Genomic DNA, 57,671 nt, shown 5'->3' on the forward strand with positions numbered 1-57,671 from the left:
AAAAGCTAGCAGCGTGAGAACCGAAAAGAATGTCCGAAATTACTGGACCAGTTCAGCTTGCTCGCGAAAATCGTCAACGATAACGCGGGCATCCTGCATGAACGCGGGGCCCTTGAGACTTTCGCGAGCAAGCTCGCTCCTACAGGGTGAGCCGGTTATTTGTGCTTCTTCTTTTTGTCGTGTTTGTCGGACTTGGCGAACGCCTCTTCCAACGCCAGGTTGATGGTGCGCAGCACCTTGACCCGCGCCCAGCGCTTGTCATTGGCCTCAACCAACGTCCAGGGCGCGATCTCGGTGCTGGTGCGGTCCACCATGTCACCCACGGCCGCCCGGTAGGCATCCCACTTGTCGCGGTTGCGCCAGTCGTCTTCGGTGATCTTGAAGCGTTTGAACGGGATCTCTTCCCGGGCCTGGAAACGCTCCAGTTGGGTGTCCTTATCAATCGCCAGCCAGAACTTGACCACGATCACCCCGGCATCGCGCAGTTGTTCCTCGAAATCGTTGATTTCGGCGTAAGCACGCATCCAGTCCGCCGTGGTGCAAAAGCCTTCGATCCGTTCCACCAGCACACGGCCATACCAGGAGCGGTCAAACACGGTGAACATGCCCCGTGCCGGAATCTGCCGCCAGAACCGCCACAAGTACGGCTGGGCGCGCTCGTCTTCGGTGGGCGCGGCAATCGGCACGATGCGGTACTGGCGCGGATCCAGCGCCGCCGCCACCCGACGGATCGCCCCGCCCTTGCCTGCCGCATCGTTACCCTCAAAGACGGTGACCAGGGCGTGCTTGCGCATGCGTTTGTCACGCATCAAGCCTGAAAGCCGCGCCTGCTCGGTAATCAGTTGCTCCTCGTAGTCGTCCTTCTCCAGGCGCTGGGTCATGTCCAGGCTATCGAGCAGGCTGCGTTGATCGACGGCAGTCGGCAGCGGCGCTGGGTGAATTCCGCTGGCCTTGACCTTGGCCAGCTTCAGGGCATTTTGCAAACCTTCCAGAAGAATCTTGCCCACCGTCAGGCCACGGTAATGGGCATCCACGCCTTCGATCACGTGCCAGGGCGCGTAGTCGCGACTGGTGCGACGCAAGACCCGTTCGCCAAAATGCACAAACTTGTCGTAGGTCTCGGACTGCTGCCAGTCCAGTGGACTGATGCGCCAACTGTGCAGCGGATCATCCTGCAAGGACTTGAGTCGTGCCTTCATTTGCTTCTTGGAGAGGTGGAACCAGAACTTGAAGATCAGCGCCCCTTCATCGCAGAGCATCTGCTCCAGGCGCTCGGCCCCGGCAATGGCCTGGTCCAGGCGGGCGTCCTTGATCTGGCCATGGACCCGTGCCTGCAACATCTGGCTGTACCAATTGCCGAAGAACACCCCCATGCGCCCCTTGCCCGGCAATTGCCGCCAATAGCGCCAGGCGGGCGGGCGGGCCAGTTCTTCGTCGGTCTGTTGGTCGAAAGTGCGCACCTCGATCAGCCGTGGGTCCATCCATTCATTGAGCAGCTTGACGGTCTCGCCCTTGCCGGCCCCTTCGATGCCGTTGATCAGCACGATCACCGGAAAGCGTCCCTGCTGGTGCAACTCGAACTGCGCTTCCAGCAAGGCTTCACGCAAGGCCGGGACTTCAGCGTCGTAAGTGTCCTTATCGACGGCATGACCGATTTCGGCAGATTCAAACATGGGCGACTCCCTTCCAAGATGGATCAAGACTAGCGGATTGGGCAGCACGGCGGGCAAGGAATTCCAGGCGGCTTGCCATGGATCAATCGATCGGGCCGTAGCTCAGCCCTCAGGCACATGGCAGATACCCAGGTCATGGTGTTTCATCATCTGCTGGGTCAGGCGTTCCACCACCTCGGTTATCGCCTGCTGGCGAGGAGCGCGCAGGGCTTCTATTTGCCTGCGGTACTCCCCGTCGGTGAGGTTTTGACCGTTCTCGAAGATCGTCTGCTGTTGTACATCAAACGGTTCGGTGACCGATCCGAATTCACGGGGAAACTGCTGTTTGAGATGGACTTTCCAGAAAGACAGTTGTGCAATAAAACCCAAGAACGCAGGGGATAACTCTGCCTTGATAACCTGTCCGCGCGCCCTCTCCAAAGCGCTGCTGGTCAAGTCGGCCAATGAAGCGTACTGCATGTGCTTGGGTTGTCCCGGCAACTGAAGGATCTTGGCCAACCCGACTCGGTAGGCCAGGCTGACCTCCAAGGGATACTCGGAGGAATGCTCGACGGCGTAGCGTGCCGCAATTTTTTCCAGCTCACTGAGGCGAAACAAGCCACGTCCCAAGGTCAATAGCACATCCGTGTTTCCTTGCCCGCGACCGGCCTGACGAGTCGCATTCTTGACCGTCTTGAGCACTTCTATCTGACTGAAAGTCTCTGCTGCCTGATCCGCACTGTTTGGCGGCTGAGCCGCCAGTTGAAAGACCTGCTCGCGTAGCGCGAAGCTGTCGTGGGTCGACTGCAGAACGTCCCAGATCCTGCGGCTCAAATCCTCACGGACGTAACGGCTGTCGGCGGTATCGGATAACTTGGCCAGTAATGTAAACAGCGGCGCCGAATCAGGGTCATCGCGCAAGTTGGCCCAGAGGGTGCGTTTGTTGGCATCTTGAGCGGACACCTCGTCCGGCAACCAGGCCGCCCGGGCGCTCAGCTCGGTAAAGCGTGATTGATCGTCATCCACAAGACCCATACCAATACCCATCTCGTCTCGGTAGCGTACCAGTGCAGTCATCGTTGTGGCGGACAATGGGTTACCAGCCAAGTTGATCGCCTGGCTGAAATCGCGGGTTATGGTGAATACCCAGTCGGGCAACACCGTAATCCAGTTATTACGCAGATCCACCTGCTCCAAATGGGCCAGCCGCCCGAGCCCTATAGGCAGGTCGACAATCCTCGTGTCCTGTAATAACAACGTATGTAAATCGTGCATGTTGCTGACATCCAGGTGCACCTCGACAGGGTTGTGGCTTATGTCCAACCGACGCAACGTGGTCATGTCGGCCAGTTTTTTTCGGGTGTACTCGGTCAGCGCAAGCTGGTTGTGAGGCAACGACAAACTGTCGAGTTCGGGCATGCGGGAAAGGTATTCCGGTAGTCGGGTCAGATTGTTACGGCCCAGATCCAGGCGCCTTAGCCCCTTGAAGCTTCTCAGGAAGTAGGCGACGTCATCGCCCAAGCGCATATTTTTGAGGGACAACTGCCGGACATGATCGAAACGAATTTCGGGGGGTAGTTTCGGCAATGAGCCCACGCGCATCCCGTCCAGGTTCAGACCGTAAACGGGTACCTGCCACTCATCAAGCACAAAGCCCTGGCGCCGCCAGCAAGCTTCAATGCGCTCAGCCACTTGCTGGCGGCTCTGCCGAATGTCTCTGAGATCCGGTTGTTTATCCAGGTCTCCAACGTTGCTCTTCCAGTGCTTGAGGACTGCCCGCAGATGACCCAGGTCATCCTCCATACGAGCAACGGCCTTGGCCCGGGAAAGCTCATCGACACCTGACACCGACTGGAGAAGATCAAACGCTTGCTCGTTACTGAGCAGCGGGTAAATCTTTATCACTTTGCGCACCAGTGCAGAGGATTGCGCCGCCGAACCGGTCACTGGATCCGCCAACCTGCAAGGTATTTCCACCGTCAGCGGTTCGTGGGCCTTAGTGGAAAAAGCTTCGGCCGCCACATCACGCTCACTCTGAGCCCGGGCGGCAACCATACGTCGCAGTCTCCAGCCGCTTTCGGCCTCTTCCAGAGGCAGTTCCAGGGCCGTCTGCTGCCTGTCCTCCAGCGTACCCAGGATCGCCTCGAACAGTCCGTCCGGACCTGACTGAACATCCCCCCTACTCACAGCGTTGTCATCGAACGGCTCAAAGCCTGCCGTGGACCTGACCACAACCCGACGCACGCTGGCGCTCTCAATCGCACCAAGAGCCAATAAGTCACCCTGTGGAGAATCCTGGCGCAACTCCAGTCGTAGCGACTTATCCCACCCTTCTACAAGCGGCAACATTCGAACCGCGAGACACTGCGTGTCGAGGCCAGCCAACTCCGGCTGTTCAAAACCGGCAAGGGCGCGATCCAGGCGCTGTTCTTCGAGTGCATTTCGCACCGATTCAGCCAGCCTCATGGGAACACGCTGCTTGTCACGCAGAGATTCCCTCTCCACCGAGGACGCCTCAGCCATCACCTCCCGCATGACTCGATAGGGCAATTGCGGATACGTCTTCCTGAGCAACTCCAACTCCTGTGGTACCGGCCCGTCATAAGATTGATACAACTGCTCAAACAGCGGTTTACGATCAGCCTTGAGGTGATTGAGCAATTGGCGCGCCAATACAGCGTGCTCCTGATTGGCAGCAACGCCTTCCCCCAACAGCCCGATTTTCTGCTGCTCATCCAACCGGGACAGCAACACATCAAACACCCGCCCCTCGTACACAGCTTTCTCGGTGATGGTCAATCGCTGCCTGATATCGTCAATAAACCCGGTGGAGGGGTAACGCGCCTTGATGCTTCCCTGGGCGTCAAGCACTTCGAAATAACGTCCCTTAGGCCAACCCGACAACAAGGGCAAAGCGTGCATCTGCAAGGTCGCACTTTCAGCATTGAGGTAAACACTGCGCTCCAACAGCCAGATCAGATCACGAATGGATTGCTCCAGCCTGAAACGCTCGTACAAATCACGAAACCGTGCGGGAAAGGGAAGGCACTCCTGAGCCAGGTGGTAACCCCATCGGTAGGGCTTGTCCATGATGAACTTGACCAGTTGCAACTTGCGCGAATCCAGCACAGGGTGACGACTCGCGGGTTCCAGGCGTGAAAAGAGATACCTTTCATCCTCCCACTCTTCAGGTTTTTCAAATGAAAAACGCCAAGCACCCTCACCGTTGTGCAGCATTGCCGGTCGATAGGCCGTCTGCCGCACAGCGGGGTTAGCCCGCCACTGACCCAGCTTTGGATCAAACGAAATCTGATGGACAAAACCGTTGACCTTTACGTAGGAATGACCGCCTACTTTATAAATGCCTTCCGCATCAGCAACCATATTGTCGACGAGATGCTGATCATGGGCGTACGACGTTATGTCGGGGCGCCATAGCCGCGGGTGACCATCCTCTGAACGTATGGCCTCAAGTTCCTGGAAGTAGCCCTCAATGCCCTGCCGGGCTCGCTTCAAAACCTTACCAACCACCTTGGCCCCCGCCGCGAACAACACCATCGACGTGAGGTTCTCCGCCACAGCACCCAACTGTTTGAGCGCCTCAATCTTGTCACCGCGACGCCAGTCCTCAATGCCCTCATACACCTCGCTAAGCATCTGCCCCACCGCCACCCCCGTCATCAGCAATCCCAACGCTGGGACGACAAAGCCCGCGAGATTGAGCAGTGTCAACCCGGCATCAAGGTACTCCAGCAAGCGCTGCTTGCGAGCGTCCTCATCGACATCAGCCACTGGTACCGCCAGTGTCCGCGCGTCGATTTGCAATTTCCCCACGTAAGTACCAAAAAAGTGGAGCGCCAGGCTGGTCGTTATGGGATTGGCTGCCAGCACCCCCAACGTACGGTGTTGCCCAAACCGACTGAAAAAAACCAGCCGGTCAACCTCTCCCAGGTAACCGGTAAAGAATGTGCGATACGTGGCGACTTCCAGCTTCAGATCCAGATAGACCTTGAAGTCATTGAGCGAGGGGTACTCAAAGAACGGTCGTTTGGGCTCATTGGGCATATAAACTATGCAGGGTTCTTCCGGGTAATCCCCGATCGGCCGTCCCGAGAACACCACGACGCTCCACAGGCAACAGTCGAGTGCATTCAAGCCTTGCCAGATGACCGGTCGCCCCTGAAACAACAGGTCTTTGGCCTGGGCGGGAGTCATGTTCCGATCAAGCAGTGTGCATAGCATGGCGTAGGAGTCCTGGGTGATATCGCCACGCATGCAGGCGATATGCGCGTCGATTCGTACATCCAGGGTTTTCATCCAACCAATATCAACCGCCGCCCCGTTGACGTAGGGCTCATCATCAGTCTCGCCAATATCCAGATGGAATACTTCAACGATGTGCTGTTGATACAACCGGCCAACATCCAGCTCCCTGCACCCCTTGGCAAACTCATGCGCAGAGATCGCGATAGCTGCATAGGGGGCTGATCCGGCTTGCAGCCTCGTCTCCTCTGAATAATGCTCCGCTCGCGCCTCATCCTCGGAAAAGTTTTGCAGCGCCATGTGCAACAAGCTCTGCCGTTCCAGTTTGATGCTTCTCTCATATTCCAACGGAAAGACTGCTTTTTGGTATTCGTAGGTGGCATAGACAAAAAGATCCTTCTTGGGGTCCACCGTTACCTGCCATTTTTTCTGGCAGTACGCCCTCAAGTGCCCACTGCAAAACTCATCCAGCGACCGTAATCGCCTCAAACGGCCTTCGACCGCAGCCCTGGCCTCCTCAACCCGCACAGCATCCTTTTCCAGAGCCTCCAACAAACCTTTCGGGGCATCGATCATCCAGCACGGCAGGCGCTTTTGCAGCACATAGGCCTTGGCTAGATCGCCCGTCATTTCCAACAAGACCGCTTGCAACTGCTGTTGCGTCAATTGAGTACATGCCTTAGTCAAATCATCCTGTGCCTGCATCAGCAATGTCCTTTATTGCCCAATAATCATGCTTTAACGATACCCCCGCGCAAGGCTTTTAATTAACGCTGATAGTTAATCAATCAGTGCGGTATATCGGTGGCTTTTTCCATGCAAGAACTAATGGGCTACCGCCATTATTTCGACACGGGCAACCGTGGATCAATCGCATGCTCCGGTATCGGCTAGAATGGCCGCCTTGTCTTGGCCGAGTTGCCCATGAACCCCGTACTGCCAAATGCCCAGCTCGACTGGGACGACCAGGGACGCCCGCGCTCGCGGGTGTTCGACGACGTGTATTTCTCCGACCTGTCGGGCCTGGAAGAAACCCGCTACGTGTTCCTCCAGCAGAACCGTCTGCAGGAGCGCTTTGCCGCGCTGCCCGTGGGTGGGCGGCTGGTCATCGGAGAAACGGGGTTTGGCACCGGGCTCAATTTCCTGTGTGCCTGGCAGCTGTTTGAACAGCATGCGGTAGTGGGTGCGCGCCTGCATTTTGTCAGTGTGGAAAAGTACCCGCTGAGCCGTGTCGACCTGCAACGCGCCCTCGCCCTCTGGCCGCAACTCCAGCCATTGGCTGATCAACTGCTGGCGCAGTACATCGCTATTCATCAGGGTTTCCAGCGTCTGGTGCTGGATAACGGTCGAGTGACGCTGACATTGCTGATCGGCGATGCCCTGGAACAGCTGCCGCAACTGGATGCACAGATCGACGCCTGGTTCCTGGACGGTTTTGCCCCGGCGAAAAACCCCGACATGTGGACCGCCGAACTGTTCGCCGAACTGGCGCGGCTGGCGGCACCGGGCTCGACCATCAGTACCTTCACCAGCACCGGCTGGGTACGGCGCCTGCTTAATGGCGCCGGGTTCAAGATGAAGCGCACACCGGGTATCGGCCATAAATGGGAAATCCTGCGGGGTGAATTCCTCGGTTGGCCGGCCGAAACGCCGGTACCCGCCAGCAGTAAACCCTGGTTCGCGCGCCCACCCATGCTCGGCGGCGAGCGCCGTGCCCTGGTGATCGGCGGCGGCCTGGCCGGTTGTGCGAGCGCGGCCAGCCTCGCGGCACGGGGCTGGCAAGTCAGCCTGCTGGAGCGTCATCAAGGCCTCGCTCAAGAAGCCTCTGGCAATCCGCAAGGGGTGCTTTATCTCAAGCTGTCGGCACACGGTACGGCTTTGTCGCAGATGATTGTCAGCGGGTTCGGGCATACCCGTCGCCTGCTGGAGCACCTGCAACGCGGCGTGGACTGGGACGGTTGCGGCGTCCTGCAACTGGCGTTCAATGCCAAGGAAACCGAACGCCAGATGCAACTGGCCGAAGCATTTGCCCCGGATTTGCTGCATCTGCTGGATAAGGATCAGGCCCAGGCCCGGGCCGGGGTTGGCCTGGACCATGGCGGGCTATTTTTCCCCGGAGGCGGCTGGGTTCATCCCCCCGCACTCTGTGAGTGGCAGACACGCCAGCCGGGCATCACGGTGCAGGTTCATCATGATGTGCTCACGCTGCACAAAGTCGACGATCAATGGCAGGCCTGGGACGGCGAGCAGTTACTGGCCAGCGCCCCCCTGGTGGTGCTGGCCGGGGCCGCCGAAGTCAAGCGTTTTGCCGCCAGCGCCGAGCTGCCCCTCAAGCGCATTCGCGGGCAGATCACCCGGCTGCCGCAGACCGCAGACAGCCAGACCCTGGCCACCGTGGTGTGTGCCGAAGGTTATGTGGCACCGGCACGCTTGGGCGAACACACCCTGGGCGCCAGCTTTGATTTCAAGAGCGATGACCTGACCCCCACCGCTGCCGAGCACGCCGGTAATCTGCAGCTGTTGCAGGAAATCTCCCCGGACCTGGCCCAGCGTCTGCACGCCGCCACATTGGCCCCGCAAGCGTTGGAGGGGCGGGCGGCCTTTCGCTGCACCAGCCCGGACTACTTGCCGATTGTCGGGCCACTGGTCGACCCCCAGGCGTTTGCGCAAGCCTATGACAGCCTGCGCAAGGACGCCCGCCACACGCCGGACGCCGCCTGCCCGTGGCTCGACGGCCTGTACGTCAACAGTGGCCACGGTTCACGGGGCCTGATCACCGCGCCGTTGTCCGGTGAACTGCTGGCGGCATGGCTGGACAATGAACCACTGCCCCTGCCCCGCAGCGTGGCTGAGGCCTGTCACCCGAATCGCTTTGCCGTGCGCGCATTGATTCGCAGCAATGTGGCAAAAAAACCTCAGTGAGCAGCCCCTCAACCCGCCGGTGGTAACTCGCAGGCAACCTGCTCATCGAACTTCAGCGCTTCCTTGGTCAGGCGTTCAAACTCGGTGAGTTCGGCCTTTTTCTGCTCGTCCTGGATCTGCTCCATCTGATTACGATAATCGGCGTCGCCCAGGGTCTCTCGCTGCGCCCACACGGCCTCCATGCGCTCACCAAAAGGCTGGTTCAACGTGTCGAACGAACCGCCATGGATCCGTCTCAGATAGCTGTTCCAAAATGGCAGTTTCACCATGTACTTCAACAGTAGCGGAGAAAGCTCAGCCTCTTTCAACTGCGCTTCGGCGACTTCCAGCATGTGCTCAGTCACCCCGCCCAGGCTGGCATAGCGCATATGGCGGGGTTGCCCAGGCAAATGAAAGCGCTCCACCAACCCCGTTCGATAAGCCAGGCTGACCTCCAGCGGATCAAGCGCCGGATGCTCGGCACTGTGCCGGCGAGCCATAAGCTCTAGACGATCGAGGCGAAACAACCCGCGGGCCAACCTCAAAAGGGGTTTGGCCGTGACCAGCCCGCCCGCCACCCGCTGCGAAGCCTCGTGGATTTCTACCAGCACCTCAAGGTTGCTGAAACTCACGGCAGCAGCATCATCACAGTTCAAGGGCGTGGCCGCTCGTTCAAAAATTTCTTCGCGTAGCCGAGTATCCATCGCCGCCGCGTCCAGCACGCGCCAGACCCGACGCCCCATGTCCTCCTGCACGTGAGTGGTATCAGCGGCACCGCCCAGGCCGGCCAGCAGTTTGAACAGACCGTCGGAGCCGGGCTCGTCCTTGAGTCCCCTCCAGGTCTGGGCCTTCTCGGCGTAGTGCGCCACCCGCTCGTCCCCCAACCATAGCTCCCGGGCAGCCTGCTCATTGAGCCTGGCGATGTCGTCTTCCACAAAGCCCATGCCCACGCCAATAGTGTCCCGATAATTGTGCAACAGCAGGCGGCTGGGGGCGTCCAGCGGGTTATGTCGCAAGTTGATGACTTCGGCTCTGCGGCGAGGGGCAGTGAACAACCAGCCCGGCAAAGTGGCGATGTCATTTTCCCGCAGGTCCAACTGTTCCAGATAAGGGATACGCATCAAACCGGACGGCAGGTTTTTAAGCCGACAATTGCGCAGGACTAGGTTGCGCAATTCAAACATTTTGCCGATAAACGGCGGGTCTACCAGAGGGTTGTTGCTCAGGTCCAGTACCGTCAAGCCTTTCAGGTCGCCGAGTTTGGTACGGGTGTATTCAGTCAGTTGCATCTGGTTATTTGCCAGGTACAGCCGGCGCAGTTGCTTCATCTGCTGGAGCACTTCCGGCAGCCGCGTCACTCGGTTGTCCCTCAACTCCAGGGTATTGAGCCCTTTGAAGTGCTTGAGGAAGTAACCAACATCATCGTTGAGCCCCATATTCCTCAATGACAATTGCCGGACATGCCCGAACTGGACGTCCGGTGGCAGGGTCGGCAATGCCCCGACCGCCATGTCGTCAAGGGAAAGACTCGGGACTTTCTGTTGGTACTCATCGGGCAACAACGAAGCATATTGCCAACTGCGCTCGATGGCCTGGGCGGCCTGGTGACGTGCCAGGCGGTAGTCCCGCACGGCAACGTCGGAGTGCGCTGGTGCGACCTTGCTCCGGGCCCATACCTTCAGCGCCCGATGCAGTGCTTCATACTGCTGTTCAAGAACCCGGATGGCTTTGGCACGAGACAATAGATCGTTACCCAAGTCCTGCACGAAGGTCGATATGCGCTGGTCGTCAAACAAGGGGTAGAGCTTGCGAACCTTGCGCAACAAGCCGGCAGGCTGTTGCTGCAGCTCCACGGGCATCCCTTGCACGCACGACACCGCAGGCTCCTCGGGCACCGCCCGTTCCGGCCATAGATAACGGGCAATCCGGCTGCGCTCATCCTGGGCTTTGCTAATCAGGGTGTTGCGCAATTGGCTGGCCCGGCCGCTTCCCTGCAGATGCAAGTTGTCGAGTTGAGCGTCAGACAAACAATTGAGCAGTGCTTCATAGAACCCTTGCGGTCCGTCGGCCATCGCACCCAGTGGCGCGCCTTGACCATCGTAGGCACGAAACCCCGTGGCCGACTGGACCACCGTGCGGGTCGTGGCCGCACCTGCGTTACCCACCTGTCCGAGAACAGTTGCACTTAACCCCTCACGACGAAGTTGCACCCACACATCTTCGGGCCAGCCCGGTACCTGTCGCAGCAATCCGATGGCCATACGCCGGGTCGCATCGGTGGCCAGTTCCGGCAAGTACAGGCCGGTCAGGGCCTCGTCTTCGTCCAGAGTATCCAGAGTCTCCCGCGCTCTTTGAGCGATCCGCAAAGGCACTCGCCCGCTATGGCGCAACCGCCAACGCTCGGCAGTGGACGCTTGGGTCATGACTTCCCAGGCAACCCGGATGGGCAGCCGCCTATAGCGCTGCTTGAGCAACCCGTGATCGGTCTGGTCGATGTAGTCAGCATCCTCACGCAGCCTCTCAAAAACCGCCCGATGATTATCCTTGAGTGAAGCGGTGAGCCGCCGCGCCAGCACCTCTTGCGCTTCCTCGGGCTGGAAGTTGCCGCCCAGCAGCCGCGCGGTCTCCTCCGGGTCGAGAGCGGCCAGTAGCGTGGACATGACTTGCCCGCTCCTGAGCTGAAGCGTGGTGATGTGAATGCTCAAATCTTCGTAATCAAAAGGAGCGGTGTCCGGGTGACGCTCAAGCAAGTCCCCCTCCTCGTCCAGCAGTTCGAAAAAACGCCCCTGGGGCCAACCGTCCATCAGCGGCAGCGCAAGCATCTGCACGCGAGTGGTCGATGCGTCGAGCGGCGCCTGATGCTCCATCTGCCAGCTCAGATCGAGAACATCCTGGTTCTGTTTGAAGCGCAGTGCACATTCGCGCAGCCGCTCCGGCAGTGGCAGGTTTTGCTTGGCCAGTTGCTGCAGGCGGGGCAAGGTCGTGTCGGTGATGGCCGCGATGTCCCGCAGATGTCCAGCCGCAAAGGAACTGAGGCTGGGGTCCAGCCGGCCCAGAATATAATCTGGGCTCTGCCAGTCTTGCGGACGTTCGAACGAGAACTGCCAGCCGCCCTGGTAGTTATGGGTCATAGGCGGTTTATAGGCTGAGTCACGCTGCGGATGTCGGGCTCGCCAACGGCCGGTACGGGAGTCAAAGACAATCGAATAGATCGAACCGTCGACCTTGACGTAAGACTGGCCGCCAGCCTGGTAGACCCCGCGGGGACTGGCAACCGTACCTTCGAGCGAGACGGTGTGACGGTACGACTGGGTGCTGCAGCGCCACAAACGCGTGGTTTTATCCGGCATGCGTACAGCTTCCAGCCTTTCGTAAAACCCCGCTGCCGGCGGCGTGGTCCGCCATAGTCGGCCCACCACTTGTGTACCCGCCGCGAACAACGCCATGGCCGCGAGATTTTCAGCGATGTTCGTCAGGTGCCTGAGGGCCCCAAGCTTGTCTTGATGCATCCAGTCATCCACCCCATCAAACACCTCTGCGAGGAGCTGCCCGACAGCCACGCCCATCATCAGTTGCCCCAGTACCGGCACCACAAACGCTGCGACGTTGAGTACCGTCAAACCGACGTCCAGGTAATCCTGGATGCGCTTTTGACGTGCGTCGTCATCCGCCTGCGCGTTGGGAACAGCCAGCACACGCGTATCGAGCTGGATTTTCCCGACACAGGCATTGAAAAAGAACAGCGAGAAATTGTCCGTCACCGGGAGCGGCTCTACGCGCACCAGAAGATTGTGTTTATCAAAACGCTCGAAAAAACCGAAGCGCTCGGACTCATCCAGGTAACCCATGAAAAAGGTTCGATAGGTACTCACATGAAGCTTGAGGGTGAGGTAAAGCTTGAACTGCTCCAGTGACGCATAGCGGTACCACGGCCGCACGGGCTCATTGGGCATGTACACCACAATCGGGCCGCTGGAAAACCCCTCGGAGGCGGCGCTGGAAAACACCAGCACGCCCCACAGGCAAGCTCCGTCGATGTTCAGGCCTTGCCAGGTCAGCGGCTGGTTGTTGAACCACGATTGCAGGATATCCCTGGCAGGCATGTCCGCCCTGACCAACCCCAGCAACAGCGCATGGGTCGGTTGATCGATATCGCCCTTGGCGTGGGCTACCTGCAAGTCGATCAGCATGTCCATGCACCGGGACTGACCAACCTCCCGCACCGCCGGGTTGAGGCCATGCTCAAGATCCCCAAGGTTGAACACCTCACGTACATGGGCTTGATAGGCCTCCCCAAGATTCATCTCGCGGCAGTACCCGATGAATGTCTGGGCCGTGATATCTCGCGCAATCCTGCGCTTGCTACCCACACGCACCACAGCATTGATCGGTATGCCCCCCGGCTCGGCCCCCGCCTGGGAAAAGTTCTGCATGGCCGCCTGCAGCAGGCTGTGTTTTTCCAGGATAACGGTCTCGACCAACAGGCCACCAAGGTCCGGATTGACACCCGTGAAGGAACGCCTGGGGAGTTCCAGCGAGTCGTTCTCGATGTCCAAATGGGGATGACCTTTGGCAACCAGAAATGCCTCAAGCCGTTCAGTACAAAATTCATCAAGGGGTCTCAAACGGCTCAGCCGCCGCTGCAGTCTTTCCCTGGGACCATCGCTGTCGGCATACGCCTGTTCGATGGCCTGGAGTGCCTGCGAGTCGGCCTTGACCAACCAGGCCGGCAGCGTGTCGTGCAGCACCTGTGCTTTGTCCAGGTCGCCGGTGATACTGAGCAGCGCCTTCATCAATTCGTCCGGGGACACAGGCTCAAGCGCCTGGCTCAAATTAGCTATTTGCGTCATTCGCAACGTTCCTTAATCGCGTGAACAATGACACCACACGATAAGCCCGCCCCCAGGGTTAATGGGTTCAAATAGCTGGGGGGTTGCCGCCCGGACTGCCCCATTATTTGCATATCACGTTGACCTAATTACCCCCCGGTTTACCCACGCCGCACAGCCCGCTGGGCTTGTTGCAAAAGGGAGCGGCCGTTTGCCATATAACGTATTGATCTAAAACTCCACTAACCGCCTCGGGTCAGTCCCTAGGTACCCGCCGTTTTGGCGCGTGCACTTTTATCCCTCCCCAACGGAAAAACCGGTAAGGAATTTATGTGCGGACTAGCTGGAGAACTGCGTTTCGATCATCAACCTGCCGACCTGGCAGCGGTGGAACGAATCACCCATCACTTGGCACCACGCGGACCTGATGCCTGGGGCTTCCATGCCCAAGGGCCGATTGCCCTGGGCCATCGCCGCCTGAAAATCATGGACCTGTCGGACGGCTCCGCCCAACCGATGGTCGACGCCCAACTGGGCCTGTCCCTGGCCTTCAACGGCGCGATCTACAACTTCCCGGAACTGCGCACCGAGCTTGAAGCATTGGGCTATGCCTTTTATTCCGGTGGTGACACTGAAGTGCTGCTCAAGGGCTATCACGCCTGGGGCGAAGCCTTGCTGCCCAAGCTCAATGGCATGTTTGCCTTTGCCATCTGGGAGCGCGACAGCCAGCGCCTGTTCATCGCCCGCGACCGCCTGGGCGTCAAACCCTTGTACCTGTCGCGCACCAGCCAGCGCCTGCGTTTTGCCTCGGCGTTGCCGGCGCTGCTCAAGGGCGGTGACATCAACCCGCTCCTCGATCCGGTGGCGCTTAATCACTACCTGAACTTCCATGCCGTGGTGCCCGCGCCGCGCACCTTGCTGGCGGGCATCGAAAAGCTGCCGCCAGCCACCTGGATGCGCATTGACGCAGACGGCAACACCGAGCAGAAAACCTGGTGGACCCTGCCCTATGGCCCCCGCGACGATGAACAAAACCTGACCCTGGAAGACTGGACCGACCGCGTGCTGGACAGCACCCGCCAAGCCGTGGCCATTCGCCAACGCGCAGCGGTGGATGTGGGCGTGCTGCTTTCCGGCGGTGTGGATTCGAGCATGCTAGTGGGCCTGTTGCGCAAAGTCGGCGTGCAGGATCTGTCGACCTTCTCCATCGGCTTTGAAGATGCCGGGGGCGAGCGTGGCGATGAGTTCCAGTATTCGGATTTGATCGCCAAACACTACGCTACCGAGCACCACCAACTGCGCATCGCCGAAAGCGAAATCATCGAACAACTGCCCGCCGCATTCCGCGCCATGAGCGAGCCGATGGTCAGCCATGACTGCATCGCCTTCTACCTGTTGTCCCGGGAAGTGGCCAAGCATTGCAAGGTCGTACAAAGCGGCCAGGGCGCCGATGAGTTGTTCGCCGGTTACCACTGGTATCCACAGGTGGACGGCGCCAGCGACCCGTACGCGGCTTATCGCGAAGCATTCTTCGACCGCAGCTACGACGACTACGCGGCCACCGTCGCGCCGCAATGGCTGACCGCCAATGACGCCGCCGGCGACTTCGTGCGCGAACATTTCGCACAGCCCGGCGCGACTGCCGCCGTGGACAAAGCCCTGCGCCTGGACAGCACGGTGATGCTGGTGGACGACCCGGTCAAGCGTGTGGACAACATGACCATGGCCTGGGGCCTGGAAGCGCGTACGCCGTTTCTCGACTACCGCCTGGTGGAGTTGTCGGCCCGCGTGCCGGGTCAATTCAAACTGCCGGACGGCGGCAAGCAAGTGCTCAAGGAAGCCGCGCGCCGGGTGATCCCCAGCGAGGTCATCGACCGCAAGAAAGGCTACTTTCCGGTGCCCGGCCTCAAGCACTTGCAGGGCGATACCCTCAACTGGGTGCGCGACCTGCTGCTGGACCCGAGCCAGGATCGTGGCCTGTTCAACCCGGCGATGCTCGACCGCCTGCTCACTGACCCGCAAGGGCAACTGACGCCGCTGCGCGGCTCCAAATTGTGGCAATTGGCAGCGCTGAACCTGTGGCTCAGCGAACAAGGAATCTGATTGATGAAACCTCACGCCACGGCCTACAGCCAACGCCTGCTGCGCGGCCAGGCGCCGTCCTACGAGCGCCTGCAGGCGCGCTTCGCCGAAGACGGCAGCGAGCCCAGCGCACAACCCATCGCCGTGCATTGCGGCTGGGGCCGCCTGTTGATTGGGCATACCTTCCCCGACCCGGCGAGCCTGGCCCTGGAGTTGCTCAACGAGCAGCCGGGGGAACGGGATATCGCCCTGTATGTGGCCGCGCCCCAACAGATCCTCGGGATTGATCCGCAACAGTTGTTCCTCGACCCCTCCGACACCTTGCGCCTGTGGTTCACCGACTACCGTCCGGCGACCCGGGTGTTTCGTGGCTTTCGCATTCGTCGCGTACAGAGCGAAGCCGACTGGCAGGCCGTCAATCGCCTGTACCAGGGGCGCGGCATGTTGCCGGTGGACGCCAACCTGTTGACCCCTCGCCATCAAGGCGGCCCGGTGTACTGGCTGGCCGAGGATGAAGACAGCGGTGTGGTGATCGGCAGCGTCATGGGCCTTAATCATCAAAAGGCCTTCCATGATCCGGAAAACGGCAGCAGCCTCTGGTGCCTGGCCGTGGACCCACAATGCTCGCGGCCGGGGGTCGGTGAAGTGCTGGTACGCCACCTCATCGAACACTTCATGAGCCGTGGACTGAGTTACCTAGACCTGTCGGTATTGCACGACAATCGCCAGGCTAAAAGCCTCTACGCCAAGCTCGGCTTTCGCGCCCTCGCCACCTTCGCCATCAAGCGCAAGAACGGTATCAACCAGCCGCTGTTCCTTGGGCCGGGGCCACAGGCCGGGTTCAACCCCTATGCGCGGATCATTGTCGAGGAGGCCCACCGGCGCGGAATCGACGTACAGGTAGATGACGCCGATGCCGGGCTGTTTACCCTCAGCCATGGCGGGCGCCGGGTGCGCTGCCGCGAGTCATTGAGCGACCTGACCAGCGCGATCAGCATGACCTTGTGCCAGGACAAGAGCCTGACCCACAAGGCACTGAGCGCCGCCGGTTTGAAATTGCCGGCGCAACAACTGGCCGCCAGCGCCGACGATAACCTGGAGTTTCTCGACGAACACCGGCGCATCGTGGTCAAGCCGCTGGACGGGGAACAAGGCCAGGGCGTGGCCGTGGACTTGCAGACCATCGAGGAAGTGCAAGGCGCCATCGAGGCGGCGCGCCAGTTCGACTCACGGGTGTTGCTGGAAAGCTTTCACGAGGGCCTGGACCTGCGCATCCTGGTGATTGGTTTTGAAGTGGTGGCCGCGGCAATCCGTCGCCCGGCGCAGGTGATCGGTGATGGCAAACACTCGATCGGGGCCTTGATCGAGGCCCAGAGCCGGCGTCGCCAGGCTGCCACAGACGGCGAGAGCAAGATCCCGGTGGACGACGAAACCCTGCGCACCCTGAAGGCCGCAGGATATGACTACGACAGCCTCTTGCCTTGCGGTGAAGTGCTCGCGGTACGGCGCACCGCCAACCTGCACACCGGCGGTTGCCTGGAAGATGTCACGGCAATCCTGCACCCCACGCTGACAGATGCTGCCATCCGCGCAGCCCATGCCCTTGATATTCCCATGGTGGGCCTGGACTTGATGGTGCAGGCCGCCGACCAGCCGCAGTACGTATTTATCGAGGCCAATGAGCGTGCTGGGTTGGCCAATCATGAACCGCAACCGACTGCGGAGAAATTCGTGGATCTGTTGTTTCCATATAGTGAAAAGCTGCAAGTGACAAGCTGCAAGCCGCAAGAATAAAGCGGCTCCTATTTATCTTGCAGCTTGCAGCTTGAAACTTGCAGCTAAGGACCCTTATGACCCGAACCATCCCCGAACCGGATCTCAACTACCTGCACAAAGTGCTGCTGGAAATGCTCGCCATCCCCAGCCCCACCGGGTTTACCGACACCATCGTGCGTTACGTCGCCGAGCGCCTGGAAGAACTCGGCATCCCCTTTGAAATGACCCGGCGCGGCACGATCCGCGCCACCCTCAAGGGCCAGAAAAACAGCCCGGACCGCGCCGTTTCCGCGCACCTGGATACCATCGGCGCCGCCGTGCGGGCGATCAAGGACAATGGCCGCCTGACCCTGGCTCCCGTCGGTTGCTGGTCCAGCCGTTTTGCCGAAGGCAGCCGCGTCAGCCTGTTCACCGACAATGGCGTGATCCGTGGCAGCGTCCTGCCGCTGATGGCTTCCGGGCACGCGTTCAATACCGCCGTGGATGAAATGCCGATCAGTTGGGACCATATCGAACTGCGGCTGGACGCCTACTGCGCCACCCGTGCCGATTGCGATTCCTTGGGGATCAGTGTCGGTGATTTCGTGGCCTTCGACCCGCTGCCGGAATTCACCGAGAGCGGCCATATCAGCGCCCGTCACCTGGATGACAAAGCCGGGGTCGCCGCCTTGTTGGCGGCGCTCAAGGCTATCGTCGACAGTGGTGAACCGTTGCTGATCGACTGCCACCCGCTGTTCACCATCACCGAGGAAACCGGCAGTGGCGCGGCGGCCGCATTACCCTGGGATGTCAGTGAATTCGTCGGCATCGACATTGCTCCGGTCGCCCCTGGCCAGCACTCCAGTGAACATGCGGTGAGCGTGGCGATGCAGGATTCGGGGGGGCCTTACGATTATCACCTGTCCCGACACTTGCTGCGCCTGGGGGCAGATAACGATTTGCCGGTACGGCGTGACCTGTTTCGCTATTACTTCAGTGATGCCCATTCGGCCGTCACCGCCGGCCACGATATCCGCACCGCGCTGCTGGCCTTCGGCTGCGATGCAACCCACGGCTACGAGCGCACCCATATCGACAGCCTGGCAGCCTTGAGTCGCCTGCTGGGCGCCTACATCCTCAGCCCGCCGGTGTTTGCCAGCGATGCCCAACCGGCCCAGGGTTCCCTGGATCGCTTCAGTCATCAGTTGGAACACGAAACACAAATGGAGAGCGATACCCGCGTGCCGTCGGTAGACAGCCTGGTCGGGCAGAAATCCTGAAGCTGGCAACAATGATCCCGGCACAGTAGCATCGCCGGGATCAACCATTTGAGGCTTGTATGCTGATTCCCCACGATGCACTTGAAGTTGACACCCTGACCCGCCTCATCGAAGACTTCGTGACCCGCGACGGCACCGATAACGGCGACGACACGCCCCTGGAAACCCGCGTATTGCGCGTACGCCAGGCGTTGACCAAGGGCCAGGCGCTGATCGTTTTCGACCCTGAGAGTGAACAGTGCCAATTGATGCTCAAGCACGATGTGCCCAAGCACCTGTTTGACTAGGGATTAGGCACGGGTACCGGGTTTGCCTGCTGGTGGCGGATCCTTTCATAGACCTCCGCCCGGTGCACGTTGACCCCTGTCGGCGCCTCAACGCCGAGTTTCACCTGGAGGTTGTTGACCTCCAGGATCCGCAGGGTGATGTGATCGCCGATGGAAATGATTTCGCCTACCGCGCGGCTAAGTACCAGCATGGTGTATGTCCTTTGGAAAATTACCGGACGTCGACCATGCTCCCTCCCCTACGAGCCATCAATGACCTGCCAAATAAACAGATCCTCCCTACAACTCAGGGTTTGTTTTACTGACAGACAAATATCAAATAGCCAAGCAGGACCGCAAAAATATAAACACATTGTTTATATCCATCAGCCTTTGACCGACTGCGCCTTGGCGCGCATTTTCTCCGACATGCTGGTCATCTCGTCATACAACAACTGCGGATTTTTCTGCTTCAGTGCCCAGGCCATCCGCCCTTGCTCGTGGGGCAGGATCATGAACTCACCCTCGGCCACACGCTGGTAGATGTAGTCGGCAATGTCTGCCGCACTGATCGGCGAGCTTTCCAGCAATTTACCGACCTGGGCCTTCATCGCAGGCGTCGGGCCACGGAACGAGTCCAGCAGGTTGGTCTGGAAGAACGACGGGCAAACCACGTGTACCCCGACCTCCTGTTGCTTGAGCTCCACCAGCAGGCTTTCCGAGAGCGCCACCACGCCGGCCTTGGCCACGTTGTAGTTGCTCATGGCCGGGCCTTGCATCAAGGCGGCCATGGAAGCGATGTTGATGATGCGGCCCTTGCTCTTTTCCAGCAGCGGCAGGAAAGCCTTGCAGCCCTTGACCACGCCCATGAGGTTGATTGCGATCTGCCAGTCCCAGTCTTCCAGGGACAATTCGCTGAAGAACCCACCGGAGGCAACCCCGGCGTTGTTGACGATCACATCGATACCGCCCAGCTTGACTTCGCAGGCCTGGGCAAAGGCCGTGAGCTGGCTGTAGTCACGCACATCACACCGCTGGATAAACCCGTCGCCACCGGCCTGGCGCACCAGCGCCAGGGTTTCCTGCAAGCCCGGCTCGCTGACGTCCGACAAGGCCAGTTGCCAGCCCTCCCGGGCCCAGCGCAGAGCGATTTCGCGACCCAGGCCAGATCCAGCGCCGGTGATCATCATGCGATTTTGCATAGGAAGTAGCCTTGTGGTTCAGGGAAGAAGTACGCGCCAGTGTAGCGAAGGTTATTCACCGACCCATGCACCATCAAGTTGCTGAATGCCCGAGGCAAACCAAAGGCCCGGTCGGATGCCGAAGCACAGGGTAAGTTCAATTTTTTCAAACTAAGTGCGAAGCAGCACAACAATTAAAAAAGAAATAATCCAGTAGCCAAATCGAGTTAAAAAAACAGGGAATTTTCTGCAAAGTGTAGGAGTCGGATTAATTAAGGCAGCCGTTTTAAATGACCGGCGCTATCACTTGATACTCAGGTATTTCTCAGAAGACGAATAAGGAAAACACACTATGAGCCTCATTCTTATCATTGTTCTGATCCTCCTGCTGGTCGGCGGCCTGCCGGTGTTCCCGCACTCGCGCAACTGGGGTTATGGGCCATCGGGTATTCTCGGTACGGTGCTGGTGGTGCTGTTGATCCTGTTGCTGTTGGGCAAGATATAACTGCTGTACCCCATAAGTGTAGGAGCGAGCTTGCTCGCGAAGAACACCCAGGCAATGCGTTTCTTCAGGATAAACGTGCTGGCTCTGAGTTCTTCGCGAGCAAGCTCGCTCCTACAGAAAAAGATGCAAAAAAAAGAGGCCTTGAAGAAGGCCTCTTTTTTATTGGCGCCGATTAGTCCGGCTTGCCGTCCACCACGCCTGCGGTGTTATCCAACAGACTCTTGGTAGCAGTTTGCAGGAACGACTCAAGTTTCTGCTTAAGTTGCGCCTCATCCGCCGACTCAGGGATTACCTTGCCGGTAGGGTTGGCGCCCAGTTCGTATTGCCACAGTTTCGGTGGCATCTCCTTGGGCAATACCAACACACGGTCAGCCGTGAGCAAGGCCACGGTCTGGTCGCTGCCCGATGGCTTGATCACACCAAAGCCCTTGTCGCCTTGCGGCAGGTTGAGCAGGTCACGGCCCCAGCACTGGTGACGGGTTTCGCCGCCCAGGCGGCCCATGATGGTCGGCACGATGTCGATCTGCGTACCCACGGTGTGGTCGCGCACGCCGAACTTGTCCTGCACGCCCGGTGCGATCAACAGCAACGGCACGTTGAAACGGCCCAGGTCCATTTCGGTGATCTGTTGCTCGTTACCGAAACCATGGTCGCCGACGATCACAAACAGGGTGTCCTTGAAGTACGGTTCCTTGCGGGCCTTCTCGAAGAACTGGCCCAAGGCCCAGTCGGAGTAGCGCATGGCCGTCAAATGTTCGTTGAGGCGGCCACGGTCAGTCACCGGCTCGACCGGCAACGGTGTCGGCAAGGCGTACGGCGTATGGTTGGACAGGGTTTGCAGCAGTGCGTAGAACGGCTTGCCGCCTTCGCGCGCCTTCAACTCTTGCAGGCCACGGTCGAACATGTCCTGGTCGGACACGCCCCAGGTCGGATCGGAGAACACCGGGTCGACGAAGTCGTTGCGGCCAATGAAGTTGGTCATGCCCTGGTTGCTGAAGAAGCCCGACTGGTTGTCCCAGGCGAAGTCGCCGTTGTAGACATACACGTCGTCGAAATCACGGGCACTGAGCAATTGCGGCAAGCCCGACAGCTTGTGGCTGCCTTCCGGGGTCTGCATCAGGTATTCGAAGCCTGGCAGGTTCGGGAAGCAAGCCATGGTGGCGAACATGCCCTGGTGGGTATGGGTGCCATTGGAGAAGAAACGGTCGAACAGCAGGCCTTCCTTGGTCAACTCATCGAAGTACGGCGTGATCTTGCCGTTGCTGCCCAACGCGCCCACCGAGTGACCGGCGAAGCTTTCCATCAGGATCACCACGACGTTCTTGATCGGCAGGGTCTTCTCGGCCGGTGGCGTGAAGTCACGGCGCACGGCGGCAGTGTCGGTATCCACCAGTTTTTCGTCCGGCAGTACCAGCATGTCGCGTACGGTCTGGGTGGCCAGCGGTTGCTCCAGGGTGGCTTTCCAGACGTTCTCGCGATGCTCGGAGAAACGCGCCTTGGCCGCACCGATCAGCGACAGCGTACCGTTGAGGCCCAGGTGATTGGCGAAGTTGGAGTCGGTGGTGTACACGTCACCCCAACGCATCGGCGGGCCCTGGCGCAGGGTGCCGCGTGCGGCGACCACGGCAATCAGCAGGCAGACCACGAACACCGCAATGCGGCTGTACCACGGGGCAACCTGGCGAGTGCCGACGGTGCCACCGCTGAACGGGCCACGCGGGCGCGTCGCGCGGTCGGCGCCCTTGAAGGCGATACTCAGGATAAACGTACCGACCGCCCAACCCAGCAGGTAGCGCACCACCGGGAAGCCGTACCAGAGCATGCTCATCACGGTTTTCGGATCTTCCTTGACGTACTGGAAGACCAGGCCGTTGAGGCGCTGGTGGAACTCGCGGTAGAAGTCCATCTCCATCAGGCCAAGGAACAGCGCGATGCTGGAGACCACGGTCAGCCACAACCGGAAGAACCCGCGGGCGGCCATGGCACGCACACTGAACAGGGCCAGGATCAGCGGAATGCTCAGGTACACCACCAGACGCAAGTCCATGCGCAGGCCATTGACGAACGCTTCAAGGAACGTCGAGACCGGGGTATCGAGCATCATGTCGCTGTTGTACACCAACAGCCCGAGGCGCAGCAGGGAGAGCATCACCATCATGACCAGGGCGCAAAGCAGCGTGTAGGCCAGGTGGGATTTGACGGTGGGTTGCAGCAGGCGATTAGAAGCTCGCTGCTGATTCAGGGCGTCCGGGTTTGCCATGTTGTTTGAGGACCCATTGGAAGTTTAAGTTGCGAAATAATGCAGCGGCGTCCTGCCCCGACCAATGAAGGCACAGGGTCCAGGTATTACGCGGTGGGCAGATGGTGCCCGATCAACGTCGGCAACGCTATTGATTACTCATCGCGCAGGGCTCCTGGCGGCACACAAGGGCCGTGGCAGGAAAATAAAGCGGGGGAATTGTCTTGGATGAAGTGTGAAAATTTTGTCCAGCGAATATCTCGATACACAAACCTAAAGGACACGGTACAAACCAATGTGGGAGCGGGCTTGCTCGCTCCCACATTGACCGTGGCCATTCCAGCAATCGAGTGTGTCTCAGATTCGCACATTGCCCCGTGGCCCGGCAATGGCCCAGATAATCAGGCCCAACACCGGCAGGAACAGGATCAACAGGATCCACAACACTTTGGCCCCGGTCCCGGCGCCGCTTTTGAAGACGTTGATGATCGCCCAGATATCCAGCGCCAGGATGATCAACCCGATCAGGCTGTTAAATGTGGAACCCATGGTGTCGCTCCTAAGTGAGGGCTTGCCTGCTTAGGATAGCCAGCCCTGGCGAGGGTTCCGTTTTATTTCAGACATGCAACGCAATGCGCAGGGCTTCCAGGGACGGCTCACCCTTGATCCCGACTGCGGTACACAACTCCAGCACCCGTGGTACGTCGTTGCCATACACCAATACCGCCTGGATTTCGTCATCGAGCAACTGGCTGAAATTCATCAGCACATAGCCGCCGTTTTCCGGGTTCATGGCGCCGAGTTGGATCTGGATACGATTGAGCGCAGTCAGCGCCTCGGTCTTGGCCAGTTGCTTGGGCTTGAGGTTGAACGCAACGCTGGGGCCAAAGGACGCGACGATCTGGGCGAACAGCTCCTGGTAGGTGTCGGCCTGGAACAGCACCGTTTCCGGCAGGCTGCCCACCACAATCCACTCACCCAGGGGGATGGGGAAGGTGTCGTCGTAGTTGATATCAGGGTTGGCCGCCAGAAATCCCTCGGCATCGGCGTAGGCCTGGGTGGCTTCGTCGGCGATCTGCACGATCTCGGCGTCACCCAGGCAACCGGAACTGATTTTAGTGATGAGTTCGACGAGCGCGGTGTTCATGGGCGAATCCTGTGGCGAGGCTGATTTTGAGGGCGCAAAGCCTACACCAGTTTTTGCAACTGCGCCGTCGTATCCGCAGCACCCATGGTCTGGGCGGCCACCAGGGCGGTTACACCCTGGGCATCCGCAGCCTTGGGATTGGCCCCCACGCTAATCAGGTACTCGACCATTTCGGTGCGATTGAACATCGCCGCCATCATCAGTGCCGTGCGGCCATCGGCGGATGCCCCTTCAACCGGAGCGCCACCTTCGATCAACGCCTTGACCACCTCAAGGTTGCCCTTGAACGCAGCACCGGCGATGGGCAACTGGTTTTTATCGTTGGCCATCTGCGGGTCGGCCTTGAACTCCAGCAACACTCTCACCGCCTCGGCATGCCCGTGATAGGCCGCCAACATCAACAAGGTATCGCCATTGTGGTTACGCAGATTGACTGGCAAGCCCTTGGCCAACAGTGCCGCCAACAGGGCGGCATCGCCCCGACGGGCCACGTCGAAGACCTGCTCGGCAAATTCGGCGGCTTCTTCTTCGGTCATTTGTTTGGCTTGATCTGACATCTGCGGCTCCCTGTAGGGTGTTTCGTAAGGCCGTCAGTTTCCCGAGCAGCCGTACGTCTGTCACCCCTTTTTTGCCGAAGGCTGCGATAGTCGTGTTCTATCACCTACCGTCAGTAGCGATATTTCCCACCCTGAATATCCGCCAATACCTGCCCGGTCACCGGTACATAGGCATCAGTGCCCGGCAGCCAGGCATACAGTGGGTCATCACCGACCCTGGCCGGGTCGAACGCCTCTTCCTTGAGCCGCACTTTCTGGTACTTGAAGGTGCCGGTGGTTTCCATCTTCACCTTGATCCGCAGGAACAGTGGCACCGCATAGGCCGGCATCTGACTCTGGGCGAACTGCAGCAATGCCTGCATATCCAGGGTTGCCAGGGATTCGGTCGGGGTAATCGCCGCCATCCCGGCCCGCCCGTTGGTGTTGGCAATTTCCACACCGTAGGCCACCGCCTCGGTGATCTGCGGGTGTTGCATAAAGATGTTTTCCACCTCGGTGGTGGAAACGTTCTCGCCCTTCCAGCGATAGGTATCGCCCAGGCGGTCGACGAACTGCGCATGGCCAAAGCCAATGCTGCGCAACAGATCGCCGGTGTTGAAATAGCGATCGCCCTTTTCGAATACGTCGCTCAACACCACCTTGCGGTTCTTTTCCGGGTCGGTGTAACCATCGAACGGCGCCTTGTCGTCGATCCTGGCCAGCAGCAGGCCCTGGCCGCCCTTCTGCACTTCACGCATAAAACCGTTGCTGCCACGGATCGGTTCGCAAGTGTCGTGGGCGTAGTCCACCAGCGCCCAGTGCATCAGGGAAAAGCCGATGGTGTTGTCGAAATTCAGCACATTGGTGAAGCCGATATTACCGTCGCTGGCTGCATACAGTTCGCAGATATGATCGACGCCAAAGCGCTCCTTGAACGGCCCCCACACCCCGGGGCGCAAGCCGTTGCCGATCATCTTCACCACGCGGTTGTCGCGGTCGCGCGGGCTTGGCGGCTGGTCGATCAGGTAGCGGCACAACTCACCGACATACCCCAGGGTCGTTGCGTTGAATTTGCGCACATCGTCCCAGAACTGGCTGGCGCTGAACTTGCGACGGATGGCAAACCCCGACGCGCCGGCAATCGCCGAGCCCCAGCACACACACAGCCCCGTGGCGTGGTACAGCGGCAGGGTGCAATAGACGACATCCTCAGGCCCCATATCCAGGGCGATGGTGCCGAAGCTGGCCGAGGATTTCATCCAGCGGCCATGCTTGAAGATGCCGGCCTTGGGCAAACCGGTGGTGCCGGAGGTATAGATATAGAAGCACGGGTCGTTGAAGTAGATCTGTTGGCTGCTGGCCGGGTTATCCGTCGAGCAGTCCGCGCTGGCGGCCATCAGATCGATGTACCCATGAGGCACCGGCACCGCCTGTTGATCGGCAACATACCAGGTGCGTAGCGGATCGATCGCCACCTGCTCACGTACCGCGTCATAGGCTGCGATCAGTTCGGCACCGACAACAATCGCCACCGGGTTTACCAGGGTCAGGCTGTGCACCAGCACCGCCTGGGTTTGCGCGGTGTTGAGCATGGCGCAGATACCGCCGACCTTGGCCACCGCCAGCACGGTCAGCAACAGTTCGGGACGGTTTTCAATAAACAGCGCGACCACATCACCTTTGCCAATGCCTTGGGCCTGCAGGTGATGGGCGATGCGGTTGGCGTGCTGGTTGGCCTGGCGATAACTGAGGACCTGATCGCCGTACAACAGGGCCGCGCCCTCAGGATTGCGCTGGGTGGCCTGTTCGAAGGTCCAGCCCAGCCCGCACGGCTGGTCGGGGTCTGTGATATTGGCGACGCGGATACCGCGCACCAATCGTGGCAGGGCCCTGACAATGGTCGGCACCTTACGCAACATCATGCCGAGGGTGATCATCTCGCTGTTCGGATTGCTCATGCACAAAAGTCCTTTTTCTTATTATTCGTATGACCCGCGGGCGTTCATACGGTATAGGACCGTTCCTGAATGCCTTGCAGGAAAATACGCCAGCCATTCCTTGGCTGTACACGCAGGATTTGCAATGTTTTGTATCCCGGGGAACGGCGCCCCCCAGTACCGTTCGTCACCGGTCAATAGCGCAAAATGCAGGATGCACGATGGCCATTCATGCATATTGCACGAAACCGAAAATACTGATTTTTTGTAAATCATTGATATATAAGAATATTTTATAAATCACAATACTGGCACAATCACTGCACCTATCACTCCATGCCGCACAACACGAGCCAATGGAGCCGATAGACATGAGCCTGATCCAAGACAAATTCGCTTCTGTATTCTCCAGCTACGACGTCACCACCCAACCGCGTCCTGACGGTGGCATCCTGCTTACCCTGCGTAACACCGAAGGCAAGCAGATCAAGCGCTCGATCTCCTACCAGCAACTGCATACCGCCGACCAACTGACCTGGGTCATCAGCGCCATCCGTCGCGACCTGGCAGAACAGGCCAGCGAATTGCCGCAGATTTCGATGCTGCAAAGCCAGAATCGTTTTGCCCTGCCGACGTACCACTCGGCATAAGTGCAAGTTAGTTTCCCTGGGCCGTGAAGCCGTGATGCTTCACGGCCCTTTTTTTACCCGCACAATCCGCGCTTGATCGCCTCGCTCACCGCCTGGACTCGGTTATTGACGTGCAATTTGCAGTAGATATTGCGCAGATGAAACTTCACCGTGGCCTGTGAGACACAACGTATACGGCTGATTTCCCACACTGTCTTGCCCTCCGTGGCCCAACGCAGTATTTCCAACTCCTTGACCGTCAGCGGTTTATCCGGCAACGACGGTGCGCTGCCAGCCCGGTCGTCGGACGCCTGCTCACACACATCCACCGCCGCGCTTGCCGCAGGCTCAACGGATGGGGTGGGCTCCTCTGGGCTGCTCATGCATGCCTCTCCCTCTCGTAGTGATTTGCACTGCCAATATTCGGACTCCTCCTATTGACAGATAAGTACACAGCGACGGGAGAGTTACACAAAGCCTGGGATTAACACATCGACCCACAGACAAATAGCCGGAACTTACAAACTATAGAGTCCATTCCCACAAACTTATCCAACTTAAGTGCATTGAATAAGTTTGCAGATCGTGAACTAACGTCAATCATCCAGCCCAGGAAATCCTTGGGCGACCCCACTGCCAGTCACGTGTGACACGGCCCCGGACGCGGTCTTGAACAGGCTGATTGCGACCACTCGCGGCTCCTCTCCCAAATCAAACCAGCGTGGCACGCCAGCCGGTATGCGCAGCAGGTCGTGTTTTTCGCACAGCACCGTGTAGACATAGTCGTCGATGTGCAAGCCGAGCAGCCCACGCCCAGCAGCGAACAGGCGGATTTCATCGGCGTCATGGCGATATTCATCACGCAAGCGCGCCCGCACCCCATCCTGCTGTGGGTGCTCGCGGTTCACGCTCAACACCTCCACCTGCGCGTAGCCCTCTGCGGTCATCAAGCTGTCGATCTGCCCCTGGTACGCCGCCGTCACCTCAGCCGCGCTGGCCCCGGCCTCTACGCGGGTGCTGGCCTGCCAGCGTGAAAAACCCACACCCTGCTCGGCCAGGGTCTGGGCAATATCGTCAACGTGGGTCAGGACTTTGTTCGGGGTGTCCGGGGTAGAGACGTGATAAACGCAAAGAATGCTCATGAAAGGAGTCCTCGGGCAGTAAGAATATTCAGGTGATGGGCCGGGTTCATGGCCGCTCCTCAGGCAAGCGCATGGCCATGATCAACGCGGCAGCCATGGCCGCGAGGCTGGCAATACTGAATGTGAGGGTGGGCCCCAGTTGGTTCCAGCTGTACCCGGAATACAAGGCGCCCAGCGCGCCCCCCGTACCGGCCAGCGCAGCATACAGAGCCTGGCCCTGGCCTTGCTGGCGCGCACCGAAGCTGCGCTGCACAAACTGGATGGCCGCCGCATGAAAGCTGCCAAAGGTCGCGGCATGCAGCAGTTGGGCAAACAGCAGCACCCACAGGAACTCGGCGAACGATCCCAGCAACAACCAGCGCAACGCCGCCAACAGGAAGCTGGCGATCAGCACCCGGCGCACCGAGAAACGCGTGAGAATCCGGCTCATGGCCATGAACATCAACACTTCCGCCACTACGCCCAGGGCCCACAACAGGCCGATCACGCCACGACTGTAGCCAAGGTTTTCCAGGTGCAAGGTGAGGAAGGTGTAGTACGGGCCGTGGCTCATTTGCATCAAGGCGACACAGGCATAAAACGCCAGCACACCAGGGCTGCGCAACTGCCGCAGGAAACCGTCGCCAGCCCCGCGATCGCCAGTGGAAACCGGCTGGGCATTGGGCACCCACAAACTGGCACCGATGATACCGGCCATGATCAACACGATCGCCACCGGGTAGATATCCAGGCTCAAGGCCTCGAACAATCGCCCCAGGGCAACCACAGCGAGGATGAACCCGATGGAGCCCCACAAGCGGACCTGGCTGTAGCGCGAGGTCTGGCCTTGCAGGTGCGCCAGGGTGATGACTTCAAACTGTGGCAGCACCGCATGCCAGAAGAACGCATGCAGGGCCATCACCAGCGCCAGCCAGGCATAGCTCTGGCTGACGAAGATCAGTGAGAAGCTCAGCAACGTGCACACCGCGCCAAATCGCACGATGGCCAGGCGCCGACCGGTGTAGTCCCCCAGCCAGCCCCAGATATTGGGAGCTACGCAGCGCATCAGCATCGGGATCGCTACCAGCTCGCCAATGCGCGCGCTGGAGAACCCCAGATGATGGAAGTACAGCGCCAGGAATGGCGCCGTCGCCCCCAGCAGGGCGAAATAGAACAGATAGAAGCTGGAAAGTCGCCAGTACGGGAGCGCTGTCACGGTCAGACCGTCACAGCTGGCCCAGCACCGGGGTACTCACGCGCACATCGGCATTCTGCCCACGGTGACGCAACAGGTGATCCATCAGCACAATGGCCATCATTGCCTCGGCAATCGGCGTGGCGCGAATGCCGACGCAAGGGTCATGGCGGCCCTTGGTGATCACCTCCACCGGGTTGCCATGCACATCGATGGAGCGGCCCGGCGTGGTGATGCTCGACGTCGGCTTGAGTGCCAGATGCGCCACAATCGGCTGGCCGGAGGAGATACCACCGAGAATGCCGCCCGCATTGTTGCTGACAAAACCTTCGGGGGTCAGCTCATCGCGATGCTCGGTGCCGCGTTGGGCCACGCAAGCAAAACCGGCGCCGATTTCCACGCCCTTGACCGCGTTGATGCTCATCAGCGCGTGGGCCAGTTCGGCGTCCAGGCGGTCGAAGATCGGCTCGCCCAGGCCCGGCATCACCCCTTCGGCGACCACGGTGATCTTGGCGCCCACCGAGTCCTGGTCACGGCGCAACTGGTCCATATAGGCTTCCAGTTCCGGCACCTTGTCCGGGTCGGGGCTGAAGAACGCGTTGTCTTGCACGCTGTCCCAGGTCTTGAACGGGATTTCGATCGGGCCCAGTTGGCTCATGTAGCCACGAACCACAATGCCCTGAGTTGCCAGGTACTTCTTGGCGATGGCCCCGGCCGCCACGCGCATCGCGGTTTCCCGCGCCGAACTGCGGCCACCGCCTCGGTAGTCGCGCTCGCCGTATTTGTGGTGATAGGTGTAGTCGGCGTGGGCCGGGCGGAACAGATCCTTGATCGCCGAATAGTCCTTGGACTTCTGGTCGGTGTTGCGGATCAACAGGCCGATGGCGCACCCGGTGGTGCGGCCTTCGAACACGCCGGAGAGGATTTCGACTTCGTCGGGCTCCTGGCGCTGGGTGGTGTGGCGGCTGGTGCCGGGCTTGCGGCGGTCGAGGTCGCGCTGCAGATCGTCCAGGGACAGCTCAAGGCCGGGCGGGCAGCCGTCGACAATGGCGACCAACGCCGGGCCATGGCTTTCGCCCGCGGTGGTGACAGTGAACAGCTTGCCGTAGGTATTGCCGGACATGCAGGGCGCTCCGTGAAATCAGTTGAATCAACTCAACCGTGATAACTAAGCGCGCCAGTATACGCAGGCTCACCCAGTAGTTCATCCTCGAAACCTTCCCGGTAGACGTTGGTCCAACCGGCACCTTCCTCATGATGGCGCGATGATGCTGCGAGTTTTGCTGTTCACCCTCACCCTGATCTGTACCGTGGCCCACGCCGCCGCCCCTGTGGTGCTGCAACGCCCCATCAGCCTGGACACCGGCAGCGGCGAGTTGTTTGGCTCGTTGCTGCTGCCCCAATCCGCCAAACCCGTGCCCGTGGTGCTGATCATTGCCGGCTCCGGCCCCACCGACCGCAACGGCAACAGCGCCGACGGCGCACGCAACGACAGCCTCAAGCGCCTGGCCTGGGTGCTGGCCCGGCACAACATTGCCAGCGTGCGCTATGACAAACGCGGCGTGGCCGCCAGCCTCAAGGCCACGCCCGACGAGCGCGACCTGACCCTGGATGCCTATGTAGCCGACGCCGTGGCCTGGGGCAAATTGCTCAAGGCCGACCCGCGTTTCGGGCCCTTGGTGGTGCTGGGCCACAGTGAAGGTGCCTTGATCGCGGCCCTGGCCGCCCCTGAGCTCAACCCCGCCGGGGTGATTTCCCTGTCCGGCAGTGCCCGCCCGGTGGACCAGGTGATTCGCCAGCAACTGGCCGATCACATGCCCCCTGCCCTGCTGCTGCGCAGTCACCAGATTCTGGATCGACTCAAGGCCGGCCAGGTCGATGCCGATGTGCCCGGCCCGTTGCAGAGTATTTTCCGTCCCAGCGTTCAGCCTTACCTGATCAGCCTGTTTCGTGCAGACCCTGCGGCGGCTTTTGCCCGCCTGAGGATGCCAGCCCTGATTGTCCAGGGCACCACCGACCTGCAAGTGGGGGTCGCCGATGCCGAAAAGCTCAAACAGGCCAAACCCGACGCCGAACTGGCGGTGATTCCCGGCATGAACCACGTCATGCGGATCGTGCCCAACGACGTGAAACAGCAACTGAGTTCCTACAACGATCCGCAATTGCCCCTCGCCGATGCGCTGGGCAGGCGCCTGGTTGGCTTTATCGACGGACTTCGCCCCCGATAAGCGACTATTGCCCCTCCAGTCCTGGAGAAAACGGCCGATAAGCACAGGGTCGACAGCAAAAAGCCTGTCGACTTGCAGGGCTTGGACAGGATCGCGCCGAATGACGAACACCGAAGCAGTACCGCAACCTCCCGCCGACACCACCGCCGACACCGAAGCGGCGGCAGCGGCTGCGCTGCCGTGGGCGGAGGTTGAGGCCGAACACTTCAAAATGCTGCGCCTGGCGCCCTTGGCCACCGACCGCGCCACGGGTGCCCGGCCATTGCGCTTTGTGCAGTTTGGCTACGCCGAACGCAACAACAAGGACCATAGCCTGCTGCGCATGGTCATCCAATTGCCCAGCCAACGGGTGCGACGCGAACAGAATCACCTTGATGTCTGGGTCGACCACGCCACCCACCGCGTGCATTTTGGCCCGGGCAACAGCCTGGAAATCGAACCGGCGAACCGTGGCCTTGGCCGCTTCCTGGTCGCCCAGGGTGCCGCGTGGGCGAAAAAGAAGTGGTCGCACTATCGCGTTGACGGTGTGGACCTGGCAAACAAAGACGCGCTGAACGAAGCCACGCGCCTGCGTCGCGACCATTTTTTGCGCATCCAGGGTTTTGACGTGGCCTATGCCGATGTCCAGCATCTGAAGGGCCATGTGCAACCGGGCAAGGTCAGCGAGGTGCTGGACAGCTGGAACACCGAGAAGGTGCAGTTCGTGGAGATCCTGGAAGCGGCGCAGATGCTGCAACAGGCCGAGCAGAACCTGGCGGAGCAGGAAGTGAAACTGCGCCACGAAGAAGAAAAGGTCATCAAGTTCAAGCGTGAAGACAGCGGCTTGCGCTTCACCATTACCTGCCTGGTGGCGTTTACCGTGTTCCAGGCGGGGTTGCTGATCTGGATTGCGACGCACCGCTGACAACGCGGTTTAGCTGAACAAACCACCTCAAATGTAGGAGCTGGCTTGCCTGCGATGCAGACGACTCGGTGTATCAGCTACACCGAGTTGATGCCATCGCAGGCAAGCCAGCTCCTACATGGACAGGGCTAGACCCTGGAGGCAAACACCGCCTGATGCTCGCGGCACTGCTGCGCCGTCAGCATGAATACGCCATGGCCACCGTTCTGGAATTCCAGCCAGGCGAAATCCACTTCCGGGTACAGCGCTTCAACGTGCACCTGGCTGTTGCCCACTTCGACAATCAACAAGCCCTTCTCGGTCAAATGATCGGCCGCCTCGGCCAACATCCGGCGCACCAGGTTCAAACCGTCATCACCGCAGGCCAGGCCCAGCTCGGGTTCGTGCTGGTACTCGTCGGGCATGTCGGCGAAATCCTCGGCATCGACATACGGCGGGTTGGACACAATCAGGTCAAAACGCTGGCCGGGCAAACCGTCGAAGCCATCACCCTGCACGGTGTACACGCGCTCATCGGCGCCGTGGCGCTCAATGTTCTGGTTGGCCACTTCCAGCGCCTCGTAGGACAAGTCCCCCAGCACCACTTCGGCCTCCTGGAACTCGTAGGCGCAGGCAATGCCGATGCAACCGGAGCCGGTGCACAGGTCCAGGATGCGTGCCGGCGGCTGGGCCAGCCAGGGTTCGAAGCGGTTTTCGATCAGTTCGCCAATCGGTGAGCGCGGGATTAGCACACGCTCGTCGACGATGAACGACATGCCGCAGAACCAGGCTTCACCCAACAGGTAAGCCGTGGGCACCCGCTCGTGGATACGGCGATGCAGCAAGCGCTGCACATGGGCGACTTCCTCTTCTTCCAGATTGCAGTCCAGGTAACTGTCGGCAATTTCCCAGGGCAGGTGCAGCGCACCGAGTACCAATTGCCGGGCTTCGTCCCAGGCATTGTCGGTACCATGGCCAAAAAACAGGTCTTCCCCATGGAAACGGCTGACAGCCCAACGGATATGGTCGCGCAAGGTGCGCAGGCGGGAAGTGATCACGGGGGCAAGCTCCAGGAAAAAACGACTGGCAATTCTAACAGCCTTAAGCTGTACGGACGATGTCTGAAAAACCTTTGCAGCACGTCAGTGTTAACCTGATTCAAGGTTTTTCTGTTACACAGCAACCCCTCTTGACATGGCTGTAGGCCAACAACGGCGCACCTTACGTTAGTAGCGATTCACAGAACCGCTCAGCCAGAGGACAATGTCGCAAAAGCCCCACTCACAGGAGCCCCAGAATGTCCGTTCCAAAGACGATGTTTCAACTCAGCGGTCGCGGTTACGCACCGGCCAATTTGAGCCACGCGACCCTTGTGATCATCGATGCCCAGAAAGAGTATTTGAGCGGCCCGCTCGCCTTGTCGGGCATGGACGCAGCGGTAGAACACATCAAGCAGCTGAGCGCCGCCGCACGCAAGGCCGGGCGCCCGATCGTGCATGTCCGTCACCTGGGCACCGTCGGCGGCCTGTTCGACCCCCAGGGCGAGCGCGGCGAGTTCATTCCTGGCCTGGAACCACAAGACGACGAAACCATCATCGGCAAACTGCTGCCCAGTGCCTTCCACGGCACACCGCTGGAAAAAACCCTGCAGGACCTGGGCTCCCTGGACTTGATCGTCTGCGGCTTCATGAGCCACTCCAGCGTCAGCACCACCGTGCGTGCGGCGAAGAACCTGGGTTTTCGCTGCACCCTGGTGGAAGACGCCTGCGCCACCCGCGATTTGCCTTACAAGGGCGGCATCCTCAGCGCCGAACATGTTCAGCAAACTGAAATGGCCATCATGGCCGACAACTTCGCCACCCTCGCCTTGACCCAAGATCTGATCTGATCGCCCTGTCGATGAGCGGCGCGGCCATCTTGCGGCCCCGCTCATCCGCTAAAGCCTGTCATTTACCGCAATTGCCTCCCAGCCCGGAACAAGTTGTTTATCTTCCGGTCGAAGGGCCGATACCCTGGAGGAAAGGTCGGAATGAAGATATCCGATGGATTTGACGCTCGTCGCTTGCGCCCCAAGGGCCAGAGCAACTGGCGTTTGCGCCTGGGCGCGGTGTTTGCCGCGCTGCTCGCGCTGTTTGGCTTGCTGCTCTCGTTGGCCGGTGGCGTCGCGCTGTCTGGCCACTCGCCTGCGTTGGGCGAACTCAATACCAGCCCGGGCGGCGCGGCTGTGCTGTTAGTCGGCGGGCTGTTGATCCTGTGGCTGGGCGTCTGGTTGTGGCGCCGTTGCCGACGCCGCATGCGTGAACCACTGGCGCTGAACATCGCCTCACACCTGATGAAAAAGCACGACTGATCGAGCACTGATAGCGTTTTGTCCCGCATCAACCGCGCTGATTTGGGTAAACTGCCCGCCCTTCGCGGAGGCTGACATGCAAGACGACGATTTTTCCCTGTTCAAAAACGAGCTGCGCGGCGTCAAGCCGATCAAGCACGACCGCGCCGACACCGGCAAACCCAAGGCCGACCGCGCGCAGATCGCCAAACTGCGCCAGGCGGCCACGGTGCGCACTGACGCCACCACGGTGGACGGCCTGTCGGACCAGTTCGTGATTGACGTCGGCCCCGAAGACGAGTTGATGTGGTCCCGCGACGGGGTCCAGGAAAGCCAGGTGCGCAAGCTCAAGGCTGGGCAGATCCCGTTCGAAGGCAGCCTCGACCTGCATGGCATGACCGTGGAAAAGGCCCGGGAAACCCTCTGGGCCTTCCTTGCCGAAGCCACTAAATTCGAAATCCGCTGCGTACGCGTCACCCACGGCAAGGCCGTGCGCCTGGACGGCAAGCGCCCCATGATCAAGAGCCACGTCAATACCTGGTTGCGCCAGCATGCCCAAGTGCTCGGCTTCACCTCCTGCCAACCGCGCCATGGCGGCGCCGGCGCGGTGTATGTGATGCTCAAGCGCACGATGCTCGAAGGGCGTGACGAGTAACCCACGCTTGCAGCGATCTGCCGGCCACCGTACCCTTGCACTTTGCGAAAATCCCACAGGTAGTTTCATGTCCCTGGAACAGAATTACACAGCGATCCTCGGCCAAATCGGCGAGGACGTCTCCCGCGAGGGCCTGCTCGACACGCCAAAACGTGCCGCCAAAGCCATGCAATACCTTTGCCGCGGCTATGAGCAGACATTGGAAGAGGTCACCAACGGTGCCCTGTTCAGCTCCGACAGCAGCGAAATGGTGCTGGTCAAGGACATCGAGTTGTACTCGCTGTGCGAACACCACTTGCTGCCGTTCATCGGCAAGGCCCATGTCGCCTATATCCCGAGCGGCAAGGTGCTGGGCCTGTCGAAGGTCGCGCGGATCGTCGACATGTATGCCCGTCGCCTGCAGATCCAGGAAAACCTCAGCCGCCAGATCGCCGATGCGGTCCAGCAGGTGACCGGTGCCCTGGGCGTTGCCGTGGTGATCGAGGCCAAGCACATGTGCATGATGATGCGCGGTGTGGAGAAGCAGAATTCGTCGATGATCACGTCGGTGATGCTGGGTGAGTTCCGCGAAAACGCGGCAACCCGCAGCGAGTTTCTCAGCCTGATCAAGTAACCGGCGGCGCCAGGAAAAACCGGCATTCATCGCCGGTTTTTTTTCGCCCGTGGAAATCAGGTAAGCTGCGGCCCCTTCTGTCATGGGCAAGAGGTTTCAGCCATGTTCGTCAAAGCACTTCGAGTGGGCCTCGGCCACGTCATCATCGCGGGCGATTTCCTGACCCGCCCACGTAAAAAACAGCGCAGCGCCGAGCAACAGGCGCAGGTCAATGAAGCGGCCAAGGGCCTGACCCTGTATCAGTTCCATGCCTGCCCGTTCTGCGTGAAGACGCGCCGCACCCTGCACCGCCTGAATGTGCCGGTGGCGCTCAAGGATGCGAAGAACAACGAGCAGGACCGCCAGGCTTTGTTGACGCAAGGTGGCAAGATCAAGGTGCCGTGCCTGCGTATCGAAGAAAACGGCCAGACCACCTGGATGTATGACTCCAAGGTAATCATCGATTACCTGGATAAGCGCTTCGCCGCGATCTGACAGACAGGCATGCCCCCTTGTGGGAGCTGGCTTGCCTGCGATGCTGGCGACTCGGTGCCTCAGTTGCACCGAAGCGATGCCATCGCAGGCAAGCCAGCTCCCACATTTGATCGGTGCCATCCCAAAGAGCCGTGTCAGTCGAGCATTGGCACGTGCTTGGGATGGCTGGCCACACGCTCAAGCCAGGCTTGCACGGCTGGGTAGGGGCTCAGGTCGAAGCCACCTTCATGGGCCACATGGGTGTAGGCATACAACGCAATGTCGGCAATCGAATACTGGTCGCCCACCAGGTACGGCGTGGCTTGCAGTTGTTTTTCCATGACCTTCAGCGCCTTGTAGCCGCCTTTATGGGTGGTCTTGTACTCCTCCAGCCGATCGTCCGGCAGGCCCAGGTAAAACTGGATAAACCGCGCCACCGCGATGTACGGCTCATGGCTGTATTGCTCGAAAAACTGCCATTGCAACACCTGCGTGCGCAGGCGCGGTTCGCTGGGCAGGAATTCGCTGCCGTCGGCGAGGAAGTTGAGGATCGCATTGGATTCCCACAGGCAGGTGCCGTCTTCCAGTTCCAGCACCGGGATCTTGCCGTTGGGGTTCTTCGCCAGGAACTCGGCGGTCTGTGTGTCGCCATTCAAGATGTCGACATTCACCCACTCATACGCGATGCCGAGCAGGTTGAGCATCAACTTGATCTTGTAGCAGTTGCCCGAGCGGTAATCGCCATAAACCTTGTACATGAAGCTCCCCTTATGCCGCTTGCGCGCGCTGTGCTTGACGGACCACCGCCGCGAGACGCTTGAGACCTTCGTCCAGGCGCGCCGGGTCGATATGGCTGAAATTGAGCCGCAGGTGCCCATGGTGCTGGTCTGGCTCGGAAAAGAACGGTTCACCGGGCATGAACGCCACGTCCTGGTCCAGCGCTGGTGCCAACAAGGTGCGGGTATCCAAGGGCTGTTTCAAGGTCAGCCAGAAGAATAATCCACCCTGGGGCACTTGCCAGTCGGCCAATTCATCGAAGTGGCGCTGCAATGCCGCCTGGAACCCATCACGACGCTCACGGTAAAAACTGCGCAGTTGCACCAGGTGCTGCTGGTAGCGCTCGGTGCCGATCCACTGCATGGCCTGCCATTGGCCAACGCGGTTGGTGTGCAGGTCCGCCGACTGCTTGAGCTTGAGCAGATGGGGAAACAAATCGGGGCTGGCGATCAGGTAACCGACACGCAAGCCGGGGAGCAGGGTTTTCGATACGGTACCGGTGTAGATCCAACTGGCCTTGCGCAGCCGGCTGACAATTGGCCGCGCGCTGGCGCCGTCAAAGGTCAACTCGCGGTAAGGCTCGTCTTCGATCAGGGTCACGCCGAACTCATCCAGCAGGGCCGCCACGGCGTCGCGCTTGGCTTCGCTGTAGCGCACCGCCGAAGGGTTCTGGAAGGTCGGGATCAAGTAGATGAATGCCGGGCGATGGCGTTCCAGAGTGCTGCGCAGCGCCGTCAGGTCCGGGCCATCGGCTTCCAGTTCCACGGTCAGGCAATCGGCGCCGAACAGTTGGAAGATCTGCAGGGCCGCCAGGTAGGTCGGGCCTTCCAGCAGGATCTGCGTGCCCTGGTCGATATACAGCTTGGCCGCCAGGTCCAGGGTTTGCTGCGACCCGCTGACCACCAACACCTGGCTGGCCTCGCAGGCCACCCCCAGCGCTCGCGCTTCGGCCGCCAGCAACTCGCGCAATTGCGGCTCGCCTTCGCTCATGCCGTACTGGCCCATGGCCGGCGGCATGCCCTGCCAATCCAGCGCCGGCAGCATGGCTTCGGCGGGCAGGCCTCCGGCGAATGACATCACCTCCGGGCGCTGGGCCGCCGCGAGGATCTCACGGATCAAGGAGCTTTTAAGGCGCGAAACACGTTCAGAGAAAGCCATAGGGTCACCGGTAGCAAAGCCTGGGGGAAATACGTCAAACTGGTTGACCGAAATTACGACGCCCCGGGTAGATACGTCAATATGCTTGACCTTAAAAACCAGACTTCGCAGCAAGCCGCCATGGAAGCGTTCTTCTTCGGCTATCAGGCCTTCACCGCCAAGGCCGATGAAATGCTGGAACGCCGGGGCTTGAGCCGGGTGCATCAGCGCATCGTGTTTTTTATCGCCCGTTACCCCGCCTTGAACGTCAAGCAACTGCTGGAACTGCTGGGGGTAAGCAAGCAGGCGCTGAATATGCCATTGCGCCAATTGCAGGAAATGCATCTGGTCGACAGCATCGCCTCGGACACCGACAAACGTAAGCGCCTGCTGCACTTGACCGAGGAAGGCCAGCGCTTCGAACACGCCCTGCGGCGCGAGCAAGTCAAGCTGCTACAACGCGCCTTTGCCGAGGCCGGTGAGGACGCGGTGAATGGTTGGCTGGCGGTGAACAAGGCCCTGACCCTGCCTTGAGAGTGGCCTTTCATCTTTTTTGCACACATAATCGCAAACATTATTTGCTTTCTTTGTATACAAAAGCATAATTCGCTTCGTGCGAGTTCCTGACCTACTGGTCAACAAAGCCCGCTGGTACCTCAAAGCACCGCTGCCCACCCCTGTGTCCGGTGCTGGAAATAACAATAAAACTCTTGAGGAGTACTTGCTGTGGAAAGCCATAAATCCGACGCCCCTACGCTGGATCGCAGTCCGCCCCATCTTTCAACCGTGAAACAGGGCTGGCTGGAACGCCTGTTCAAACTCAGCTTGCATGGCACCACAGTGAAGACCGAATTGATCGCCGGCCTCACGACCTTCATCACCATGGCCTACATAATCTTCGTCAACCCCAACATCATGGCCGACGCCGGCATCGACCACGGCGCCGCCTTTGTCGCGACCTGTATCGCCGCGGCCCTCGGCTGCCTGTTGATGGGCCTGTATGCCAACTGGCCTGTAGGCCTGGCTCCCGGCATGGGCTTGAATGCGTTTTTCACCTACACCGTGGTCGGCACCATGGGCTACACCTGGGAGACCGCGCTGGGTGCGGTATTTATCTCCGGCGTGTTGTTCATGATTCTGACGCTGTCGCGCATCCGCGAATGGCTGCTCAACAGCATTCCGGTGAGCCTGCGCCACGCCATGGGCGCGGGGGTGGGTCTGTTTCTGGGGGTGATCGGCCTGAAAACCGCCGGCATCATTGTTACCAGCCCTGCCACCCTGATCAAGCTCGGCTCCCTGCATGAACCGGCTCCGCTGTTGGCGGCCATCTGCTTTTTGCTGATCGCGATCCTCAGTTATCACCGGGTGTTCGGTGCGATCCTGATCAGCATCATCGCCGTTACCCTGGCCGGCTGGGGCCTGGGCCTGGTGCATTACCAGGGTATTGTGGCGCCCCCGCCGAGCCTGGCACCGACCTGGATGGCGATGGACGTGATGGGCGTGTTCAACGTCAGCATGATCAGCGTGGTGTTCGCATTTCTGTTTGTACACATGTTCGACACTGCCGGCACCCTGATGGGCGTTGCCCAGCGCGCCGGGCTGGTGAACGCCGACGGCAAGATCGAAAACCTCTCGCGGGCCTTGAAAGCCGATAGCGCCTCCAGCGTGTTTGGTGCGGTGGTGGGTGTACCGCCAGTCACCAGTTATGTGGAAAGCGCAGCGGGCGTGGCTGCCGGTGGGCGCACCGGGCTGACCGCCGTTACCGTGGGCGTATTGTTTGTGGCAGCGATGTTTTTCGCCCCGCTGGCGGGCATGATTCCTGCATATGCCACGGCCGGCGCGTTGATTTATGTGGCGATGCTGATGATGAGCGGCATGGCCCATATCGAATGGGACGACGCCACCGACAGCATTCCGGCGATTGTCACGGCGATCATGATGCCCTTGACCTTTTCCGTCGCCGACGGCATCGCCCTGGGTTTTATCACCTACGTGGCCCTCAAGGCCGGTACTGGCAAGTACAAGGAAATTTCCATCAGCCTGTGGGTGCTGTGCGCGATTTTCATCGCCAAATTTGTCTTCCTGTAACTCGGAAGCCGGCGAAAACCGCCTCACCCTCGGGTGGGGCTTTTGCATGTATGGAGAAATGTAATGAGCGTGGAAACCTGGCTGCTGTTCAGCGGCGCTGCTTTGATCGTGATCCTGATTCCGGGGCCGCTGTCGTTGCTGATGATCAGCAACAGCCTGAACTACGGCCTGCGCCGTTCGTACCCGGCGTTTCTTGGCGGGGTGTTTGCCTCGATCTGCCTGTTGAGCGCCTCGGCCCTCGGCCTGGGGGCCTTGTTGCTGGCGTCGGAGCAGTTGTTCAGCGCCTTGAAGATCGTCGGTGCGCTGTATCTGTTCTACCTCGCCTGGCAGAGCTGGCAGCAGTCGCGCCTGCCGTCCCAGGGCGCCGTGGTGCCGGACGCAGCCCCCGTGCCGCGTTTTCGTGCACTGTTTGGCCGGGCTTTTGTGCTGGGCGCAAGCAACCCCAAGGACATTCTGTTTTTCGCCGCCTTCCTGCCGCAGTTTCTCAGCAGTCAGCAGCCGTTTTTGCCGCAACTGCTGATCATGATCGCCACCTGGACCGTGCTGGACCTGCTCTGCAAGCTGGCCTACGGCCTGGGAGCCCATGGTGCCGCGCGGTATCTGCGCACCGGCAAGGGCCAGAGCTGGTTCAACCGTTTCAGTGCCGGGCTGTTTGGCAGCGCCGGGGCGGCATCGCTGCTCAGGGGCTAGTGGCTTCCTGACGCCGTGTAGGAGCGAGCTTGCTCGCGAAGAACTTGAGAGCGCCGCGTGTAGCCAGACAACGCGCGTTATCGTTGACGTTTTTCGCGAGCAAGCTCGCTCCTACAGAGCGGGCAAAAAAAAGCCCGCAGTGTGAGCGGGCGAAACCAACGAAGAGCATTTGGGGGTGTGAAGCGAGGTGACGACTCAGCTACCGCGATAGGTGGAGTAGCTGTAGGGCGAAATCAGCAGCGGCACATGGTAGTGATCCTGTTCGGCACTGATGCCAAAACGCAGCACTACCACATCGAGAAACGCAGGTTCCGGCAGTTGCACGCCACGGGCGCGGTAGTAGTCGCCGGCACTGAACTGCAACTGGTAGACACCACTGCGGTAGTCATCACCTTGCAGCAGCGGCGCGTCGCAACGGCCATCGCTGTTGGTCAGGGCACTGGCGACCAGCTCCAGTTGCGCGCCTTCGACGCGGAACAGTTCAACCTTGATGGCGCTGCCTGGGCAGCCGTGGGCGGCGTCCAGTACGTGTGTGGTCAGTCGTCCCATGGATCGGAGCTCCCGTGTCGTGGATTAATAAAGAGGCTGCACCTTTGCAGGGCAATGAAAAGCCGGCGATGGCCGATTAAGACACTTTTCAAAAAAATTGTACACAATAAATTCAACAAACATCCCTCCCCCCCGTAGAAGCCGGCTCGTCGGCGATGACGGTGTATCGACCACAGATGCGACAACAGCAAGAATGCCATCGCCAGCGAGCCGGCTCCTACAGATGGTTTTTCATATTTTAGTTGACCAATCGGGCAAGTTTCTTGCAAGGATAGGCCTCTGCTACCGCCTGGAAAAAATGCAGAAATACAGGCTTACAAAGTGACCATCAAGTTGTATACAATCAGCCCATCGCTGTGACGCCACGACCGCCACACCATCGATCACGAACAAGAAGGAAGACTGCAGTGAGCGCTGACTACCCACGCGACCTGATCGGTTACGGCAGTAACCCACCGCACCCTCACTGGCCGGGCAAGGCGCGCGTTGCCCTGTCGTTCGTACTCAATTACGAAGAAGGCGGTGAGCGTAATATCCTGCACGGCGACAAAGAGTCGGAAGCCTTCCTCTCGGAAATGGTCTCGGCCCAACCGCTGCAAGGCGCGCGCAACATGAGCATGGAGTCGCTGTACGAATACGGCAGCCGTGCCGGCGTGTGGCGCATCCTCAAGCTGTTCAAGGAATTCGACATTCCGCTGACCATCTTCGCCGTGGCCATGGCTGCCCAGCGCCACCCCGATGTGATCCGTGCCATGGTCGCCGCCGGTCACGAGATCTGCAGCCACGGCTACCGCTGGATCGACTACCAGTACATGGATGAGGCCCAGGAGCGCGAGCACATGCTCGAAGCCATCCGTATCCTCACCGAGCTGACCGGCGAACGCCCACTGGGCTGGTACACCGGGCGCACTGGCCCCAACACACGGCGGCTGGTGATGGAGGAAGGCGGCTTCCTGTATGACTGCGACACCTACGACGACGACCTGCCTTACTGGGAACCGAACAACCCGACCGGCAAGCCGCACCTGGTGATCCCCTACACCCTGGACACTAATGACATGCGCTTCACCCAGGTCCAGGGTTTCAACAAGGGCGACGACTTTTTCGAATACCTCAAGGACGCCTTCGATGTGCTGTATGCCGAAGGTGCCGAGGCCCCGAAAATGCTCTCCATCGGCCTGCATTGCCGCCTGATCGGCCGCCCAGCGCGCCTGGCTGCCCTCAAGCGCTTCCTTGAATATGCCAAGGGCCATGAGCAGGTGTGGTTCACCCGCCGCGTCGATATTGCCCGCCACTGGCATCAAACCCACCCCTTCCAGGGAGCCGCCAAGTGACCGCTTTCCAGACTTTGAAGCCTTCGACCTTGAGCCGCGATGAATTTGTCGCCGCCTTCGCCGATATCTATGAACACTCGCCATGGGTGGCCGAAAAGGCCTTCGACCTGGGCCAGGACGCTTCGATCGATGAGATCGAGACCCTGCACCAGCGCATGAGCGATATCCTGTTGAGCGCCGATCACACCAGGCAACTGGCCCTGATCAACGCTCACCCGGACCTGGCCGGTAAAGCTGCCGTCCAGGGCCAACTGACCGAAGCCAGCACTAACGAACAAGCTGGCGCCGGTATTCACCAATGCTCGAGCGACGAGTTTTCGCGCTTCACCGAGCTGAACGACGCCTACAAGGCCAAGTTCAAGTTTCCCTTCATCATGGCGGTAAAAGGCAGCAACCGGCATCAGATCCTCGCCGCGTTTGAAACGCGCATCCACAACCCGGTCGAGACCGAGTTCAAGTGCGCACTGGCAGAGATCAACAAGATCGCGTTGTTCCGATTACTGACCCTTTAGCAAACCTGGCCCGAGCGAATCGATCAACGCCCAGGGCCTGGCAAGCATCCCAAGCCACTCTATTTAAGGCAGACAAGAAGAATGAAAGCGCAACCCGTACCTTTCGAGAAGTTCGTCAACCTGGCCGACGCCCGCCTGGGCACCAAGATCATTTCTGTGACCGATGACTGGTTCGCCGACGCCAACCGACTGTTCCAGCCGACCCCGGCCGTATGGAAGGAGGGCGTTTTCGATGATAACGGCAAGTGGATGGACGGCTGGGAGTCCCGCCGCAAGCGCTTCGAAGGCTTCGACAGCGCGGTGATCCGCCTGGGCGTACCGGGTTCGATCAAGGGCGTGGACATCGACACTTCATTCTTCACCGGCAACTTCCCGCCATCGGCGTCCCTGGAAGGCTGCTTCCTGGCTTCGGGCGAGCCCGATGACAACACCCAGTGGGTCGAAGTGCTGTCCGCCGTAGAGTTGCAGGGCAACAGCCATCACTTCCACGAGATCAACAACGACCAGGCGTTCAGCCACCTGCGCTTCAACATCTTCCCGGATGGCGGCGTAGCGCGTCTGCGGGTGTACGGCATTCCGTTCCGCGACTGGTCGACCGTGGGTGACAACGAACAAGTGGACCTGGCCTCCTCCCTCAATGGCGGTCGCGCACTGGCCTGCTCTGATGAACACTTCGGGCGCATGGGCAACATCCTCAACCCGGGCCGCGGCATCAACATGGGCGATGGCTGGGAAACCGCACGCCGTCGCACGCCTGGCAATGACTGGGTAATCGTCGCGCTGGGGCATGCCGGCGAGATCGAAAAAGTGGTGGTCGACACCCTGCACTTCAAGGGCAACTACCCGGACACGTGCTCGATCCAGGGCGCGTTCGTCAAAGGCGGCACCGACAGCCAGATCGAGACCCAATCGCTGTTCTGGCGCGAACTGCTGCCGGCACAGAAACTGGAAATGCACGCCGAACACACCTTCGCCGAGCAGATCAAGGCACTGGGCCCGATCACCCACATCCGCCTCAACGTATTCCCGGATGGTGGTGTGAGCCGCCTGCGGGTTTTCGGCAAGGTTTCGAAGTAAGCGGTGATGCCATTCGCGAGCAAGCCCGCTCCCACAGGGGAATGCATTCCAAATGTGGGAGCGGGCTTGCTCGCGAAGGCGCCAGAACAAACAACACAGAATCCGGATAAGAAGACAGCCATGCGCACACTGATGATCGAACCCTTGACCAAAGAAGCCTTCGCCCCTTTCGGAGACGTTATCGAAACCGAAGGCAGCGATCACTTCATGATCAACAACGGCTCGACCATGCGCTTTCATAAACTGGCGACGGTCGAGACCGCCACGCCAGAAGACCACGCCATCATCAGCATCTTCCGCGCCGATGCGCAGGACATGCCGTTGACCGTGTGCATGCTGGAAAGACACCCGCTGGGCAGCCAGGCCTTTATCCCGCTGCTCGGCAACCCCTTTCTGATCGTGGTCGCGCCGGTTGGCGATGAACCTGTATCAGGCTTGGTCCGCGCCTTCGTCACCAACGGCAGGCAGGGCATTAATTACCATCGCGGCGTCTGGCACCACCCGGTGCTGACGATCGAAAAGCGGGATGACTTCCTGGTGGTTGATCGCAGTGGCACAGGCAATAACTGCGATGAGCATTTTTTCAAAGAGGATGAGCGGTTGATCCTTGCCCCCCACCAATAAGAGAAGGTCCGATCACCCGACAACAAGGGTGACGGGCGAGAGGTAAAGACTGTGGAAGCACATCTGTTGGAATGGCTGAACCTTAGCGTGCGCTGGGTTCATATGATCACTGGCGTGGCCTGGATCGGTGCGTCTTTCTATTTCGTATGGCTGGAAAACAACCTGAACCGCGTCAACCCCAAAAGCGGCCTGGCTGGCGATTTATGGGCGATCCACGGTGGCGGTATCTACCACCTGGAAAAATACAAACTGGCCCCACCGACCATGCCGGACAACCTGCACTGGTTCAAATGGGAAGCCTATTTCACCTGGATGTCGGGCGTCGCGCTGCTCTGCGTGGTGTTCTACCTCAACCCGACGCTGTACCTGCTCGCCCCCGGCAGCAGCCTCAGCGGTACCGAAGGCGTGTTGCTGGGCATTGGCTCACTGTTCGCCGGCTGGTTCATCTACTCCTTTCTGTGCGACTCGGCCCTGGGCAAACGCCCTGCCCTGCTCGGCTTCATCCTGTTCGTGCTGTTGATCGGCGCCGCCTATGGCTTCAGCAAGGTGTTCAGTGGCCGTGGCGCGTACCTGCATGTGGGCGCCATCATCGGCACCATCATGGTCGGCAACGTGTTCCGCATCATCATGCCGGCCCAGCGTGCGCTGGTGGCGGCGATCGCGGAAAACCGCACGCCAGACCCGGCACTGCCGGCCAAGGGCCTGTTGCGTTCACGCCATAACAACTACTTCACCCTGCCTGTGCTGTTCATCATGATCAGCAACCACTTCCCGAGCACCTACGGCAGCCAGTACAACTGGTTGATCCTGGCCGGGATCGCGGTGGCGGCGGTGTTGGTGCGTCACTACTTCAACACCCGCCACGACAGCCAGAAATACGCCTGGACCCTGCCGGTCGGCGCCCTGGCGATGATCTGCCTGGCTTATGTCACCGGTCCAAAACCCGTGGCTACCACGCCGGATGTGGCCAAGGCGCCAGCAGCGATCGAGTACCAGCCATTGCCGGAAACCGCGTTGGGTGGCGGCCTCAAGCCAGCAGCTCCCGCCGCGCCAGCACCGGCAGCAGAAGCGGCTCCGGCCCAGGCCTCGACGGATTTTGGCAAGGTACATAGCGTGATTGAAGAGCGTTGCACCGTGTGCCATTCGGCCAAGCCCACCAGCCCGCTGTTCAGCACAGCACCGGCCGGGGTGATGTTCGATACCCCGGCGCAGATCCAGCAGCAAGCGGCGCGCATTCAAGCGCAGGCGGTTGCCAGCCAGATCATGCCGCTGGGCAACATTACCCAGATGACTCAGCAGGAACGCGAGTTGATTGGTAGCTGGATCAATCAGGGGGCCCGCACTAACTGACAGCCTGACGCAAATCCAAAATGTGGGAGCGGGCTCGCGAATGCGGTGTGTCATTCAACCCTTAAGGTGACTGAGCCGCCGTTTTCGCGAGCAAGCCCGCTCCCACAGGGGATCTGCGGTGATTTTGAGATCGAGCTCCAAATGGCAATTGACTGCCAAACAACACAAAAATAAAAAAGATCCGAGGTGTTGCATGTCCCAGTTAGAACCGCAGATTCCTGCCGCGCCCGCCATGGTGCGGCTTCCACTTTTGCAACTGATCCTGGTAGGCCTGCAACATGTACTGCTGATGTACGGCGGCGCCGTGGCCGTACCGCTGATCATCGGACAAGCCGCGGGCTTGAGCCGTGAAGAAATCGCCTTTTTGATCAACGCCGACCTGTTGGTGGCGGGGATCGCCACCATGGTCCAGTCGTTTGGCATCGGCCCGCTGGGCATTCGCATGCCGGTGATGATGGGCGCCAGTTTCGCCGCCGTCGGCAGCATGGTCGCCATGGCAGGCATGCCGGGTATCGGCCTGCAAGGGATCTTCGGCGCAACCATCGCCGCCGGGTTCTTTGGCATGGTCATCGCCCCATTCATGTCCAAGGTAGTACGCTTCTTCCCACCGTTGGTGACCGGTACCGTGATTACGGCTATCGGTCTTTCGTTGTTTCCTGTCGCGGTGAACTGGGCCGGCGGTGGCGCTACCGCTGTGCAATTCGGCTCACCGATCTACCTGGCCATCGCCGGCCTGGTACTCGCCACCATCCTGTTGATCAACCGTTTCATGCGCGGTTTCTGGGTCAATATCTCGGTGCTGATCGGCATGGCCCTGGGCTATGCCTTGTGCGGTTTGCTCGGCATGGTCGACCTCGGTGGCCTGGAGCAGGCGCCGTGGGTGCAAGTGGTCACGCCGTTGCACTTCGGCATGCCCACGTTCGAGTTGGCGCCGATCCTGTCGATGTGCCTGGTGGTGGTGATTATCTTCGTCGAGTCCACCGGCATGTTCCTGGCCCTGGGCAAGATCACCGGGCAGGAAGTCACCCCGAAAATGCTACGGCGCGGCCTGCTGTGCGATGCCGGCGCATCGTTCTTTGCCGGGTTCTTCAACACCTTCACCCACTCCTCTTTCGCCCAGAACATCGGCCTGGTGCAGATGACCGGCGTGCGTTGCCGCTCGGTGACGATCATGGCCGGGGCCTTTCTGATTGTGCTGAGCCTGCTGCCCAAGGCGGCGTTTTTGGTCGCGTCGATTCCACCTGCGGTGCTGGGTGGTGCGGCCATCGCGATGTTCGGCATGGTCGCGGCGACCGGGATCAAGATCCTCCAGGAAGCCGACATCGCCGACCGCCGTAACCAGTTGCTGGTGGCCGTGAGCATCGGCATGGGCCTGATTCCGGTGGTACGCCCGGAGTTCTTCGCCCAGTTGCCGTTGTGGATGAGCCCGATTACCCATAGCGGCATTGCCATGGCCACGCTCAGTGCGTTGTCGCTGAACGTGTTGTTCAACATCCTGGGCGGTTCAGAACGACCCGAAGTCGCCCATACGCATTGATTCCTTCGTGACTACAAAAATAACAACGAACAGGGAATATCCACATGCACGCCATTCACCTGGGGCCGGCAACACGCCGTGCCCCATTCTCGCCCCTCGCGCTCTTTTACAGCGCACTTGAGCACAGGCTCTGGAGCCAGTATTCTCCGCGCCCGCTCAAATCGACTCAAAAAAAAACAGCGAATGTAAAAGCTGACTTAAAGGCCAACTTATCCCGGCCTTATGTTGGCTGCCAAAGTGCGCAAAAGTCCTCTGAATTCGACTGCATCCCTTGCAGCCGACGGGGATTTTTTGGCTTTTCAAACACCTTGGCGCAGCTCTTGCTAAAAGCATTAAAGCTGACCGAACAGACGATTTTTGCAGCGAACCAAAAGGCGCCACACCAGAGCGCCTGCGTAGAAGAAAAACCACAAAACCTTAGCTCGGGAGCAACCGAATGAAACGTACCGTGAACAGCCTTATGTTGGCAGGATCCCTGTTGGTTGGGGGCCAAGCGATGGCGGGTGACCTGCTGCAGTGGCAGAACAACAGCCTGACTTACCTGTGGGGCAAGAACTTCAAAGTCAACCCAGAGATCCAGCAAACCGTCACCTTTGAACATGCCGATGCGTGGAAGTACGGCGACAACTTCTTCTTCCTCGACCGTATCTTTTACAACGGCAAGGAAGACGGCAATGTCGGCCCCAATACTTACTATGGCGAGTTCAGCCCACGGCTGTCGTTTGGCAAGATCTTCGATAAAGACTTGTCCTTCGGACCGATCAAAGATGTCTTGCTGGCGTTCACTTACGAGTTCGGCGAAGGCGACAATGAGTCCTACCTGGTAGGCCCGGCATTTGACCTGAACATCCCCGGCTTCGATTACTTCCAGCTGAACTTCTACCAGCGCCAGACCGAAGGCAATCGCCCGGGTGACGGCGTATGGCAGATCACGCCGGTATGGTCGTACACCATTCCCGTGGGCAACTCCGACGTGCTGATCGACGGTTTCATGGATTGGGTGGTGGATAACGACAAGAACGCCCGTGGCACTTACCACGCCAACCTGCACTTCAACCCACAGGTCAAATATGACTTGGGCAAGGCCATGAGCTGGGGCGCCAAGCAGTTGTATGTCGGCTTTGAATACGACTACTGGAAGAACAAGTACGGGATCCAGGACAGCGGCGCGTTCGAGACCAATCAGGACACGGCGAGCCTGCTGGTCAAGTACCACTTCTAAAGCCTGAACACAGGCCCCCTGTAGGAGCGAGCTTGTCTCCTACAAGGGATCAGGCCAAGCCCAGGAACCGCTGCAACTCTTCGCGCTTGGCCAGTGCATCGCGCCGGCCCAGCTCGATCAACTCGCTGCAATACCCCGCCTCGAACAGCAGATAGCTGAGCACCCCCGCCCCGCTGGTCTTGGTCGCCCCTGGCCCACGTAAAAACAGACGCAACGCCGCCGGCAGTTCCTGGCGATGGCGCGCCGCAATCTCGTCGATTGGCTGGCTGGGCGCAATCACCAGCACGTCTACCGGTGCCAGACCGCGCGCGGCGCTGTCGGCCGGCTGCAGATGGCTGAACTGGTTGAGGCGCTCCAGCAACTCGATATCACTCTCAAGGCTGTCAATGAACGTGCTGTTGAGCATATGCCCGCCGATCTGCGCCAGGGTCGGCTGCTGGCCGGTGTAAGTGCGTTGCTGCGGCTCATTCGGGTCAACGGAACGCGGGTTGCCACTGACGCCCACCACCAGCACCCGGCTCGCCCCCAGGTGCAAAGCCGGGCTGATCGGCGCCGACTGCCGGACAGCGCCATCGCCAAAATATTCCTGATCGAGTTTGACTGGCGCAAACAGCAACGGAATCGCCGAACTGGCCAACAGGTGCTCCACGGTCAACTCCGTGGGCAGGCCAATGCGCCGGTGGCGCAGCCAGGCGTCGATGGTGCCGCCACCCTGATAGAACGTCACCGCCTGCCCCGACTCATAGCCGAACGCCGTCACGGCGACGGCGTGCAGGTGTTTATGGCGGATCGCCTCATTGATGCCTTCGAAATGCAATTTTTCCTGCAACAGTTCCCGCAGTGGCGAACTGTCGAGCAGCGCCACCGGCACCGGCGATCCCAGGCCCAGCAGGCTGCGGGTCAAGAAGCGGCTGGCCTGGTGAATCACCCCCGGCCAGTCGCTGCGCAGTACCAGATGGCTGCGAAAGCCCTGCCAGAAGGCGGTGAGACGCTCAATGGCGGCGGTAAAATCCATGGCCCCGCTGGCCAGGCTCACGGCGTTGATTGCGCCGGCCGAGGTGCCAACAATCACCGGGAAGGGATTGGCCGCGCCCGGCGGCAACAGTTCGGCAATCGCCGCCAGCACCCCGACCTGATACGCCGCACGCGCCCCGCCGCCGGAAAGAATCAAGCCAGTGACCGGTTCAGTTGGGCGCATTGCATAACTCCATGGGCGGGGGACAGTCTGTTCGTTCAGCGACGCTTTTCGTACAGCTTGGGTTCGCCCGGCGGCCTGCTCTTGAAGCGGCGATGAGCCCACAGGTATTGCTCGGGGCACTCGCGCACCGCGGTTTCCACCCATTGGTTGATGCGCAGGCAATCGACTTCGTCGGACTCACCGGGGAAGTCGCGCAACGGCGGATGAATCACCATGCGGTAACCGCTGCCATCCGCCAGACGCTGCTGGGTAAACGGCACCACCAACGCCTTGCCCAGTCGCGCGAACTTGCTGGTGGCGGTGACCGTGGCGGCCTGGATGCCGAACAACGGCACAAAAATGCTCTGCTTGGCGCCATAGTCCTGGTCCGGCGCATACCAGATCGCCCGGCCGGCGCGCAGCAGCTTGAGCATGCCGCGCACGTCTTCACGCTCTACCGCCAGGGAATCGAGGTTGTGGCGCTCGCGACCACGGCGCTGGATGAAATCGAACAACGGGTTACCGTGCTCACGGTACATGCCGTCGATGGTGTGCTTCTGGCCCAGCAAGGCAGCGCCGATCTCCAGGGTGGTGAAATGCAGGGCCATGAGGATCACGCCCTTGCCTTCCAGTTGTGCCTGCTTGAGGTGTTCCAGCCCTTCGACATGGGCCAGGCGCGCCAGGCGCGGCTTGGACCACCACCAGCTCATGGCCATCTCGAAGAAGGCGATGCCGGTGGACGCAAAGTTTTCCTTGAGCAAATGTTTACGCTCCTGGGCGGACATTTGCGGGAAGCACAGTTCCAGGTTTCGCGCGGCAATACGCCGACGTTCACCGGCCACCCGGTACATAAACGCACCCAGGACACGGCCAATCCCCAGCAAAACCCGGTATGGCAGCTGCACGATCAACCACAGCACACCAAGTCCCAGCCACAACAGCCAGAAGCGCGGGTGAAAAAATACAGCTCGAAAACGCGGGCGATCCATTACAGATTCCGGTAAAGACAAGGGCCGCGCATTCTACAACGGTTCGACCCGGCTTGCGGCTAGCGGATGTTCTCGTTATAAGTCTCGACACTTTTCGTGACAAGCCGCTTTGCCGACCATGAGCCAAACTGAATCGCTAGACCAAGATCCCGTATTCCAGCTCAAGGGCAGCATGCTGGCCATTACTGTGCTGGAACTGGCCCGCAACGACCTTGACGCACTGGATCGCCAGCTTGCCGCCAAAGTCGCCCTCGCGCCGAATTTCTTCAACAATGCGCCGCTGGTGCTGGCCCTGGACAAATTGCCAGCCGGCCAGGGCGCCGTTGATCTGCCGGGCTTGATGCGCGTGTGCCGCCAACATGGCCTGCGCACCCTGGCCATTCGCGCCAGCCGTATTGAAGACATCGCTGCGGCCATCGCCATTGAACTGCCAGTATTGCCACCGTCCGGCGCCCGCGAGCGCGTGCTCGACCCGGTGGAAACTGAAGTGAAGAAAAAACCGGAAAAACCACCCGAGCCGACGATCAAGCCTACAAAGATCATCACCTCCCCCGTACGCGGCGGGCAGCAAATTTACGCCCAGGGCGGCGATCTGGTTGTAGTCGCCCCCGTCAGTCCCGGTGCGGAACTTCTCGCCGATGGCAACATCCATGTATACGGCCCAATGCGCGGTCGGGCACTGGCCGGGGTCAAGGGTGATACCAAGGCACGGATTTTCTGCCAGCAACTGAGTGCTGAGCTGGTGTCCATCGCTGGGCAGTACAAGGTTTCAGAAGATTTGCGGCGTGATCCGCTGTGGGGGGCCGGGGTACAGATCAGCCTGTCGGGCGATGTGTTGAACATCATCCGTCTTTAACGGATACTGCCGCATTTTCCAAGCATCTCTAGACTCTGATAGCAAAGCGAAACCGGCAAGACTTGTGTAGGAACAATAGGAAGTTGGCGTTTCCCTACGGGAACCACATCTTTTTCTTACGAAGACTGTCCGCCTGCAGCGAGTTTCAAGAGATGTTTTTCAGGGACCGAAAAGTCCTTTTTCCTTAGGGGTGAAACACCTTGGCCAAGATTCTCGTGGTTACATCCGGCAAGGGTGGTGTGGGTAAGACCACCACCAGCGCCGCTATCGGTACCGGCCTCGCTCTGCGCGGCCACAAGACAGTCATCGTCGACTTCGACGTGGGCTTGCGTAACCTTGACCTGATCATGGGTTGCGAGCGCCGCGTGGTGTACGACTTCGTCAACGTGGTCAACGGTGAAGCCAACCTGCAACAGGCCCTGATCAAGGACAAGCGCCTTGAGAACCTGTATGTACTGGCCGCCAGCCAGACCCGTGACAAAGACGCGCTGACCAAAGAAGGCGTGGAAAAAGTCCTGATGGAACTCAAGGAAACCTTTGAGTTCGTGGTCTGCGACTCCCCGGCCGGTATCGAGACCGGTGCTCACTTGGCGATGTACTTCGCCGATGAAGCCATCGTCGTGACCAACCCGGAAGTGTCTTCGGTACGTGACTCGGACCGTATGCTGGGCCTGCTGGCCAGCAAATCCCGTCGCGCCGAGAAAGGCGAAGACCCGATCAAGGAGCATCTGCTGCTGACCCGCTACAACCCTGAGCGCGTAAGCAAGGGCGAGATGCTGGGCGTAGAAGACGTTAAAGAGATCCTGGCAGTTGCGCTGCTGGGTGTGATCCCAGAATCCCAAGCGGTACTCAAGGCGTCCAACCAGGGCGTACCGGTCATTCTCGACGACCAGAGCGACGCCGGCCAGGCGTACAGCGATGCTGTCGATCGTTTGCTGGGCAAGACCGTGGAACATCGCTTCCTCGATGCACAGAAGAAGGGATTCTTCGAGCGCCTGTTTGGAGGCAACTAAACAATGAGTATTTTTGACTTCTTTCGCTCCACCAAAAAAACTAGCACTGCGTCGGTAGCGAAAGAGCGTCTACAGATCATCGTGGCGCACGAACGCGGCCAACGCAGCACCCCGGATTACCTGCCAGCCCTACAAAAGGAACTGGTGGAAGTGATCCGCAAGTACGTCAATATCGGTAACGATGACGTGCATGTCGCCCTGGAAAATGACGGCAGCTGCTCGATTCTGGAACTCAATATCACCCTGCCTGATCGTTGATCGAACAGGCGGTCGCCACGGCGGCTCCGCTACCTGGCCCCCTGTAGGAGCGAGCTTGCTCGCGAAGAACCTGAGAGCGCCGCGTTTATCCAGGATGAACGCGGCGCACCTGATTCCTTCGCGAGCAAGCTCGCTCCTACAGGGGGCGGTTGGCGCAGCCGCCGTTGGCGTTTGTTACGAGGCTGTTTAATGCCGCTGTCCAATATCCATATTCTCCATCAGGATGCTGCTGTGCTGGTGGTGAACAAGCCTACCCTTCTGCTGTCGGTGCCAGGTCGCGCCGACGACAACAAGGACTGCCTGATCACCCGCCTGCAGGAAAACGGCTATCCCGAGGCCCGCATCGTCCATCGTCTGGACTGGGAAACCTCGGGGATCATCCTGCTGGCCCGGGATGCTGACACCCACCGCGAACTGTCCCGTCAGTTTCACGACCGCGAAACCGAAAAAGCCTACACCGCCTTGTGCTGGGGCCAACCGGAACTGGACAGTGGCAGCATCGACCTGCCGCTGCGCTATGACCCGCCGACCAAGCCGCGACATGTGGTGGACCATGAGTTCGGCAAACACGCGCTGACCTTCTGGAAAGTCCTGGAGCGTTGCGGGGATTGGTGCCGGGTTGAGCTGACGCCGATTACCGGACGCTCACACCAGTTGCGCGTGCATATGCTGTCCATCGGTCACCCGCTGCTGGGCGACGGTTTGTATGCCCACGAACAGGCCCTGGCTGCCTGGCCGCGCCTGTGCCTGCACGCGAGCATGCTGAGCTTCACCCACCCGCAAAGTGGCGAGCGCTTGCGCTTCGAGTGCCCGGCACCATTCTAAAATTGGCAACCCGATCAAAAATGTGGGAGCGGGCTTGCTCGCGAATGCGGTCTATCAGTCACAGAAAGGCTGACTGACACACCGCATTCGCGAGCAAGCCCGCTCCCACATTTGTTCTGTGCACTTATCACATCGGACGGTAAACTCGCGCCATTGCTGTCTGGAGCTACTTATGCGCGAAGCGTTGAATCAAGGCCTGATCGACTTCCTCAAGGCCTCTCCCACCCCCTTTCATGCCACTGCTGCCCTGGCCCAACGCCTGGAAGCCGCCGGTTTCCAGCGCCTTGACGAGCGCGAGACCTGGACCACCGAGGCCAACGGTCGCTATTACGTAACCCGTAACGACTCCTCGATCATCGCGTTCAAGATGGGTCGCCAATCGCCCCTGCATGACGGCATCCGCCTAGTGGGCGCCCATACCGACAGCCCGTGCCTGCGGGTCAAGCCGCAACCCGAGCTGCAACGCCAGGGTTTCTGGCAACTGGGTGTGGAAGTCTACGGTGGCGCATTGCTGGCGCCGTGGTTCGACCGCGACCTGTCCCTGGCCGGGCGCGTGACGTTCCGCCGTGACGGCAAGGTCGAAAGCCAGTTGATCGACTTCAAGTTGCCGATCGCCATTATCCCCAACCTGGCCATCCACCTGAACCGGGAAGCCAACCAGGGCTGGGCGATCAATGCCCAGACCGAACTGCCGCCAATCCTCGCGCAGTTTGCCGGTGACGAGCGCGTGGACTTCCGCGCCGTGCTCACCGACCAACTGGCCCGCGAACATGGCCTGAACGCCGACGTGGTGCTCGACTACGAGTTGAGTTTCTACGACACCCAAGGCGCCGCCGTGATTGGCCTGCATGGCGACTTTATCGCCGGTGCACGCCTGGACAACCTGCTGTCGTGCTATGCCGGCCTGCAAGCCCTGCTCACCAGCGAGACCGACGAAACCTGTGTGCTGGTGTGTACCGACCACGAGGAAGTCGGCTCCTGCTCGGCTTGCGGTGCCGACGGCCCGATGCTGGAGCAGACCCTGCGCCGCCTGCTGCCTGAAGGTGATGAGTTTGTACGTACGATTCAGAAATCACTGCTGGTCTCTGCCGACAATGCCCACGGCATCCACCCCAACTACGCCGACAAGCATGACGCCAACCACGGCCCCAAACTCAATGCCGGCCCGGTGATCAAGGTCAACAGCAACCAGCGCTACGCCACCAACAGCGAAACCGCCGGGTTCTTCCGCCACCTGTGCATGGCCGAAGAAGTGCCGGTGCAGAGCTTCGTGGTGCGCAGCGACATGGGCTGCGGCTCGACCATCGGCCCGATCACCGCCAGCCACCTTGGCGTGCGCACCGTGGACATCGGCCTGCCGACATTCGCCATGCACTCGATCCGCGAGCTGTGCGGCAGCCATGACCTGGCGCACCTGGTGAAGGTGTTGAGTGCGTTCTATGCGAGCCGTGACCTGCCCTGAGGTCGGCGGCGCTGCCAATCGCGGGCAAGCCCGCTCCTACAGAAGACTGCGGTCAAAATGTGGGAGCGGGCTTGCTCGCGATGGCGATTTCGACCGCACTCCATCTCTATCTGACACACATCAAGGCACCCTGCGCCAAACACGCCTAGACTGGTAATCATCTTCCAACGACAAGGCCGTCCCCACCATGATCCCGATGTCCGCCTTCCACGCCATGCTCATCCCCATCCTCGCGGGCATGATCCTGCTGGCCGTTGGCTTCAACTTCCGCGACAAGAACCTCGGTGTGTTTGGCATGTGGGTCGGCATGCTGCTGATCCTCGGCACCATCGTCTTCCGGATCCTCGCCAAACTGGCCGAATAGACAAATGCACTCGCATTGGGCATAGCGCCCTCGTACACTCGGTCGATCTGTCGTTTTCAAGGTTGACCGCCTCGTGCTTGCCCGTCTGTTTGCCCTGCCGTACTGCCTGCTCCTGTGTCTGCTGACCCTGCTGCCCATCGCCCCTGCCCAGGCGGTCGGCCTGCCCGGCATCCTCGGCAGCTCCTCCAAGGCCCAGCCGCAGGCCGATGTGCCGTTGGGGCAGTCCCTGGACGAGGTGATCAAGAACCTGGAGAACGACCAGCAGCGCGCCAAGCTGCTGGCCGACCTGAAAAAGCTGCGCGAAGCCACGAAAAAGGCCCAGCCCGCCGCCGAGCAAGGGGTACTGGGCTTGATCGGCGGGACCCTGGCCAGCCTGGAGCAACAGCTGTCCGGCACTGACAGCCCGCTCAATCGCTGGTCTGCCGAATTCGACCAGGCTAAGTCCGAGTTTTCCGCGTTGATGCTGCCGGCCAGCGAATGGCTGCCGATCATCTTCGGTTTTGCCGTGATTTTGATGCTCTGGAGCCTGCTGGCTGCCGCGCTGATCTGGCTCGGTCACTGGGTACGCCTGCGCTTTGGCCTCAGTGAAGAACTGCCACAACACCCCAAGACCTGGGACATGCTGCGCTTTGCCTTGCGCAAGCTAGGGCCCTGGCTGATTGCATTGGTGATCACGGTCTATATGAGTTACGCCCTGCCCTCATCCCTGGGCAAATCCCTGGCCATGGTGCTGGCGTACGCGCTGGTGGTCGGCACCTGTTTCTCGGCGATCTGCGTCATTGCCTTCTCTGTACTCGACGGCCCGCACCGCCACCGGGCGCTGTATATCCTGCGCCACCAGGCTTTTCGCCCGCTGTGGCTGATCGGCAGTTTTGCCGCCTTTGGCGAGGCGCTGAGCGACCCGCGCCTGACCGAAGCCCTGGGGATCCACCTCGCGCACAGCGCGGCGACGGTCGCCAATGTACTGGCCGCGCTGTCCACCGGTGTGTTCATCCTGCGTTTCCGCCGCCCCATCGCCCACCTGATCCGCAACCAGCCGCTGTCGCGGCGCCTGACCCGCCGCGCGCTGACGGATACCCTGTCGATCATCGGCACCTTCTGGTATTTGCCGGCACTGTTGCTGGTGGGTATTTCGCTGTTTGCCACCTTTG

Annotated in this window: 52 protein-coding genes (1 of these 52 running past the window's edge); 32 read left to right on the plus strand and 20 right to left on the minus strand. The window is 60.1% G+C overall.

Features of this window, described 5'->3' with window-relative positions:
• Positions 1–155 precede the first annotated feature (155 nt).
• Together pap and KL786_RS08135 are read right to left on the minus strand one after the other, a co-directional pair.
• Positions 156–1,673, minus strand: coding sequence for a polyphosphate:AMP phosphotransferase (gene pap, locus KL786_RS08130; RefSeq protein WP_032863201.1), 1,518 nt, complete (start codon positions 1,671–1,673; stop codon positions 156–158).
• A 102-nt stretch (positions 1,674–1,775) separates the two neighbouring features.
• The gene (locus KL786_RS08135; protein ID WP_215517282.1) at positions 1,776–6,620 is read right to left on the minus strand and encodes an NEL-type E3 ubiquitin ligase domain-containing protein; all 4,845 of its coding nucleotides are present in this window, start codon (positions 6,618–6,620) and stop codon (positions 1,776–1,778) included.
• Positions 6,621–6,839: 219 nt separating this feature from the next.
• Between KL786_RS08135 and mnmC the strand changes: the two genes are divergently transcribed.
• The gene (gene mnmC, locus KL786_RS08140; RefSeq protein ID WP_215517283.1) at positions 6,840–8,837 is read left to right on the plus strand and encodes a bifunctional tRNA (5-methylaminomethyl-2-thiouridine)(34)-methyltransferase MnmC2/FAD-dependent 5-carboxymethylaminomethyl-2-thiouridine(34) oxidoreductase MnmC1; all 1,998 of its coding nucleotides are present in this window, start codon (positions 6,840–6,842) and stop codon (positions 8,835–8,837) included.
• An 8-nt stretch (positions 8,838–8,845) separates the two neighbouring features.
• Here mnmC and KL786_RS08145 read toward each other — a convergent pair whose 3' ends face one another.
• Complete coding sequence (locus KL786_RS08145; protein ID WP_215517284.1) at positions 8,846–13,666, minus strand: NEL-type E3 ubiquitin ligase domain-containing protein; 4,821 nt, start codon at positions 13,664–13,666, stop codon at positions 8,846–8,848.
• A gap of 309 nt (positions 13,667–13,975) precedes the next feature.
• Between KL786_RS08145 and KL786_RS08150 the strand changes: the two genes are divergently transcribed.
• The 4 genes from KL786_RS08150 to KL786_RS08165 are packed head-to-tail and all read left to right on the plus strand — an operon-like array spanning position 13,976 to position 19,049.
• Positions 13,976–15,748, plus strand: coding sequence for an N-acetylglutaminylglutamine amidotransferase (locus KL786_RS08150; protein ID WP_215517285.1), 1,773 nt, complete (start codon positions 13,976–13,978; stop codon positions 15,746–15,748).
• Positions 15,749–15,751: 3 nt separating this feature from the next.
• Positions 15,752–17,521, plus strand: a complete 1,770-nt coding sequence (ngg, locus tag KL786_RS08155) for an N-acetylglutaminylglutamine synthetase (RefSeq protein WP_215517286.1) — start codon at positions 15,752–15,754, stop codon at positions 17,519–17,521.
• Positions 17,522–17,577: 56 nt separating this feature from the next.
• Positions 17,578–18,762 (plus strand): osmoprotectant NAGGN system M42 family peptidase, encoded by a 1,185-nt coding sequence (locus KL786_RS08160; RefSeq protein ID WP_076964433.1) that lies wholly within the window; start codon positions 17,578–17,580, stop codon positions 18,760–18,762.
• A gap of 59 nt (positions 18,763–18,821) precedes the next feature.
• Positions 18,822–19,049 (plus strand): YheU family protein, encoded by a 228-nt coding sequence (locus KL786_RS08165; protein WP_003172962.1) that lies wholly within the window; start codon positions 18,822–18,824, stop codon positions 19,047–19,049.
• On the opposite strand, the gene csrA is transcribed toward KL786_RS08165, so the two are convergent.
• Positions 19,046–19,240: a carbon storage regulator CsrA gene (gene csrA, locus KL786_RS08170; RefSeq protein ID WP_215517287.1), complete on the minus strand. Its 195-nt coding sequence runs from the start codon at positions 19,238–19,240 to the stop codon at positions 19,046–19,048. The two genes, KL786_RS08165 and csrA, sit on opposite strands and share 4 nt — an antisense overlap.
• 174 nt (positions 19,241–19,414) lie before the next feature.
• On the minus strand, positions 19,415–20,230 hold the full coding sequence (locus KL786_RS08175) for an SDR family oxidoreductase (RefSeq protein WP_032863214.1): 816 nt from the start codon (positions 20,228–20,230) through the stop codon (positions 19,415–19,417).
• 331 nt (positions 20,231–20,561) lie between these two features.
• Between KL786_RS08175 and KL786_RS08180 the strand changes: the two genes are divergently transcribed.
• Entirely contained in the window at positions 20,562–20,714 is a 153-nt protein-coding gene (locus KL786_RS08180) for a DUF3309 family protein (RefSeq protein WP_032863216.1), read from the plus strand.
• A gap of 172 nt (positions 20,715–20,886) precedes the next feature.
• On the opposite strand, the gene KL786_RS08185 is transcribed toward KL786_RS08180, so the two are convergent.
• The 5 genes from KL786_RS08185 to KL786_RS08205 all read right to left on the minus strand — a co-directional run bounded on the left by KL786_RS08185 (position 20,887) and on the right by KL786_RS08205 (position 26,594).
• A complete protein-coding gene (locus tag KL786_RS08185) occupies positions 20,887–22,974 on the minus strand; it encodes an LTA synthase family protein (RefSeq protein WP_215517288.1) in 2,088 nt (695 codons plus the stop codon).
• 336 nt (positions 22,975–23,310) lie between these two features.
• A complete protein-coding gene (locus KL786_RS08190) occupies positions 23,311–23,502 on the minus strand; it encodes a PLDc N-terminal domain-containing protein (protein WP_032863221.1) in 192 nt (63 codons plus the stop codon).
• A 67-nt stretch (positions 23,503–23,569) separates the two neighbouring features.
• The gene (locus tag KL786_RS08195) at positions 23,570–24,100 is read right to left on the minus strand and encodes a hypothetical protein (RefSeq protein ID WP_215517289.1); all 531 of its coding nucleotides are present in this window, start codon (positions 24,098–24,100) and stop codon (positions 23,570–23,572) included.
• 41 nt (positions 24,101–24,141) lie between these two features.
• Positions 24,142–24,657, minus strand: coding sequence for an ankyrin repeat domain-containing protein (locus KL786_RS08200; protein ID WP_215517290.1), 516 nt, complete (start codon positions 24,655–24,657; stop codon positions 24,142–24,144).
• 110 nt (positions 24,658–24,767) lie between these two features.
• The gene (locus KL786_RS08205) at positions 24,768–26,594 is read right to left on the minus strand and encodes a long-chain-acyl-CoA synthetase (protein WP_215517291.1); all 1,827 of its coding nucleotides are present in this window, start codon (positions 26,592–26,594) and stop codon (positions 24,768–24,770) included.
• A 350-nt stretch (positions 26,595–26,944) separates the two neighbouring features.
• Here KL786_RS08205 and KL786_RS08210 point away from each other — a divergent pair, with 350 nt between their 5' ends.
• Entirely contained in the window at positions 26,945–27,223 is a 279-nt protein-coding gene (locus tag KL786_RS08210) for a DUF3509 domain-containing protein (RefSeq protein WP_032863228.1), read from the plus strand.
• Between the two features lie 53 nt (positions 27,224–27,276).
• Here KL786_RS08210 and KL786_RS08215 read toward each other — a convergent pair whose 3' ends face one another.
• From KL786_RS08215 to aroC, 4 genes are all read right to left on the minus strand, one after another.
• Positions 27,277–27,585, minus strand: a complete 309-nt coding sequence (locus KL786_RS08215; protein ID WP_215517292.1) for a response regulator transcription factor — start codon at positions 27,583–27,585, stop codon at positions 27,277–27,279.
• A gap of 213 nt (positions 27,586–27,798) precedes the next feature.
• A complete protein-coding gene (locus tag KL786_RS08220) occupies positions 27,799–28,344 on the minus strand; it encodes a 1,2-dihydroxy-3-keto-5-methylthiopentene dioxygenase (protein WP_215517293.1) in 546 nt (181 codons plus the stop codon).
• Positions 28,345–28,390: 46 nt separating this feature from the next.
• A complete protein-coding gene (locus tag KL786_RS08225) occupies positions 28,391–29,539 on the minus strand; it encodes an MFS transporter (RefSeq protein ID WP_215517294.1) in 1,149 nt (382 codons plus the stop codon).
• A 10-nt stretch (positions 29,540–29,549) separates the two neighbouring features.
• The gene (gene aroC / locus KL786_RS08230; protein WP_215517295.1) at positions 29,550–30,641 is read right to left on the minus strand and encodes a chorismate synthase; all 1,092 of its coding nucleotides are present in this window, start codon (positions 30,639–30,641) and stop codon (positions 29,550–29,552) included.
• A 142-nt stretch (positions 30,642–30,783) separates the two neighbouring features.
• Here aroC and KL786_RS08235 point away from each other — a divergent pair, with 142 nt between their 5' ends.
• Entirely contained in the window at positions 30,784–31,746 is a 963-nt protein-coding gene (locus KL786_RS08235) for an alpha/beta hydrolase (RefSeq protein WP_215517296.1), read from the plus strand.
• 100 nt (positions 31,747–31,846) lie between these two features.
• Positions 31,847–32,650 carry a hypothetical protein gene (locus KL786_RS08240; RefSeq protein WP_215517297.1) on the plus strand — a complete coding sequence of 268 codons (804 nt, stop codon included), beginning with the start codon at positions 31,847–31,849 and terminating at the stop codon, positions 32,648–32,650.
• A gap of 128 nt (positions 32,651–32,778) precedes the next feature.
• On the opposite strand, the gene prmB is transcribed toward KL786_RS08240, so the two are convergent.
• Entirely contained in the window at positions 32,779–33,687 is a 909-nt protein-coding gene (gene prmB, locus KL786_RS08245) for a 50S ribosomal protein L3 N(5)-glutamine methyltransferase (RefSeq protein WP_215517298.1), read from the minus strand.
• Positions 33,688–33,926: 239 nt separating this feature from the next.
• On the opposite strand from prmB, the gene KL786_RS08250 reads away from it, so the two are divergent.
• The 5 genes from KL786_RS08250 (at position 33,927) to KL786_RS08270 (ending at position 36,700) form a co-directional block, all read left to right on the plus strand.
• Complete coding sequence (locus KL786_RS08250) at positions 33,927–34,517, plus strand: cysteine hydrolase family protein (protein WP_065942383.1); 591 nt, start codon at positions 33,927–33,929, stop codon at positions 34,515–34,517.
• A gap of 141 nt (positions 34,518–34,658) precedes the next feature.
• On the plus strand, positions 34,659–34,979 hold the full coding sequence (locus KL786_RS08255; RefSeq protein ID WP_215517299.1) for a hypothetical protein: 321 nt from the start codon (positions 34,659–34,661) through the stop codon (positions 34,977–34,979).
• 76 nt (positions 34,980–35,055) lie between these two features.
• Positions 35,056–35,613, plus strand: a complete 558-nt coding sequence (locus tag KL786_RS08260; RefSeq protein ID WP_032863238.1) for a Smr/MutS family protein — start codon at positions 35,056–35,058, stop codon at positions 35,611–35,613.
• Positions 35,614–35,680: 67 nt separating this feature from the next.
• Entirely contained in the window at positions 35,681–36,226 is a 546-nt protein-coding gene (folE, locus tag KL786_RS08265; protein WP_032863239.1) for a GTP cyclohydrolase I FolE, read from the plus strand.
• A 102-nt stretch (positions 36,227–36,328) separates the two neighbouring features.
• Positions 36,329–36,700, plus strand: a complete 372-nt coding sequence (locus KL786_RS08270) for a glutathione S-transferase N-terminal domain-containing protein (RefSeq protein ID WP_215517300.1) — start codon at positions 36,329–36,331, stop codon at positions 36,698–36,700.
• A 134-nt stretch (positions 36,701–36,834) separates the two neighbouring features.
• Here the strand turns inward: KL786_RS08270 and KL786_RS08275 are convergent, their stop codons facing one another.
• Together KL786_RS08275 and KL786_RS08280 are read right to left on the minus strand one after the other, a co-directional pair.
• Positions 36,835–37,437 (minus strand): glutathione S-transferase family protein, encoded by a 603-nt coding sequence (locus KL786_RS08275; RefSeq protein WP_215517301.1) that lies wholly within the window; start codon positions 37,435–37,437, stop codon positions 36,835–36,837.
• Positions 37,438–37,447: 10 nt separating this feature from the next.
• Positions 37,448–38,614 carry an aminotransferase-like domain-containing protein gene (locus KL786_RS08280; RefSeq protein WP_215517302.1) on the minus strand — a complete coding sequence of 389 codons (1,167 nt, stop codon included), beginning with the start codon at positions 38,612–38,614 and terminating at the stop codon, positions 37,448–37,450.
• An 81-nt stretch (positions 38,615–38,695) separates the two neighbouring features.
• Between KL786_RS08280 and KL786_RS08285 the strand changes: the two genes are divergently transcribed.
• The 3 genes from KL786_RS08285 to KL786_RS08295 all read left to right on the plus strand — a co-directional run bounded on the left by KL786_RS08285 (position 38,696) and on the right by KL786_RS08295 (position 41,371).
• Positions 38,696–39,127 (plus strand): MarR family winged helix-turn-helix transcriptional regulator, encoded by a 432-nt coding sequence (locus KL786_RS08285; protein WP_076964416.1) that lies wholly within the window; start codon positions 38,696–38,698, stop codon positions 39,125–39,127.
• A 222-nt stretch (positions 39,128–39,349) separates the two neighbouring features.
• Positions 39,350–40,681: an NCS2 family permease gene (locus tag KL786_RS08290; RefSeq protein ID WP_223820145.1), complete on the plus strand. Its 1,332-nt coding sequence runs from the start codon at positions 39,350–39,352 to the stop codon at positions 40,679–40,681.
• 63 nt (positions 40,682–40,744) lie between these two features.
• Positions 40,745–41,371, plus strand: coding sequence for a LysE family translocator (locus KL786_RS08295; RefSeq protein WP_032863245.1), 627 nt, complete (start codon positions 40,745–40,747; stop codon positions 41,369–41,371).
• A gap of 195 nt (positions 41,372–41,566) precedes the next feature.
• On the opposite strand, the gene uraH is transcribed toward KL786_RS08295, so the two are convergent.
• Complete coding sequence (gene uraH / locus KL786_RS08300; RefSeq protein ID WP_076964414.1) at positions 41,567–41,920, minus strand: hydroxyisourate hydrolase; 354 nt, start codon at positions 41,918–41,920, stop codon at positions 41,567–41,569.
• A gap of 407 nt (positions 41,921–42,327) precedes the next feature.
• On the opposite strand from uraH, the gene puuE reads away from it, so the two are divergent.
• From puuE to KL786_RS08340, 8 genes are all read left to right on the plus strand, one after another.
• On the plus strand, positions 42,328–43,254 hold the full coding sequence (gene puuE, locus KL786_RS08305; RefSeq protein WP_215517303.1) for an allantoinase PuuE: 927 nt from the start codon (positions 42,328–42,330) through the stop codon (positions 43,252–43,254).
• A complete protein-coding gene (uraD, locus tag KL786_RS08310; RefSeq protein ID WP_032863248.1) occupies positions 43,251–43,766 on the plus strand; it encodes a 2-oxo-4-hydroxy-4-carboxy-5-ureidoimidazoline decarboxylase in 516 nt (171 codons plus the stop codon). The genes puuE and uraD overlap by 4 nt, the downstream gene beginning before the upstream one ends.
• Before the next feature lie 81 nt (positions 43,767–43,847).
• Entirely contained in the window at positions 43,848–44,843 is a 996-nt protein-coding gene (gene alc / locus KL786_RS08315) for an allantoicase (RefSeq protein WP_215517304.1), read from the plus strand.
• A gap of 120 nt (positions 44,844–44,963) precedes the next feature.
• Positions 44,964–45,467, plus strand: coding sequence for an ureidoglycolate lyase (locus tag KL786_RS08320; protein ID WP_032863250.1), 504 nt, complete (start codon positions 44,964–44,966; stop codon positions 45,465–45,467).
• A gap of 51 nt (positions 45,468–45,518) precedes the next feature.
• On the plus strand, positions 45,519–46,817 hold the full coding sequence (locus KL786_RS08325; protein ID WP_076964411.1) for a urate hydroxylase PuuD: 1,299 nt from the start codon (positions 45,519–45,521) through the stop codon (positions 46,815–46,817).
• Between the two features lie 193 nt (positions 46,818–47,010).
• Positions 47,011–48,354, plus strand: a complete 1,344-nt coding sequence (locus KL786_RS08330; protein WP_215517305.1) for a nucleobase:cation symporter-2 family protein — start codon at positions 47,011–47,013, stop codon at positions 48,352–48,354.
• A 44-nt stretch (positions 48,355–48,398) separates the two neighbouring features.
• Entirely contained in the window at positions 48,399–48,794 is a 396-nt protein-coding gene (locus tag KL786_RS08335; protein ID WP_130898266.1) for a hypothetical protein, read from the plus strand.
• Positions 48,791–49,576 carry an outer membrane protein OmpK gene (locus tag KL786_RS08340; RefSeq protein WP_032863253.1) on the plus strand — a complete coding sequence of 262 codons (786 nt, stop codon included), beginning with the start codon at positions 48,791–48,793 and terminating at the stop codon, positions 49,574–49,576. Before KL786_RS08335 ends, KL786_RS08340 begins: the two co-directional genes overlap by 4 nt.
• Positions 49,577–49,625: 49 nt before the next feature.
• On the opposite strand, the gene KL786_RS08345 is transcribed toward KL786_RS08340, so the two are convergent.
• Both KL786_RS08345 and KL786_RS08350 read right to left on the minus strand, forming a co-directional pair.
• Positions 49,626–50,774, minus strand: a complete 1,149-nt coding sequence (locus tag KL786_RS08345) for a patatin-like phospholipase family protein (protein WP_032863254.1) — start codon at positions 50,772–50,774, stop codon at positions 49,626–49,628.
• Positions 50,775–50,809: 35 nt separating this feature from the next.
• Positions 50,810–51,742 carry a lipid A biosynthesis lauroyl acyltransferase gene (locus tag KL786_RS08350; RefSeq protein WP_215517306.1) on the minus strand — a complete coding sequence of 311 codons (933 nt, stop codon included), beginning with the start codon at positions 51,740–51,742 and terminating at the stop codon, positions 50,810–50,812.
• A gap of 118 nt (positions 51,743–51,860) precedes the next feature.
• Between KL786_RS08350 and minC the strand changes: the two genes are divergently transcribed.
• The 7 genes from minC to KL786_RS08385 all read left to right on the plus strand — a co-directional run.
• Positions 51,861–52,598 carry a septum site-determining protein MinC gene (gene minC / locus KL786_RS08355; RefSeq protein WP_032863256.1) on the plus strand — a complete coding sequence of 246 codons (738 nt, stop codon included), beginning with the start codon at positions 51,861–51,863 and terminating at the stop codon, positions 52,596–52,598.
• Positions 52,599–52,798: 200 nt separating this feature from the next.
• A complete protein-coding gene (gene minD / locus KL786_RS08360) occupies positions 52,799–53,611 on the plus strand; it encodes a septum site-determining protein MinD (RefSeq protein WP_032863258.1) in 813 nt (270 codons plus the stop codon).
• 3 nt (positions 53,612–53,614) lie between these two features.
• Positions 53,615–53,869, plus strand: coding sequence for a cell division topological specificity factor MinE (gene minE, locus KL786_RS08365; protein ID WP_032863259.1), 255 nt, complete (start codon positions 53,615–53,617; stop codon positions 53,867–53,869).
• A 189-nt stretch (positions 53,870–54,058) separates the two neighbouring features.
• Positions 54,059–54,694, plus strand: a complete 636-nt coding sequence (locus tag KL786_RS08370) for an RluA family pseudouridine synthase (protein ID WP_065942377.1) — start codon at positions 54,059–54,061, stop codon at positions 54,692–54,694.
• Positions 54,695–54,866: 172 nt separating this feature from the next.
• Complete coding sequence (locus KL786_RS08375; protein ID WP_032863261.1) at positions 54,867–56,156, plus strand: M18 family aminopeptidase; 1,290 nt, start codon at positions 54,867–54,869, stop codon at positions 56,154–56,156.
• 187 nt (positions 56,157–56,343) lie between these two features.
• A complete protein-coding gene (locus KL786_RS08380; RefSeq protein WP_162843703.1) occupies positions 56,344–56,520 on the plus strand; it encodes a hypothetical protein in 177 nt (58 codons plus the stop codon).
• 73 nt (positions 56,521–56,593) lie between these two features.
• Positions 56,594–57,671 carry the beginning of a mechanosensitive ion channel family protein gene (locus tag KL786_RS08385; protein WP_032863262.1) on the plus strand. 1,100 nt of this gene lie beyond the right edge of the window, so the window shows 1,078 of its 2,178 coding nt (coding positions 1–1,078); it begins with the start codon at positions 56,594–56,596; its stop codon lies off the right edge, out of view.

Origin of the sequence: Pseudomonas sp. TAE6080 (assembly GCF_018732265.1) — a bacterium.
In the GTDB taxonomy this organism is placed as follows: domain Bacteria; phylum Pseudomonadota; class Gammaproteobacteria; order Pseudomonadales; family Pseudomonadaceae; genus Aquipseudomonas; species Aquipseudomonas brenneri.

Excerpts from the sequence above, each read along its gene's own strand:
- KL786_RS08175 (WP_032863214.1), bottom strand. The coding sequence starts at position 20,230 with ATGCAAAATCGCATGATGATCACCGGCGCTGGATCTGGCCTGGGTCGC.
- KL786_RS08275 (WP_215517301.1), bottom strand. The coding sequence starts at position 37,437 with ATGTACAAGGTTTATGGCGATTACCGCTCGGGCAACTGCTACAAGATC.
- alc (WP_215517304.1), top strand. The coding sequence starts at position 43,848 with ATGAAAGCGCAACCCGTACCTTTCGAGAAGTTCGTCAACCTGGCCGAC.
- aroC (WP_215517295.1), bottom strand. The coding sequence starts at position 30,641 with ATGTCCGGCAATACCTACGGCAAGCTGTTCACTGTCACCACCGCGGGC.
- KL786_RS08320 (WP_032863250.1), top strand. The coding sequence starts at position 44,964 with ATGCGCACACTGATGATCGAACCCTTGACCAAAGAAGCCTTCGCCCCT.
- csrA (WP_215517287.1), bottom strand. The coding sequence starts at position 19,240 with ATGCTGGTACTTAGCCGCGCGGTAGGCGAAATCATTTCCATCGGCGAT.
- KL786_RS08380 (WP_162843703.1), top strand. The coding sequence starts at position 56,344 with ATGATCCCGATGTCCGCCTTCCACGCCATGCTCATCCCCATCCTCGCG.
- folE (WP_032863239.1), top strand. The coding sequence starts at position 35,681 with ATGTCCCTGGAACAGAATTACACAGCGATCCTCGGCCAAATCGGCGAG.
- KL786_RS08270 (WP_215517300.1), top strand. The coding sequence starts at position 36,329 with ATGTTCGTCAAAGCACTTCGAGTGGGCCTCGGCCACGTCATCATCGCG.
- KL786_RS08165 (WP_003172962.1), top strand. The coding sequence starts at position 18,822 with ATGCTGATTCCCCACGATGCACTTGAAGTTGACACCCTGACCCGCCTC.
- KL786_RS08240 (WP_215517297.1), top strand. The coding sequence starts at position 31,847 with ATGACGAACACCGAAGCAGTACCGCAACCTCCCGCCGACACCACCGCC.
- pap (WP_032863201.1), bottom strand. The coding sequence starts at position 1,673 with ATGTTTGAATCTGCCGAAATCGGTCATGCCGTCGATAAGGACACTTAC.
- minC (WP_032863256.1), top strand. The coding sequence starts at position 51,861 with ATGAGCCAAACTGAATCGCTAGACCAAGATCCCGTATTCCAGCTCAAG.
- KL786_RS08250 (WP_065942383.1), top strand. The coding sequence starts at position 33,927 with ATGTCCGTTCCAAAGACGATGTTTCAACTCAGCGGTCGCGGTTACGCA.
- KL786_RS08330 (WP_215517305.1), top strand. The coding sequence starts at position 47,011 with ATGTCCCAGTTAGAACCGCAGATTCCTGCCGCGCCCGCCATGGTGCGG.
- KL786_RS08335 (WP_130898266.1), top strand. The coding sequence starts at position 48,399 with ATGCACGCCATTCACCTGGGGCCGGCAACACGCCGTGCCCCATTCTCG.
- KL786_RS08150 (WP_215517285.1), top strand. The coding sequence starts at position 13,976 with ATGTGCGGACTAGCTGGAGAACTGCGTTTCGATCATCAACCTGCCGAC.
- KL786_RS08190 (WP_032863221.1), bottom strand. The coding sequence starts at position 23,502 with ATGGGTTCCACATTTAACAGCCTGATCGGGTTGATCATCCTGGCGCTG.
- KL786_RS08220 (WP_215517293.1), bottom strand. The coding sequence starts at position 28,344 with ATGAGCATTCTTTGCGTTTATCACGTCTCTACCCCGGACACCCCGAAC.
- KL786_RS08285 (WP_076964416.1), top strand. The coding sequence starts at position 38,696 with ATGCTTGACCTTAAAAACCAGACTTCGCAGCAAGCCGCCATGGAAGCG.
- KL786_RS08195 (WP_215517289.1), bottom strand. The coding sequence starts at position 24,100 with ATGAACACCGCGCTCGTCGAACTCATCACTAAAATCAGTTCCGGTTGC.
- KL786_RS08280 (WP_215517302.1), bottom strand. The coding sequence starts at position 38,614 with ATGGCTTTCTCTGAACGTGTTTCGCGCCTTAAAAGCTCCTTGATCCGT.
- KL786_RS08255 (WP_215517299.1), top strand. The coding sequence starts at position 34,659 with ATGAAGATATCCGATGGATTTGACGCTCGTCGCTTGCGCCCCAAGGGC.
- uraH (WP_076964414.1), bottom strand. The coding sequence starts at position 41,920 with ATGGGACGACTGACCACACACGTACTGGACGCCGCCCACGGCTGCCCA.
- KL786_RS08370 (WP_065942377.1), top strand. The coding sequence starts at position 54,059 with ATGCCGCTGTCCAATATCCATATTCTCCATCAGGATGCTGCTGTGCTG.
- KL786_RS08135 (WP_215517282.1), bottom strand. The coding sequence starts at position 6,620 with ATGCAGGCACAGGATGATTTGACTAAGGCATGTACTCAATTGACGCAA.
- KL786_RS08215 (WP_215517292.1), bottom strand. The coding sequence starts at position 27,585 with ATGAGCAGCCCAGAGGAGCCCACCCCATCCGTTGAGCCTGCGGCAAGC.
- KL786_RS08210 (WP_032863228.1), top strand. The coding sequence starts at position 26,945 with ATGAGCCTGATCCAAGACAAATTCGCTTCTGTATTCTCCAGCTACGAC.
- KL786_RS08205 (WP_215517291.1), bottom strand. The coding sequence starts at position 26,594 with ATGAGCAATCCGAACAGCGAGATGATCACCCTCGGCATGATGTTGCGT.
- KL786_RS08345 (WP_032863254.1), bottom strand. The coding sequence starts at position 50,774 with ATGCGCCCAACTGAACCGGTCACTGGCTTGATTCTTTCCGGCGGCGGG.
- mnmC (WP_215517283.1), top strand. The coding sequence starts at position 6,840 with ATGAACCCCGTACTGCCAAATGCCCAGCTCGACTGGGACGACCAGGGA.
- ngg (WP_215517286.1), top strand. The coding sequence starts at position 15,752 with ATGAAACCTCACGCCACGGCCTACAGCCAACGCCTGCTGCGCGGCCAG.
- KL786_RS08350 (WP_215517306.1), bottom strand. The coding sequence starts at position 51,742 with ATGGATCGCCCGCGTTTTCGAGCTGTATTTTTTCACCCGCGCTTCTGG.
- KL786_RS08160 (WP_076964433.1), top strand. The coding sequence starts at position 17,578 with ATGACCCGAACCATCCCCGAACCGGATCTCAACTACCTGCACAAAGTG.
- KL786_RS08340 (WP_032863253.1), top strand. The coding sequence starts at position 48,791 with ATGAAACGTACCGTGAACAGCCTTATGTTGGCAGGATCCCTGTTGGTT.
- KL786_RS08185 (WP_215517288.1), bottom strand. The coding sequence starts at position 22,974 with ATGGCAAACCCGGACGCCCTGAATCAGCAGCGAGCTTCTAATCGCCTG.
- KL786_RS08235 (WP_215517296.1), top strand. The coding sequence starts at position 30,784 with ATGATGCTGCGAGTTTTGCTGTTCACCCTCACCCTGATCTGTACCGTG.
- KL786_RS08295 (WP_032863245.1), top strand. The coding sequence starts at position 40,745 with ATGAGCGTGGAAACCTGGCTGCTGTTCAGCGGCGCTGCTTTGATCGTG.
- KL786_RS08260 (WP_032863238.1), top strand. The coding sequence starts at position 35,056 with ATGCAAGACGACGATTTTTCCCTGTTCAAAAACGAGCTGCGCGGCGTC.
- minE (WP_032863259.1), top strand. The coding sequence starts at position 53,615 with ATGAGTATTTTTGACTTCTTTCGCTCCACCAAAAAAACTAGCACTGCG.
- KL786_RS08375 (WP_032863261.1), top strand. The coding sequence starts at position 54,867 with ATGCGCGAAGCGTTGAATCAAGGCCTGATCGACTTCCTCAAGGCCTCT.
- KL786_RS08145 (WP_215517284.1), bottom strand. The coding sequence starts at position 13,666 with ATGACGCAAATAGCTAATTTGAGCCAGGCGCTTGAGCCTGTGTCCCCG.
- KL786_RS08180 (WP_032863216.1), top strand. The coding sequence starts at position 20,562 with ATGAGCCTCATTCTTATCATTGTTCTGATCCTCCTGCTGGTCGGCGGC.
- KL786_RS08200 (WP_215517290.1), bottom strand. The coding sequence starts at position 24,657 with ATGTCAGATCAAGCCAAACAAATGACCGAAGAAGAAGCCGCCGAATTT.